We start from the raw sequence: 57,377 nt of genomic DNA, 5'->3' as shown, positions 1-57,377 counted from the left end.
CTGCCGCTCCCATCGCCCGATTCTGTTCGGTGCCGGCTGCGGGCTGGTCATCGCCGCGATCGGCGTGTTCTCCGGTGGCCACACTTTTGGAAGCGGCTACGTCGAAGCAAGGGACATGCTTGACGGACGCGCTCATCTGACGATCCTTTATCCGGTACTCAAGATGGCCTCGATGATCGGATCGTATCTCCCCGGCGCGCCAGGAGGGCTTTTTGCACCGTCCCTCGCGATCGGTGCAGGCATCGGCAATGCGCTCCACCTCGTGTTCTCCCAGATGCAATTGCCGATGCTGATTGCGCTCGGCATGGTCGGCTATCTTGCTGCCGTCACGCAAAGTCCGATTACATCATTTGTCATTGTGATCGAGATGATCAACGGACATGCCCTTGTGATTTCTCTGATGGCGACCGCGTTGATAGCAAGCCAGGTTTCGCGGCTATTTGCGCCGCCGTTATATGAGGCGTTGTCTGAGCGCTACAGCAGCGGTGGCGCAAAGCAGGCCTCATAAGGTGCGCGCGTCGATTGCGGCACCAGGTTCGAATCGCCTTCCGAACATCTTCTTCATCGGACGGCAGATGACAGAAATTCACGCCCCCCTGACACCAAGGATCGCCTGACGGATGTCTTATGCAATCGAAGTCGCTGCTGCCTGCATTTTCGCACTTGCTCTGATCCATACCTTCGCTGGTAAGCAGATCCAGAGGCTAGCGACACCGTATCCCACGCATGCAGGCTTGTTTCACTTCCTGGGCGAGGTGGAGGTGATCTTTGGATTCTGGGCGCTCATACTCTGTATCGTCATATGGGTGGTGTCGGGTAAAGGTGCGGTCGTTGATTATCTGGAGGCACGCGAGTTCACCGAACCCGCATTTGTGTTCGTTATTATGGTCATCGCCGCGAGCCGGCCGGTTCTGCTGGCAGTCTCCCGGCTGCTGCTGACCGTCGCGCGGTTTACGCCCCTGCGCTCCGAACTGGCGATAATCTGGCTGTCGCTCAGCATCGTGCCCCTTCTGGGATCCTTTATCACCGAGCCAGCGGCCATGACGCTTGCGGCCTTGCTACTGCGCGACCGTCTTTTCCTGCTCCCCGTCAGGGAGTCATCCAAGTACAGCGCGCTCGCGGTGCTTTTCGTCAACATATCGATCGGCGGCACGCTGACAGCTTATGCTGCGCCGCCCGTTCTGATGGTTGCCTCGGCATGGGGCTGGAATACCGCCTTCATGGCGACGACTTTCGGATGGAAGGCTGCAATCGCCGTCGCGGTCAATGCGACGGTGCTGCTGACTGCCATTGCGCGTCAAATTCCGTTGGTTGAGTGCGCGCGTGCCGGACCGATTGAGGAAGAATCCGTCCCGATTGGAGTCACGCTGACGCATCTGTGCTTTCTTGTCTTCGTCGTTCTGAACGCCCATCACGCGATCATATTTGTCGCCGCCTTTCTATTCTTTCTGGGGTTCACGCAGGCATACGAACGGTATCAGTCGCCCCTGTTGTTGCGCGAGAGTCTGCTTGTGGCGTTCTTCCTTAGCGGACTGGTCGTGCTGGGCGGACTGCAGCAATGGTGGCTTCAGCCGATTGTTCGGTCCATGGACGCGCAGGTACTTTACATTGGCGCGACCGGTTTGACTGCAATCATGGATAACGCAGCCATCACCTATCTCGGTTCACTGATTGAAGGTTTGTCTCATGAAGCAAAGTATCTGCTTGTCGCGGGTGCAGTGACCGGGGGCGGGCTGACGGTTATTGCCAATGCTCCGAATCCGGCGGGACTCGCCATCGTGCGTAGTGGCTTCTCCGACGGGTCCGTCGGCGCGCTCGGACTGCTGGCAAGTGCCATTCTTCCGACCGCGACCGCATGTGTGGCGTTCGTACTGCTGTAGATGCCCTGTGGCCTAGGCCACTGGGGCCCCGGCAGCCCGCCACCATCATTTATGTGGCCAGTGGTGGCGCAAAGTGCAATCGGCCTGCCCGTGGATCAGGGACGAGAAGTTCCGGGGTTGATCAGAAAGGAAATAACGTGCTTGTGCCAAACCCCGCACGAGGCGGTGACGGGTACCCATACGTATTTCTGTCGCAGCTTGGCGAACGCCTGCATATGTACCGTCGCGTCCGCGGCGGCAGACTGGTCAGCGCCCGGCATGCCTGATATAGGCAATACCTTTGCGCGCAGGGCATTCCCCGCTGACACGACGAGCGAATCGTAGCGCGGGGCAGTTCGCACCCACTGGTCGAACGCGGCAATGCAATTGACGACCGACTCGCGAACGTGGATGCGTCTTAGAAAGGCGTAGTCGGTCACAGGTTTGGGCGGTGTCTGTGCATGAGCGAGGTGATAGCTCCAGCAACACACAAGGAGAAAGAAGAAAGCGGTGGTAACCTTCATTGTCGGGCCCGAGCTGGGCAATTGGTCCGTTTGGCAACGGGTATGAGTATACATGTCGTTTCGGATTAGTTCTGTACGCCTGTCGCTTCTATTGCGTAGGATCCTCGTCAGCTTCAATCCGAAGCGCCTCAGTTTCAGGGTGTAACGATGCAAAATGCGCTTGCCTGCTGGAACCTGGGACGGTGGGTAGTTGTCCTGATGTTGGGATGCGCTGGTCTCGCGTCCTGCTCCCGCTCGAATGGTATGTTCGAGGGTTCACCATCTTATTCCGGAGTGACGGGGCAGAGTGTGACATCCGTGGTCGCGTGCATTGCCGATCGGTGGGAGCGTAGTACCCGTAGTTTGCACCAGTCGAGTTCTGGTAACGCTGTACGCCTGCAGGGCGAAACGTTCTTTCGCGGTGTGCCCATAGGGGTCAGCGTCTTTCGGGCAACCGGTCGCACGCATGTCCAGTTCTTCCGGGAGCGTTCCACCGATCACATCTATATGTCGTTTGTCAAAGGTTGCTTGCAGTAGACATCGGATGCAGTTTGCCCGTGTTGACATCCGGTGGCAGTTCCTGGTCCTCGCTGACCGGACGGCGTGGGTGCAGGCAATCAATGATAGGTTCCACCGGAAACACGGTGAACTGCATCAGGTGCGCGAGTTTGGCGTCATGCAATGCGCTAATGCAACGGCACCGGCGATCCGCGTGCAGTCATGGAGCTCGTACGTTCATGGCGACAAGGGCAAGCCCGATGTAGTGTCAAAGATTCCGGACTTTCTGCGCCGCCGGGAGAGTGTCTGCCTGCATCATGTAGCGTGATGGCCAACGTCTTCCGGGACGTTGAAGACCGCTGGCGCGATCGACAGCCTAATTCACTCCTCCACGATCGGCGGACTGACTATGCAGAGGTATCGCTGTCGCCAAGCCGGCGTCGAAGATTGATCGGCGCGACAACAGCCCAGCGACCGCTAGTCTGACACAGCGATATTTCGAAGCAGGTGTGTGGCACGCCCGGCGTTTTCGTATGTCCCAGTCAACGATCCTGCGAGGCGCGTCGCGTGTTTGGGCTTTTGCCATTGCTCACTTGCCCTTGGTGAAAAGTCCGAGGTTCGCGCGGGCCAGGATCATCGCATTTGCCAATGCCGCTGGCGGCAAAGTAGCCCGAAGCGACCGTGCGGGGCTACCTCTCTTCCTTTATCGTCCATTGAGTCCCGCTGGATGGGAGCTATTCACCGTTTCTCCTGGCTTTCCGGGTCAACCAACGCAGCTGAAAGAGGCATATCGATTGGCACGACCCTAACTGGTTATGCGGGCCGACAGATCGGCCCGCAAGGCCTCGACAAATACCTGCACCGCGAGCGTCGGTTCGCGATCTTTTCGGGTCACAAGACTAAAGGCGGCATGGTGACTCAGAACATCGGGGCGCAGCGGACGCATCAATTGCTGTTGGACCCACTGCGCGGCGTAGTGGGTAGGAAGGTAGCCAACGAACTTCCCAGATAGCACGAGAACTGCGACAGCCTCCATGTGATAAACGGTAGCTGCGACTTTGATCCTGGAAGCATCGATCCATTCTTTCGCCTCCCGCATATACCCGCGCGCCACATAGTCCAGTTCGCGGAGGTTATCCATCTCGACATCCATCGGAGCTGATGCGAAGATCGGATGTTCTTTTCCGCAGTAAAGATGCAGTTCTTCGGTGTAGAGCGGCTCATAGGTCAAGCCGGGAGAGACGTTACGAAAAGGCCCGATGCCGACATGCAGTCTGCGTTCCTGTATGGCCTCCTCAATTTCCACTGGTGATTTGATTTCCAGTTTGATGTGCAGGTCACCGCTCCGTTGTTTGACCGCGCGAATTGCGGTGGCGATATGCGAGTGCTGGTCGGTGATCGTGTTGTCTACAATTCCTATCGTCAGTTCCCCGCTGAGTTGGTGGCGCAGCGCGCCGAGTCCTGCGCGAAATTCTTCAACCGAATCCAATAGCTTTTCGGTAGCCTGGTATAGAGAGCTACCCTCGACAGTCAGTCGAAATCCGCGCCGGCCGCGTTCGCATAACCTGATGCCCACACGTGATTCAAGATCTGCAATGTGCGTGCTGATGGTCGAGAGATTCATGTTCAGCGCGGATTCAGCTGCGGAAAGTCCGCCGCAATCTGTGACTGTTTTGAAGATGCGCAGCAAGCGCAGATCGAAGTCGGTCATTTTGATCATGACAATGGGCTCATCTGATGTCTTGGGGCGGCGGACTAAGGTGCCTGCTGTGCGATTGTGATGTGGACGTTGCGCGTGCGCAGCGCTGGTGTGAAAGCGAACGGCATATCGAACTGGAAAGCGCCACTTTACACCCTGTGATTGTCGTGTTTTTAGGCAGTGCGAGAGCTTTGCCAGTAATCAGTACCAGGATGCAATGCTCAACAGCCCGCGCCCGTTAAGAGCCTGGCCGGTGAGCGCTTACAACCGTACAACTGTTGCACAGAGTACGGTGCAGCCTGGCGGGAGGCCGATTAGCAGATACCCGCGTTAGCCCATCGGAATGAACGACTCCCCCAATTCTCTGATCCCCCAATGCGGAATCGGGCCGCGTCATTCCCACGCTTGTGGATAACCCCTGGTTCCCAGGATGAGGTAACGACGGCTGCGGAAAAGCGGCGATGGTTTGACAAACTCAGAAGTGAAGTTTGAAAGATCAGGATTCCCCCGCCAATTTCGGCACGAGATCTTCACGATAACGCTGCACGGTGGACACATGAACCTTCCTCTATGCCACTGACCGGCGCCGTATGTCTCTTGCCACAAGGAACCGATCATGAAAGAAAACAAATTTGCCCCAGTCACGGGCACGATGATGCCCCGCTATGCCGGCGTAGCTACATTGATGCGATTACCTCACATGGAACTCACGAACAACAGTATCAAGGACGTGGATATCGGCCTGATTGGCGTGCCGTGGGATGGCGGCACCACCAACCGTCCCGGGGCACGGCACGGACCGCGTCAGGTGCGCGACATTTCCACAATGGTGCGCAACGTCAACCGGTCCAGCAATATCAATCCCTTCGGGTTATGCAACTGCGCGGACCTCGGAGATGCACCGGTCAATCCTGTTGACCTGATCGACTCGCTCAACCGCATTGCCGGATTTTACGATGAGGTATGCAAGCTTGGCATTGCGCCCTTGTCGGTGGGCGGGGATCACCTGGTGACATTACCCATCATGCGCGGGTTGGCCAAGGATCGTCCTCTCGGCATGGTGCATTTCGATGCCCATACGGACACATGGAACCGATACTTCGGCGACAACATTTATACCCATGGCACGCCTTTCCGAAGGGCTATCGAAGAAGGCCTGCTGGACCCGAAGCGCACCGTGCAGATCGGCATTCGCGGCGCGCTTTACAACGACAGCGAGAACGATTGGGGCGAGCGCGAAGGCATTCGCGTGATCGATATCGATGAGTTTCATGCAATGGGTATCGATGCGGTCATTCAGGAGGCTCGTCGGGTGGTGGGCGACGGTCCGACATATGTGACGTTCGATGTCGACGCGCTCGACCCGGTATTCGCTCCCGGCACGGGGACTCCTGAGATTGGAGGGCTGACGACACTGGAGGCGCAGCACATGATTCGTGGCTTGCGAGGGCTGAATCTCGTGGGCGGCGACGTCGTGGAGGTGTCGCCACCGTTCGACCCAAGCGGTAATACGGCGTTGGTCGGCGCCACACTGATGTTCGAAATTCTGTGCGTTCTGGCAGAGAGTGTTAGTCAGCGTAAGCAACGTTAAGGAGGGGGCATATCGGTGGAATCCACGCCATTTTCTGAATGGAGTGGGGCACGGACTACGGTGCGGGAGGCAACGAACAGGCATCCTGAACTTGATAACCGGTGCCCGAACTTTCTCCGAACCATCGAAGATGCGTCCCCAATGATCTGTTCCTTCAGCGCTCGGTTGTAGCGCCCGGCGCCGCTCGCCCACATGCCACGCGCGGAGCGAGGCCCAGACAGTGGCCAGCCGCCGATCGACTGGCGGCAAGGCGCCCCTATATCCAGGAGACAAAGTGGAAACTTCGACATCAGGCTCAGTATCCCCGGCGCCTTCGCACGCGAAATCAGGCGCTGCGTCGCCCAATCTGATCGAGCGGCGCTCGATCGACTATATCCCCGAATCAGAACGGCACGGTAGCGTGACCAGCCAGTTTACCCTGTGGCTCGGCGCCAATCTGCAGATCACAGCCGTAGTCACCGGGGCGTTAGCCGTGGTGCTCGGCGGTGATGTGTTCTGGTCATTGATCGGCCTGCTAATTGGGCAGATTGTGGGTGGCGCGGTGATGGCACTGCATGGCGCGCAGGGGCCACAACTCGGCCTGCCGCAAATGATCTCCAGCCGCGTCCAGTTCGGCGTGTACGGTGCGATTCTGCCGCTGCTGCTCGTCTGCATCATGTACGTAGGATTTTCCGCTGGCGGCATGGTGCTGTCCGGGCAGGCGCTTGGCCATCTGCTGCACATCGACAACACCAGCGCGATCCTGCTGTTCTCCGGCATGGTGATTGTGCTAGCCACTCTCGGCTACCGGACCATCCACGTTATGGGACGACTTTCCAGCATTGTGGGTGTGGGGGCGTTCCTGTACCTGTTCGCCAGCCTGCTTCGGGGGCATGACATCAGCGCGCTGCTGCAGAACTGCCACTTCGGCATGCGAACCTTTCTGCTGGCCGTCTCATTGTCCGCCTCCTGGCAAATCGCGTACGGGCCATATGTGGCTGACTATTCGCGCTATCTGCCTCGCTCTACACCCGCATTTAAAACCTTCTTGGCAGTTGGTATGGGCTCAGTGGTGGGCACGCAGATCTCCATGGTGTTCGGGGTCTTCGCCGCTGCGCTTGCGGGCGATCGCTTCGCCGGGCATGAGGTGTCCTTCATCGTGGACTTGGGCGCCAGCGGTGCAGTTGCGGTCATCCTGTATGTGACGATTGTGCTGGGCAAGCTCACCGTTACAACGCTGAATGCGTATGGCAGTGTCATGTCGGTTGCGGCCATCTTGACGGGATTCGGCGGACAGCGGACCATCTCAAGCTATGTGCGGATCTTCTTCATCGTGTTGATGGTGGGACTTTCAACCGTGCTGGCGTTAAGTGCCGGGCAGCACGACTTCCTCAGGAAGTTCTCCGCTTTCCTGTTATTCCTGCTGGCTTTCCTCACCCCCTGGAGCGCAATCAACCTGGTCGACTACTACTTCGTCGTTAAGGAGCGCTATGACGTGCCGGCACTTTTCGACCCGGCCGGCCGTTATGGGCGATGGAATGTCAAGGGCATCGTGGTCTACGTGCTGGGGGTGGGGGTGCAGATGCCCTTCATCGCGACCAGCTTCTACACCGGTGCATTAGTGAAGGCGCTCGGCGGCGTCGATGTCTCCTGGATCGTGGGCCTGATCGTACCCGCATTGCTTTACTCCCTGGTGGCCCGAAACTCACAGGCGCCTGAGGCACTGATCCTTCCGGACTAAGTGGCCCGCGCCGAACCGACGTCACCGCCAGAATCGCCGCTGCACCTTTGAAACCGTGGTTGGAGTGGAGAGCAGCCAACGACAGTACAGGGTCCGACAGCGCCCTTTGGGGGATCGGCATACCCCGCGAGCCCCCTGCGGATCTTTCATAAAAGTCTCACGACTGCGCGCGACGGCCGACTCCATCACGCGAATCCGGCCAAGCGTTGCTCCAGATAGGCGATAAGCGCGCTGGACTCGTACAACCAGCTCGACTGGCGTTCTTTCCCGAATATGTCGGCAAGGCACGTTGAACTTGCCACCACCAGCGAGCAAACGATCGCGTGCAGCGGGATCGTTTTTGGCGTTATGCAGCGCCATGGGCACATTCAGACGATGCCGGGCGCGCCGCGTCTTGACGCAGAAAGGGCGTGCATGGAAATGCTACGGCGATATCCGCGCCGCTTCTTTTTCCAACACCTGACCTTGCACCGCGCGACGTTGCGGGGCTTGGACGACCGACAGCGTCGCCGCCTAAGTTTAACTGGCCAAGAACCACGCGCTGGAGCTCTATCAATATGGAGACTACCTCGAACGGCTAATGGGGGCGCGCAAGTCTATTCTTTCCAGGATCCGACTGGTCCAGGCCTAATTGCGGCGATCGCGACATGGAGTGAACGACCTGTGCCAGCCGCCCGTGTGAAGCGTGCCCCGGGATCATCATCGCGGATAGTTCCATGCTTCGATTGACCGGAATCCACTCATCCTTCTCGACCCGCAAGATGAGAATCGGGCAGCGAAGTTCGCGATAGCATGGTTGGAGCTCGTGGTATAGCGCTGCTAATCCATCCGGGCGATTCGCCGATAGAACGACGCTTGGTCCAGCCCGTCCATCCATGGTGAAGTGTAAATGCGCAATGTGTCGGCCGCGAGCGTTCGGTTCGCGGCACCCCGCAGATAACCACCGGCGTACAGGCTCCGCCGACATGCCGTCGGCTCATCCGACTACAATGGGTCCTAGCCAAAAGAGAATACGACCAGCCATGCCTCTTACCTCGATCCATCAAGCGCGGAAAGAACCAGCCGGGCCAGTCTGGCTCGCCGTATGCGGCGCGCTCCTACTGTTGCCTGCAGCCCTCTTTGCACAGGACGAAAAGCCGGGTATTGCCGTTTCCACAATCGAGCCCGGCGAACCGCTGCCCGCAGGCTGGAAGAACCTGCCGGTCGCGCACGGCAAGCCCTTGACGCAATACACGCTTGTTCACGACGGCAACACCACCGTCCTGCAAGCGGACGCGAACCGCTCTGCTTCGGCGCTGATGCACGAGGGAAATATCGACCTCGTCCTCACCCCCGTCGTGGCGTGGCGCTGGAAAGCAAAAGGACCAATCGAGGGCGCCGACAACCGCGTCGGGTCAAAGGAAGACGCGCCAGCGCGACTCGTGTTCCTATTCGATGGCGACAAGAGCAAGCTATCGTTTTTTGACAGGGCCAAGATGGACTTGGCAAAGCGCCTGGGTGGCGAAGAACTGCCCTATGCCACGCTGATGTATATCTGGTCAACCACCGCTGCGCCAGGCGCCGTCGTTGCCAATCCTCACACGAACCGCGTACAGATGATCGTGGTTTCTGGTCTGTCCGGCGATGCAGGTCACTGGCGAAGCGTGCGACGCAATATCGTGCAAGACTACGAGCGGGTCTTTCACGAACCGCCTGGACGAATCACCGGCTACGGGCTGCTGACCGATACCGATAATACCGGTACTACCACGCGCGCCTGGTACGGAGACGTCGAGTTCCTGCCCGGGCCTTGATGACGCAAACCAGCCGAACTAACTGGGTCCGTCTGTCCAATCGGAGTGACTGAACTTTAGTCCTTTCGCCGGAAGCTGCCAGTCGATATCTTTCTCCCCGCGCCGACGACAGACGACCTGGAGCAAGGCGTACAAAACGGCCAGCTTGGGACATTCGACGGCGGCGGACAAAAGGTCGAGAATCGCGCCTTCCGGAAGGCGAGGACCTAGAAGCTTTGACATTCTTTGCCTTGGGCAGTCACGCGTGTCGAAATCGGACGTTGGCGACGTCGCGCAACCATAGTCTGACGCGCTCATTGCACAGGCCGCAGTCGGCTGTGAGCCGTGCCTGTTTGAGCATTGAAACCGACGGGACCCAGAAGCTGTAGCGCAGATATCCGTTCATACGCTCGACCTTGCCCTTCGTCTTCGCGCGGTATGGCTTGCACACGCGAGGTACGAACCCATGGTGTTTGGCGAAGTCAGTGAACCCCGGATGAAATCGGTGCTGCTTCTCGCCATAGGCATCGTGTTTCAAGATCACTGTTTTCATATTGTCATAAACGATTTCTCTCGTGACGCCGCCGAATGCTTCAGGTGGAATATGTAAGCGACGCGTTTGTGGATTCGCTCGGGTGGTCGCGTGACGGCTTGCTCAATGTGGCGGCATCGTCTCTACTTGCGGGTATTCCGAAGGCGGTCCTGCTCCATGGCGCGCTTCCATGCGCGCGCGACGCGTACAGAATTCTCTTCCGTGCTTCGAGCCGATCCGGCAACGTTTCGCATGCGACCGACGTCTATTGAGCACTTCGCTCTATCGAAGCCGCTCGTTCGGTGGCGCGAATTCGTCGAACTCGCGCGAAATGTGCCGACCGCTTTCTGATAGCCGTCAGACCTGCCGTAGTGCCGTCTCATTCCCGGTAACTTGACGCTGCCCACAGCAGGCCTTCCCGCGCGTTAGACGGTCAAGCCGGGTAGAAGCCGTCACCGTAACCCGACACGACGGCCGGGCGCATGCCGCGCGTAGCAAGTTCGTCGAAGATGCGCTGATAGCCCGCAGCATCGACGCCGTGTCGCGCCTGCCAGGCGACGCTTTGCCCACCACGATGCCAGATCGCCGCATAGTTCGCGATGCCACTGTTCGAATAGCCGTTCACACAGACCAGCCGGAAGCCGCGCGCGAGGGCGTCGTCAAACGCGGTCTGATACTGGCTGGCCGTCAGGTTGTGGCGGCCGATGAACTCGATGCCCGGCAGCTTTTGCCATATCGCCGCGAAACGCAGGCCGACGTTGACGCGGTATCCGCATACCTGCACGGGAACGAAGCCGGCAGCAGAGAGTGCATCGAAGGTCGACTGGTAATCGTTCGGCAACAGGCCGTGGCGTGCGTGCCATTCCGGTGCTGAACCCTGCTCGAAAAGCGCAGCATAGCGATCCTCGCCGTTCTCCGCGTAACCCGATACGACGACGGGGTGGAAGCCATCGGCGACGAATTGGTCAAAGGCCACCTGATAAGCCGCAGCGGTGAGTCCATGCCGCGCCGCCCAGAGCGGGCCGTCACGCTTGAGCCAGACCGCGTTGAAGCGCGTGCCTCGTCCCTCAGAGTAGGCACCGAGGAAGGCGGGGCGGAAGCCTTGGCCCGGCAAGGTGTCGAAGAGATTCTGGTAAGCGGCGGCGTCGATACCGTGCCGCGCCTGCCAGGTTTCGCCGCCGTCGGGCACGAACAGCGCGGCAAAGCGCGTATTGAAGCGGCTGAGCTCGACCGGCCCGTTCATCGTGCCGAACTGCTCGTACACGTCGGCGAAATCGAGGTCGGCTTCGAGCTTCGTGCCTGTCTCGGTTCCCGGCATGGTAGCCCCTGTGCCAGACGCGATGAAGGCCGTCAGTCGCTGGCCGTTGGCCGAGAAGTGCCCATTCACATCGTGACGTCCATCGGCCAGGTAGGCGTGCCCGAGCCGCGTCGGCTGACCGGGCGCCGCGAAATCTTCGGATCGACGCAGCAGCAGCCTGAAGTCTCCGTTCGCCGTTTTCACGTGCCAGTTGCCGAGCCAGCAGGCCTGGTTCTGCACGAAGGTGGGATCGACCACGTCCGTGATGTACCAGCCGCTCAGGATCTGCCAGTTTGGATCGCTTTGGTACGCGATCTCGATGAAGGCGTTTTCGCCCCAGTGATTCTTCGCGGTGAACACCTTGCGGTCGCTGTCGAAGCCGATCAGCGTCAGGACATGGCCGCCGGCGGGCGCGGTCAGATGCTGCACGTCGCAGATCACCTCATGGTTGGACAGGATGACGTTTTCCAGCGCTTCGATGCTCGGTGTGCCGCCGATGCTCGCAAAACCTGTTGCACGGTAGCGGCAGTTGACGCGCGCGATCAGCGGGACGTGCTGTTCGCAGAACTCCAATGCGTCAAAGTCTTCTTGCGAGACGAGGGCGCCCACACCTGCGTAACCGAGGGTCGGCAATATGCCGGTAAGAGCGCCCTGACTGGTGAGATAAGGCGCGACGGTCTCGTCGGGCACAGCGTTCTCTGACAGTTTCTGCGCGATATCGCCCGAGCCCTGAAAGCCCGTGAGCGACGAATTGTTCTCGACGGGCTGAGCCGGCAGACCGGTTGTGGTGCGGTTTAGCGCGAACGCCTTGCCCATGTGAAAGACGTACTCCTCGGAAAGATCGAGGGTTAGCCCAAATCGTCGGTGATACGCGGCTTCTAGCGCAGAAGCACCGGCGAATGCCCAGCATGTGCCGCGGTCCGACTGGTTCTTGAACGGTGTCTGGTCGGCAGCGAGCGACCATGATCGAGGCCTCGTCGTACCGAGCAACATCGGAGTGGGACCGTGCCGGCTGACGAGTCCCGCGCGCTCGGCCAACTCGAGCGCCGTCTCGATTGCGGTGCGATGCTCGGTCGGATCGAGCATGACAGGTGTGAAATGAGGGAGCCGGAACGTCGCGTGTCCGGACTGCGCAATTGCGTCAGCCATGATCGATGCCTCAGAGAAAGTGCAGAAAGTACTGCGTGCAAACTCGATCGGTTCAAGCGTGGACAGTGGTGCTTTCTACAGTTGCGGAACGAAGTAAATATCTAATACGCAATACGAACTAACTTGCGTACTTCTTAGGAGACGATTACAACTTCCGCATTTTTATAGTCATGGCGATAGCTGGTTGCAAGGTCGCTGACAAGTGCTCAAGGGCATTGGCCACCATGCTCGAAGAGGCTCCCGAAAAAATCAGTGTTGTGCTGCTCAATTTTCTAAACCAGCAACGCACGGCCGAGTAGTTAGCACCGTCAGCATTGTCGAGCATTGGTTCGATGCTCGCCTCGGGTGCGCGCGTTGGAGATATCCGAACCAAACTCCAGCGCAAGGCGGACAACCGCAAAAAGAGATTGAGGTACGACGATCTGAAGCCATGGAGACAGATACAAGCGGCTTGCGTCCCGAGGCAAAACTGCTCGTGGGGATGACCGGCAGCATGGCAACACTGGCAGAATCCGAAGGAAGCCGGAAGTAAAGCGCTGGTCAGACGAAAAGGATCTCCAATCCCTGATGGCCTCTTCGGCCTCGTCAGGCCGCGACCGTCACCGCATCGCCGACCGAACAGACGCCGTCGTTCAGTACCTCAAGATAAATGCCGAGATCGGTATGGCCGAAATGCTGCAAGATTGCTTTCGGCAGATTGGCGTCGCGTGCGGCGGTCTCGGGGTTGACGTTGGTGGCGGCACAGCGCCGCGTCCGTCGTGCCCCGCGAAAGCGTATCCCGCCAATCTCGACTTCCCGACCGAGCCAGTCGAACTCCGCCCAGGCAGGCACGCCATCGAGATAGATGTTGGCGCGGAAGCGCAGGGGGTGCACGAAAATTCCGGTCGCCTCCTCAAGCGCCCGCACGGAGGCCAGGTTGATCACCGAGATCGCTTTCATCATGACCGGCGAAACCACGCTGACATCCGTGAATTTGTGGCCTTCGGCCGAGATGAGGCGGGGGCGGCCTTCAGTCGCTTCGCCCAGATAACCCGCCATGAAATCCTCGATCGCCTCGCGGCCCGCAGCACTCGTCGTCGCCGCCTCAAGCACAATCTCATCGCGATAGCGAATGGTGAGCGTGCCGGTTTCTGGATCCAGCCGCGTCCCCAGCGCAGCAAGCTTTTCATTCTTGCGCAGCATCAAGAAACAGCCCTTGTCGAGCGGCTCGGGGACTTCCGGATCGAAGCGCGTCGTGCCGAGCGCCAACGCGAATGCGCGGTCGAAGGGCAGTCCTTGCGCGTGACTGACGGCCATTTTCGTCAAGGGCTCGGGAGAGAGCCCCTTGATTGGATAGCGGTAGAGACTGATAACTTTCGTCATTATTCCGGTTCCGTCAATGATTCACGCCATTAATCCCGCAGTGCTTAACATAGCACTTGGTGAGGGGGACAAGCCATTAGGAGCCGGGGATGGATCGACAAGCGGCGCGCTCAATATGCGCAAACAGTCCGTTGTAAGCATGGATAGGCGGGGACACGAACGGTGCCGTCGAGTTGCATTCGAGCGCTGGCGGGGCAGACCGGTTGGTCTGGAGCGCAGTGGCGGCATTCGCAGAGCCTAACTGGGGTCGCGAACGGGAGCGACTCCCGCCGAACGCCGTCGGGCTGAATCCGGCCACCTCTAGCCGCTCGTGCTCGCAATAGCAATGACATGCGGACGTCAGTTCCAGACTTGGCAGCGGCCGTACGGATCGCGGCGATGTCGGCCTTGCTATCCCGCACAGATACGCCTTCCTCTGCGACTCAGCCCGCACATGGCGCATCCGTAGTGCGCTATCGCGCAGATCGCGCACCCGGATCACGTTCGTAGCGGTTGACCAGCATTAGCGATATCGCGCTCTTCAGCTCAGATTCAGGATCTCGCGGGCCTGGGCTGCGGTCGCAACGGGGCGACCAAACTCCTCGCAAAGTTCGGCAACCTGGCGCACGAGCGCTGAATTGGACGGGGCAAGCGTATTCTTGTCCATTCGCACGTTGTCCTCTAATCCGGTGCGGCAGTGCCCCCCAAGTTCGAGAGACCAACGAGCCATTGTCAGTTGATTGCGGCCGATGCCGGCGCCGGTCCATGTGGCATCGGGCGAAAGGCGTTTGAGGGTTCGGACGTAGAATTCAAGCACTTCGCGATCGACAGGCATTGCGTTCTTGATGCCCATGACAAACTGGATGTGCAGGGGACCGACGATTGCGCCCGCCGCCTGCATAGCTGCAGCCTGAAAGATCATCGACAGGTCAAAGGCCTCGACTTCGGGCTTGATGCCGTAGGCTTTCATTTCGGCGGCGAGCCAGTCAATCAGGTCCGGTGGATTGTCATAAACCCGCGTTGGGAAATTGACCGAGCCGGTTGCCAAAGATGCCATGTCAGGCCGCAGGGATAGCATGGCACCTCTTTCATTACCGGCCCCGGAGCGACCACCGGTGGACACCTGGGTGATCATGCCCGGCGCGTGCTTGCGAATGCCTTCCAGCACCAGCGCAAAACGATCGGGATTCGACGTGGGAGTTTCGTCATCGTTGCGTACGTGAAGATGAACCAAGCTCGCGCCGGCTTCGAATGCCGCCTGAGTTGATTCCACCTGCTCGTTCACCGTGATCGGCACAGCCGGATTGTCTTTCTTGCGCGGCAGTGATCCCGTGATTGCAACAGAAATGATACAGGGCTTGTTCATGCTTGATCTCATCAGATTAGGTAGAGGGAACAGCGTATTGCTGGTGCCTCCGGCGTTACCGAGAGGGCGACCTCTGCGCTGATTGGCGCTGTCCTCCATCGTATTGGCCAACAATACCCATGCATCGTATGGCGGCCCCTTGGCTTCGTCCAATACTGCTTGAATCCACAATGATACCGAGGGAGTATCGATAGTCGGCGACGCAGCCGGTCGACACCCGACAGGGGCCTTTGAGGCTATTCTGGATGCCCTCGCCGGCGGTGACGGACGAACAACACCATTAAATCTATACAAGAGCACCGCACATTGCTGTAGAGCGCCGCAAGCGGAAGTTTGTTCAGACTTCCTCCAGGACCGGCCAATCGTCATGACGGGGGCGTCGACTCCATATGCTAAGCTGAAGTCGGCCGGCTGGCACCCAAGGGCAACCGACGGCGCGGCGATGGACTTTTGCCTGCCTAGCACGGTATTCGCCGATTACGGTGCGCTTTGATGGTCGTCCGGATTCCCCAGGATGGCGTTCAACAAGGAGCGATCATGGCAAAAGTACTCGTGCTGTATTACTCGATGTATGGTCACATTGAAACGATGGCCGACGCAGTGGCCGAAGGTGCACGGTCCGTGCCGGGCACCGAAGTGACGATCAAGCGAGTCGCTGAAACAATTCCGGCCGACCAGGCTGCAGCCCACGGGGTCAAGCTCGACCAGAAGGCGCCGGTGGCGACGCCTGACGAGTTGGCCAATTACGACGCCATCATCTTTGGCACGCCGACTCGCTTCGGCAACATGGCCGGACAGATGCGCACCTTCCTGGATCAAACCGGCGGACTGTGGATGAAAGGGGCACTCGTCGGCAAGATCGGCAGCGTTTTTGCTTCGACCGGCACCCAGCACGGCGGTCAGGAAACCACCATCACGTCGTTCCACAGCACACTGTTACATCAGGGCATGGTGATCGTGGGCGTTCCTTACTCCTGCGCAGGACTGGTCAATATGACCGAGATCACTGGCGGCACACCCTACGGTGCGACCACACTGGCCGGCGCCGACGGCAGCCGGCAACCGTCACAAAATGAACTGGATATTGCCCGCTTCCAGGGCAAACACGTCGCTTCGCTCGCGTTAAAGATTGCGGGTTAGCGTAGCCGGTTCGAACCCGTTGAGTCTCGCCGGAGCTGCGCTTCGGCCGGATAAACCCGCTGTTTGTGCTCTTCGACAGTCGCTTGTGGCTGGCGGATATCCTCTGGGACGACGTTGGCCGTCCCGGCCTGTACGCGCGCCGCTCGCACGCCGACGCGAAACGGCCTCGTCAAGTGCTGTTCTCAATGCTGCGCGTAATGCTCTGCGATGCCTCGTGCGAGTTGCGTGACGAGCCGCTTCATGGCCACCTGGGTTCGCCACGCAACATGCGGCGTCACGATCAGATCGGTGCGCGCTCTGGATAGCAGCGGATGATCGGCCGCGGGCGGCTCCTGCTCGAGGACGTCGAGCGCGGCATTCGCGATCAGCTTGCGGTCGAGTGCCTCGATCAGCGCTCCCTCGTCGACGATACCGCCGCGCGCGGCGTTCACGAGTGACGCGCTGCGCTTCATTCGCTCAAATTCGGCGAGACCGAACAAATGCCGCGTTTCGTCGGTAAGCGGGCAATGCAGGCTGATCGTATCGGCCTCACGCAGCACCTCGTCAAATGCCACATAGCCGTCGCGCACGCAACTCGCGCGCTTGCGCTCCGCGAACAGTACCCGCATGCCGAACGCACGGGCCAGTTCGGCGAGACGCTTTCCACCGTGACCGGCACCGACGATACCGAGCGTCGATCCGTGCAGATCCTGGATCGGATGCAGTTCGGCGTAAAAGGTGGGCGATCCGCTCCAGCCGCCAGCATAGACGTCGTGCCAGTAAGGCATAAGGTTGCGGCGGAGCGCGAGCATCAACGCGAACGCGTGTTCGGGCACGGAAATCGTCGAATAGCCCGGACACGCGACGATGCCAATGCCCCGTTTGCGACATGTTTCGGTATCCAGATGATTGACGCCTGCGGCGGGCACGCCGATCAGTTCCAGATGCGGCAGCTGATCGAGCACATCGCCCGACAGCGTCGCGCGGTCCAGAAAGACGATGGTTTTCAACAAGCTGCTCCACTTCATTAACGTTCGGACGGGCTCGTGGACACAGTGTCGAGCATGCGTTTCTTTCCCGTCTGCACGTGGTTCTCGAAAGCCTCCGCAGCCGCGTCGGCTTGGCCCGCGCGCAGCGCCTCGAAAAGTTCGCGGTGTTCTTTCGAGGAGCGCTGCATCTGCGTGAATGAATACACGCCCTTGTGAATGTAGAGCGTCAGCTCGTCTTCGACGGCCTGATTGATCGTGATCAGCCGTGGATTCTTGGTCGCCGCCATTAACTGACGGTGGAACTCGGTGTTTACCACGCGGCTGGCACGTGTCGGATGGGCGAGGACGAAATGAGCGTTGTCGATTCTGAAATGCGGGTGCGCGGAACGACAGGCCTGCGCGTCGTCGACGGCTCGGTGATGCCGTCGATAACCTCGACCAACACCAATGCGACGGTGCTCATGCTGGCTGAGCGCGCGGCAGACATGATCCGTTCGCCGATGGCGGCGCACGCGTCGTCGGCGTATTCGAAGGAGACGGTATGAAAATCCTGGTGCCAGTCAAGAGAGTGGTCGATTACAACGTGAAAGTTCGAGTCAAGTCGGACGGCACGGGCGTCGACATCGCGAACGTGAAAATGTCGATGAATCCGTTCGATGAAATCGCGGTTGAAGAAGCGGTACGTCTGAAGGAAGCGGGCGTGGCGACGGAAGTGATCGCCGTGTCGGCGGGTGTCACGCAGTCGCAGGAAACGCTGCGTACGGCACTGGCCATCGGTGCTGATCGCGCGATCCTGATCGAGTCTTCGCAGGAACTGCAGCCGCTGGCCGTGGCCAAGCTGCTGAAGGCGCTGGTCGACAAGGAACAGCCTTCGCTGGTCATTCTCGGCAAGCAGGCTATCGACGACGATTCGAACCAGACTGGTCAGATGCTCGCTGCGCTAGCTGGCCTGCCGCAAGCGACGTTTGCATCGAAGGTTGTCGTCGCTGACGGCAAGGCAACCGTGTCGCGTGAAGTCGATGGCGGCGCTGAAACGCTGTCGCTGTCGCTGACGCTGCCCGCTGTCGTCACGACCGACCTGCGCCTGAACGAGCCGCGCTACGTCACGCTGCCGAACATCATGACCGCCGTTTCTTTGGCAAAAGACAGCTTCAGAAATGGGTGAACCTCGCCGGTGCTGGACGCGCCGAGTTTGGACTTTACATCGTAGACAAAGCAGGCGCCGTGATCATGTCTGTCGCAGTGCGCAAAGGCGCCCGGACATCCCCTGTTTCAGGTGAGTTCCGTTCCTTGTCCGCCTTCGCATTGCGCAACAGGCCAGCAGGCTGCTGTGCAGCAGCCACGCGCTTCTGCCGCAATGAGGCGGACCTTCACTTCACGCACCTCCGGGGAATCCGCACGGCTCACTGCGCCGTTGCCAACGTGGCACTTTTGGTGTGTTGAGCGTGTTTTCCGGTCTTGCGCAATCGTGCCGAATGTTCCGGAGGGAGCCCAAAATTCGACGCGATCTGCAGCCCAACAACCTGATGCCTGATCTGCGAGAGCTTCTTGCGCGCGTCCTGATCTGCGGCCTTCAGGTTCTTGACCTGGTCTGCGGCCAGCGCTTGCTGTGTAGCGACTTCGTCGCGTTGCGTCTGGGCGATCTCGGCGTCGGCCTGCAGCTGTTGTGCCTTGATTTGCGCCTGCTCGATCAGGCGCTGGGTCGCTGCTTCCTGCGCTGCCAGCTCGGCACGCCTGGTTTGCACGGCTGCCAGGCTACCGGTCTGCGTCACAAAGTTGGCGTACACGGCTTCAGCCCGTTTCTTGTTCCGCGTTGCGATTACCCGCCAGTAAGTGTTTTGCTCCAAAAGCGCGACGTAGTAGGTTAGATCGTCACCGAAAAATGACAGGGATGCGCTGTAATTGCCGGCCGCCGTCGAGCGAAGCAGTGTCACTCGGCCCTGTTGGACCAGTTGGGTGAGTCTCGAAACGTCACCGCCCGTGTGCTCGTTCGACGATACGGACGTCGCGGACAGACTTGCAGGACCTGAGCCGACTGGCTGTTCTAGTGGCAACTGTGCAGTCGCATCGGAAGCGCCCAGAGTACCTGCGGCCTCGCTCGCATGGGCGCCGGGCAACATCTGGGCTGCGGTCAACGCCAATGTCAATGCGGCGAGGCGGAGGGATTTGGTTCGTGTGTGTCGCATGGCGATGTATTGATTCAGAGGATACGCTGAAGGTTCGACGGGAAATGTGTTGGTGTGTCCGCTACGCAAAGAAGTGAGGATCGAGCGTCTCGATCGCGAGCCCTGTGCCGCGAATAACGCACGTCATCGGTTGGTCAGCGACCGCTACGGGCAGTCCTGTTTCCTCACGCAGGCGTTGATCGAGGCCTCGCAGCATGGCGCTGCCGCCGGTCAGCGTGAACCCGCGATCGGCGATGTCGGCTGCAAGCTCCGGTGGGGTACTCTCCAGAACACGTCTTAGCAGCGACACGATCTGGTCGAGCGGCTCGATGATCGCTTCGTATATTTCGTGGCTCGATAGTGTCATGGAGCGCGGGACGCCTTCGGCGAGGCTGCGACCGGTCACCCCCGTGACCAGCTCGTACGTAGGCGGCAGTGCGCTGCCGATCTCCAGCTTGACTCGTTGCGCGGTGTGCTCGCCAATCAGCAAGCCGTGCGTGCGGCGAACGTAGTTAACAATGGCCTGGTCAAAGGTGTCGCCTCCCACGCGCGCGGATGCCCCACGCACGACGCTGCCGAGTGCAATGACGCCGATCTCGGTTGTGCCCGCACCCACGTCGACAACCATGCAGCCTGTCGCTTCGGAGATGGCGAGTCCAGCGCCGAGGGCTGCGGCCAGCGGTCTCTCGAACAACGCAACGTGGGAAGCACCTGCGCCGTGGATCGCTTCCTTGAAGGAGCGGCGCTCCACCTGGGTCGCACCGCCCGGGACGCTGACGGTGATGCGCGGCGCGTTCGTCAGCCGCCGGCCTTTGCGCGCGTGGCGCACGAATTGCCGGATCATCTGCTCACTTGCCTGGAAGTTCGAGATGACGCCGCCCCGGATTGGCGTGATGGCTTCGATGTTCTGCGGCAGTCTGCCGAGCATTTTCCTGGCCTCGTCACCCACGGACACTGTCGGACGTCCGCCCGCCCGTAACGAGTCGCGTCCATGAGTACACAGCACCGATGCCTGACTCAGGACCAGGCCGGCCCCCGAGATGTGAATTCGCGTGTTTGCAGTTCCTACGTCGAGGGCCAGCTCAGGGGGGCGAAAGCGCAACCAGTGCCTCATCGGCATGAATAGCGCGTAGCTGTGGGCCAATCATCCATGTTCGAGTTCCCCGGTGAATTTTAATGTGGATGTGCACGCACGCAATCGTTTGCGCATGAAGCGACAATCTTGCGTTGACGTCGCAGTTATCGGCCAAAGGCGATAATTCTTTAATCCGCACGAAGGCAACACTGAAAGGGAACGCTTTCATGATGAACAAGCCCGGCGCTGAACCGCGTAAAGCGACCCGATTCGAAATGTGCGCGCCGTCACAGCGCACTTACTCGATTGACGATAAGCTCCGGTGCGGAGGCAGTCTGTATTTGCCGAGCGAGGCGGTAGAGCTGCACAAGAAAAATCCAATAAATAATGAAGGGGATGTCGGTCGGTGCACTAACTCCCGTCGCTGCGCTGTCTGGATGCGCGTCGATCACCGAGGAATCGAATCTGAGTTTATATGCCAGGACAGTTAAGGCCGATACCCCAGTTAACGGTCAGCATGGAGCATTCACGCATCGGTGCGCCGAAAAATGGCGGCGCGCATGTCAGGCCACTCGCGCCAGAGACGGCTGCAACAACCGCGGCCACTTAATCACCCTAACTTCGCCTCGCAGCCCATACGCGAAAAAGAGTCGGGCGCGAGGCCCGACTAAATGACGCGCGACATCGAGGTCCGTGTCGCGCACCTGAGAGAACGCGATTCTCTACGCAACCAGACGAACTTTCCGTGACGGGGATCACTATCGCGATTTGAATCTCGCCCTACGCCGCTCGCTCGATGAGTCCCTGCTCCTGCATCGTCCGCACGTAGTTCGGCTTGCCTTCACACCGTTGGGTAAGGGTACAGACGGAAAACGATTGGAGCCTTTTGTACCTGGTATCGAGACGGTGCTTTCGTCAATCGGGTTGCTTGCCTATCCACTCGTCGACCAGCATCCTCGCTTTGAACTGCATTTCCATGGAGAAAGTGAGCATGCTTCTTTTAAGTCTGCACGCCTGGTGCCTGAACATGGGTGGACTGCACTTGCATGCTTGCTGTTCCGCTCGCTCGAAGGTGATCTCGCAGACCCATTGCTTCGGCATCTCATGCACCGCTATGTGGATAGTAAAGCCGCGGTATGTTTCCAGTTCGTGGGCATTCATGGGGCCCTCTCTAGATTGATTTATTTTATGATGCATCAGGTATGCATTTTAATGAACTGCGACATGGACGGACGCAGTTTTATATACGCCTATTCCGCCATAAGCCGATTCGGAATGGCATTTGAAGGCGCATTTATGCGCATCCGAGTAATGCAGGTGGGGGAATAAATGGACGAACCGTGGAAGCTTAACGACCGGGTTCTAGCGCGTGACCGTGCAATTCATGCGACACCGATCGCCGCAAGAACTGGTCATCCGTTAATGCGTAGACTCAGATTTGTGCGTCCTGCCTCAACACCATCATCTGCTCGCCTACGAGTTCGAGAAACGCGCCGACCACCGGATTGCCCCGCGGCGTCTGCGGATAAAGCGTGAAGCCGCGAAACCATATCTCCGGCGTGAACGGCCGGAACACAATGCGCGTCGGATCGGCATCCACGGTCGCGAGCGGATTGACGATGCCCACGCCCGCACCGCGCGTCACGAGCGCGCAGATGGTCGCGCCATACGGCGTTTCGATTGCAGGCACCTGATCCGCGCCCGCCAGACGCAGCGTGCGTTCGAGCGCGGCACGCGTATCGTCCGCATGGGAAGGCAGGATGAGCCGTTCGCCACGCAAGTCGGCCGCGCGAATCCGCGTGCGCGCCGCAAGCTCATGACGCGCGGGCAGTGCGCATAGCCCCGCCAGCTCATAGAGTTCCACGCTCGTCACGCCGAACGCATCCGGCGTGGTGGTCGCGAAGCCGACGTCGCAGTGTCCCGAGGACACCCAGCGCTGGATCGTGCTCTCGCTGCGCATTTCGAGCGACACCGCGACGCGCGGATGGGCGTCCACGAAGCGCGCGATCACTGCAGGCAAAAACGACAACGCGAGCACCGGCGCTGCCACGATGCGCAGCCGCCCACTGCCGAGCTCAAGAATCTCTCGTGCCGAATGCTGCAGTTTCTCGAGGCCGACGAAGCTGCGATCCACCTCGCGATAGAACGCACTGCCCGCGTCGGTGGCGTGAATGCGTCCGCCATTGCGCACGAACAGAGTCAATCCCGTTGCGGCTTCCAGTTCCGCGATCAAGCGGCTGATGCTCGGTTGCGATGTGCCGAGTTCTTCGGCGGCGGCCGTCATTGAACCGCGCAGCATGACCAGCCGAAACGCTTCGACCTGCCTGAGATTCATCGTTTTCTCCGGGCGTGGGCCGCGCAAACGACGGCCGAAGTCGTCAGCTTGCCATATCAGAAATGAATGGAAGCCGTTTTTGGCGCTATTTGACCGGATGATTTGCGAGGGCGACACTGGGCTCGAATCAAGCGAACAGGGCTGAGTCCATGCGTGCCGATGCGTTGCTGTTTCACGAAACTTTCCGCTGCACCCCTTACTGGTGGGATGCCGCCCCGCCCGAGGCCGCGCCGGATCCTTTGCCGGCGAACGTGGACCTGGCGATCGTCGGTAGCGGATATTGCGGGCTGTCGGCGGCGGCGGAGGCTGCGAAGTATGGCGCGCGCGTCGCGGTGCTGGATGCCGCCGAGATCGGCGCGGGCGGCAGCACACGCAGCGGGGGCATGGTGTCGAGCGGCCAGAAGCTCGCGCTGACCAGCGCGATTCGCGGCGTGCCCGCCGAACGTCTCACGCGTCTGATGCAGGAGTCGATGGCGAGCTTCGAGTATCTCAAGGGAATCATCGCCGACGAATCGCTCGACGCAGACCTGCGCATCACCGGCCGCTTCTTTGGCGCCTATACGCCCGCGCATTTCAACGTGCTGCGTCGCCAAGGCCAGTTGTTGCGCGACAAGACCGGCGTCACGGTGCATGTGATCGAGCGTGATGCGCAGCGCGGCATCATCGGCTCCGACTACTACTACGGCGGTATTCTCGTCGACGAATACGGCGGACTGCATACCGCGAAATATCATCGTGCGCTGCGCGACCTCGCGCGCCGGCGCGGCGCGACGCTGCATTCGCACGCAGCGGTGCAGCGGCTCGAACGAACGGGAAATACGCGGTTTCGCGTGCACACCGCGCGCGGCGTGTTCGATGCGCAGCAGGTGCTGGTGGCCACCAACGGCTATACGGGTCCGCTGCTGCCGTTCTTTTCGCGCCGCGTGTTGCCGGTCGCGAGTTATCAGATCGCCACCGAGCCGCTGCCCGAAGGCCTCATGAACGTGCTCAATCCGGGCCGCCGCATGATCAGCGATTCGAAGCGCAATCTCTTCTACACGCGCCCGTCGCCGGACGGCACGCGAATGATCTTTGGGTCGCGGCCCGGCATCGGCGAGATCGACGAACGCGAGGCCGCGCGGCGGCTGTACGCGAAGCTGGTGCAATTGTGGCCCGCCCTGCGCGACGTGCGCGTCACGCATGCTTGGAAAGGCTTCGTCGCAATGACCGGGGACAGACTCGCGCACATCGGTCAGCACGACGGCGTGCACTATGCGCTCGGCTGCAACGGCAACGGCGTTGCGCTGATGAGCTATCTCGGGCATCGCATCGGCAAACATATGGCGGGTGTCGAGCAGGATGTCGGTGCGTTCGGCGATGGTGCGTTTCCCCTCTCTGTTGCGGGAATGGCCAGCACGCTTGCGGTACCCGTCGGCAGTGCACTGTACCGGATTGGCGATATGTGGCACGGCCGTGTGCGGGCAGCGCTCTCCTGAAGCGCAGACAAGCGGATTAAATCAAAAGGCCGAAGCATCGAAAGGAGCCGCAATGATCGAGCTGAACAACGTTTCGAAGTGGTATGGCGGCAATCGCGTATTGAACGACTGCACGGCGAGCATTGCGCGCGGTGAAGTCGTCGTGATCTGCGGGCCGTCCGGGTCCGGCAAGTCCACCCTCATCAAATCCGTCAACGGGCTGGAAGCGGTGCAGAGCGGACAGATCGTGGTGGACGGCATCGACGTGACGGCAAAGCGCGCGGATCTTTCGCGGCTACGGGCGCGCGTCGGCATGGTGTTTCAGCATTTCGAACTCTTTCCTCATCTGTCGGTGCAGCGCAACCTGATGCTCGCGCAAATGAACGTGCTCGGCCGCGCGCGCGACAAAGCCGCGGAGCGTGCACGCTTGCTATTGCTCCGCGTAGGCTTGAGCGGTCACGAGCACAAGTATCCGGCGCAATTGTCGGGCGGGCAGCAGCAGCGTGTGGCGATTGCGCGGGCGCTTTCGATGGACCCCGTCGCCATGCTGTTCGATGAGCCGACTTCCGCGCTCGATCCCGAGATGGTCAACGAAGTGCTCGATGTGATGACGATGCTGTGCGTCACGCACGAGATGGGTTTCGCGAAGCGCGTGGCCGACCGCGTGTTGTTCATGGATCGCGGCGTCATCGTGGAAGACGATACGCGCGAAGCCTTCTTCGAGCGTCCGCGCTCCGAACGCGCGCGAGACTTTCTTTCGCGCATCCTGCATTGAATCAACCGTTAGCCAATCCAAAGGAGCCTCACCATGCGATTACTTCTTCTCGCACGCCATCTTGCCGTGGCCGCATCGTTCCTGGTCGGCGCGGCGATCGCCGCCCACGCCGCCGATGACGTCGGCACATTGACGCCTGGCAAGATCGTCGCCGGCGTCGATGCGAACAACAAGCCGTACTCGTATATCGACAACGGCAAGATGACGGGGTTCGACGTGGAACTGGTGCGTGCTATCGCCGCGAAACTCGGGCTCACGGCCGACTTCCGCGCGCAGGACTTCGCAGGTTTGCTGCCGAGCGTGGCGAATCAGCAGGTCGACCTTGCTGCGGGCTCGATCTCGATTACCAAGGAACGCCTCAAGATGGTCGATTTCTCGGAAGGCTATCTGACGGGTCTTTTGAGCGTCGGCACGCTGCCGGACAGCACGATCGGCGCGGATGTGACATCGGTAAAGGACAAGCGCATCGGGGTCGTGCAGGGGACCATCGAGGACACGTATTCGCAGAGCTATCTGCCGGGCGCGCAGATCGTCCGCTTTCCGAATATCAATGCGGGCTTTCTCGCGCTGCGCAACAAGTACATCGACGGCTACTTCATCGACAAGACCTTACTCGAAGGGCTGCAAGGCAAGTATCCGGACCTGAAGCTCGCCGACAAGCTCGACATCTCAGCTTCGAATCTTCCGGCCGGCTTCCCGATGCGCAAGGGCAACGTGAAGCTAGAAGCGGCGGTCAACAAGGCCATCGGCGAACTGGTGGCGGACGGGACGTGGCTCAAGCTCTATCAACAGTTCAATCCCGGCTATCCGAAGCCTGATCCGATGCCGCCGTATGCGATGAAGTAAGCGCCCGGCATTGTTGCTTCGTCACGCCTCGTCAAGCGCAAGGAGAGAGCCCTCATGAATGCGTTCCTGCAGAACTTCCTCGATTGGCCACTGCTCGTCGAATCGCTGCCGGCGCTGATCGGCACGGGTCTCGTGAACACGCTGATCCTGTCGGTGATCTCCGCTGCGCTCGGCATCGTGGCAGGAATGGCGCTGGCGCTCTGCGCCGTATCGCATACGCGCTGGCTCACTTGGCCCGTGCGCGTTTTCGTGGATGTGTTCCGCGGCCTGCCCGCCGCGCTGGTCATCCTCGTGGTCGGGCAGGGGCTGGCGCCGATCGGACTCTCCCTCTTCGGGCCGAATCCGTATCCGCTTGCGATCGTCGCGCTGGCGCTGGTTTCGTCGGCGTATATCGCGGAGATATTCCGGTCAGGGATTCAGAGCGTTGGGCGTGGGCAGATGTCCGCGTGCCAGGCGCTCGGCATGACGTACTGGAGCGGCATGCGGTATGTGATCGTGCCGCAGGGCGTGCGGCGCATTCTGCCCGCGCTCGCCAATCAGTTCATCTCCATCGTCAAGGATTCGAGCCTCGTGTACTTTCTCGGGCTGCTCACCTCGCAGCGCGATCTGTTCACCATCGGGCAGAATGCGGCGGTCAATACGGCCAATCTCTCGCCGCTCGTCGCGGCAGGCGCCGTGTATCTGCTCATCACGGTGCCGCTCACGCACGCGATCAATCATCTGGACCGCTGGACCAATCGCTTCATCAATCCCGCCGCGCGTCAGCAGAAGACATCGCGCACCATGCGCAACGTGCACGCTGAAGAAGCGCTGCAATCGCAGACGGCGGCCGTGGCCGAGCGTCGTTCGTAACTCTCACTTCGTTGAAAGAAACCATGGGTCCTAAAGTCGACACCGTCGCCGACGATATCAAGCTGCCGGAACGCGCGGATGTAGTCGTGATCGGCGGCGGCATCATCGGCGTATCAACGGCGCTTGCGTTGCACGAAAAAGGGCTGTCCGTCGCGGTGTGCGAGAAGGGGCACGTCGCGGGCGAGCAGTCGAGCCGCAACTGGGGCTGGGTGCGCGTGACACGGCGCGATCCTCGCGAATTCCTGCTCAGCATCGAGAGCCTTAAAATCTGGCACACGCTCGACAGAACGCTCGGCATCGACACCGGCTTCAACCAGTGTGGCATCCTTTACGTATCGAACGATGACGCCGTGCTCGAACGTCACCGCGACTGGCTGAAGCGCGCTCGTGAAATAGCAGGTGACGATGCCTTCGACACGCGCGAAGTGGACACGCATGAAGTCTTACGCCTGCTGCCCGGCGCGAAGCAGACGTTCAAGGGCGGCATCTTCACGCCGGGCGATGCGCGCGCGGAACCGCAAAAGGCCGCGCCCGCCATCGCCAACGCGCTGCGACGCAAGGGCGTCAGCATTCTCACGCCGTGCGCGGTGCGCGGCATCGAAACGAGCGGCGGTCGCGCGAGCGCGGTCGTCACCGAACATGGGACGATTCGCTGTGACGCGGTCGTCGTGGCGGGTGGCGCATGGACGCGCTATTTCTGCGGCAATCTCGGCGTGGAACTGCCGCAACTGCTCACGCGTGCGTCCGTGCTTCGCACGGAGCCGCTCGAAGGCGGACCCACGTGCAGCGCCAATAACGAGGAATTTGCGTTTCGCAAGCGTGCGGACGGCGGCTACACGGTCGCATACGGCATGCGCACGCACGCTGATCTCACGCCCGATTCCTTCCGCCTCTTCTTCAAGTACATCGAAGCATTGAAGAGCCAGATGGGCGCGCTGCAGATTCAGATCGGCAAGCGTTTCTTCGACGAACTTAAGCGACCGCGCCGCTGGCCACTCAACGAATCGACGGTTTTCGAGCATGTCCGCACGCTCGATCCGGACCCCGTGGTGCCTTACGTCGATAAGGGTTTCAAGGCCTTTACCGAAGCGTTTCCGCAACTGGCGGGCGCGCGCATCGCGCAGCGCTGGGCCGGATATATTGACGTGACGCCGGACGCGATTCCCGTCATCTCCGGCGTTGAGCGTGTGCCGGGCATGTTTATCGCCACTGGTTTCTCGGGGCACGGCTTTGGTATCGGTCCGGGCGCGGGCAGGCTGATGGCGGACCTCGTCAACCACGATGCACCGCTCGTCAATCCGCACGCGTTCCGTCTCGAGCGCTTCAGCGACGGCTCGAAGATCACCATCGACGCAGGCTTCTGATACGCGAGGACCGACCGCACATGGGAATGTACTTGGACAAAGTGGCAATGGTGTCGGGCGCGAGCCGCGGCATCGGACGCGAGATTGCGCTAGAACTGGCGCGTCGCGGTTTCAGGCTGTCGCTCGGTCTGCGCGATACGCACGCTTACGAGGGCGTGCCGGATGCGTTCCTGCACCCCTACGAGGCGCGCGATCCCGAAGCCGCGCGCGCCTGGGTAAATGCGACGGCTGAGCGCTTCGGGCGCATCGACGTCCTGGTGAGCAACGCGGGCATCTGCCGCATGATCGACTTCGATACCGGCACCGATGCGCTCTTGACCGAGACCTTCGAGATCAATGTAAATGCACCTTTCCGGCTGGTGCAGGCGGCGCTGCCGCATTTGCGCCGCGCGGGAAACGGACGTTTCGTGCAGCTTGCGTCGCTTTCCGGCAAACGGGTGAAGAACCTGAACGTCGGCTATCAGATGTCGAAGCACGCGATGGTGGCGCTCACCCATGCGGTGCGCCGCGCGGGTTGGGACGATGGCGTTCGGGCGACCGCGGTATGCCCCGGCTTCGTGAACACCGACATGGCCGCCGGCATCGCCGATATCGAACCGATGGCGATGACGCAGCCGCAAGACCTGGCGGTTCTGGTGGTGAATACCATCGAGTTGCCGAATACGACGAGCGTGGCGGAACTGCTCGTCAATTGCCGCTATGAGGAGACGCTTTAGCGGCCGCACTTGCGCGCCCGCCTTTCGCCCGATGCCAGATCGAGCACGGCGTTACGTCGTCAAACCAGGGCCTCCGCCCGTAGAGAGCGGGACCAATGCGTCGATGTCGGCCCTTCCCCGCGAGCGCTAATGCTCAGCCATACGGCTCGCCGCTTCTCTCTCCCCAACGAAGATTACAAATCAATAACTCGAACGGCCGGCGGGACACAATAAATTTACGGGAAAACGCTAATTTGTATGAAGAATAAATCCGTGCTGCCGTAAACCCTTATATGAACCACATGCAGCACCCATTGCCAGCCCGCCTCACTCGGGGCGGATGGCCATCGGCTCTCCACCTGTTCAGATTTCTCTCACGTCGACGAAGCTAGCTATGAATATTGGCAATATGAAACTCGGCACCAAACTGATCAGCGCCTTCATCATGGTATCGGTGGTTAGCGCCATCGTTAGCGTCATCGGTGTTCGCAGCATGGGCCAGATTAATGCAAATGCGGATATGAGCTATCGATTGGATCTCGTGGGGTTGAACCGGATCCAGCAAGCAAACGCCGACGTACTGCGAGTCGGCACGTATCTACGCAACGCCATTCTGGCCGCCACTGCCGAGCAGCGGACCGCCTCTCTCGCTCAGGCCGAAAAGGCTCTCGCCTCGGCGCGCGAACATCTCGATCAAGCCGAACCCCTTGTCTATACCGAGAAGGGCAAAGCCACCTTTTCCGAACTCGATCAGAACTGGCACGACTACATAGACGCATTCAATCAAATGAAAGGCCGGATCAACGCTGCGGGGCTGCAGGAGCAAGCTGCGCTCACTGCCTATCTGTTGGGTGAATACCATGAGAAGGGATTCAAGACGCTAGTCCTGATGGGCAAGCTCGTCGATGGCAAACAGACCGATGCACAGACGACGGCCGGATCCAACGATCAGGTGTACGAGCAAGGCCGCAACCTGATGCTGGTTCTGGTGGCGTTGTCGGTGTTGATCGGTGCGGGCATCGGCGTCTGGTTGGCGCGCAGTTTGACACGGCAGTTGGGGGGCGAGCCGGCGACAGCCGCCAGTCTTGCGAGAAGCGTGGCAGCCGGCGATCTCAGCGTAAGCATCGATCTGCGGCGCGGCGACACGCACAGCCTGATGGCATCGCTGAAGGCAATGCGTGACGCGCTGTCGCGGGTCGTGGCAGAGGTCCGCGAAAATGCCGAAGGGGTCGCCACGGCGAGTGCGCAGATTGCGCAAGGCAACCTGGATCTGTCGAGCCGCACTGAGGAGCAGGCAGCATCACTCGAAGAAACCGCTTCGAGCATCGAAGAACTGACCGCGACCGTCCGTCACAACACGGACAACGCGAAACAGGCAGCAACGCTCGCCACCACTGCCTCCGGCATCGCACAACAAGGCGGCGAAGTTGTCGGGCGGGTGGTCGCTACGATGCGCGACATTTCCGGCAGCTCGGCGAAAATGTCCGAGATCATCGGCGTGATCGAAGGTATTGCATTCCAGACCAATATTCTCGCGCTCAACGCGGCGGTCGAGGCGGCTCGTGCCGGTGAACAGGGACGGGGTTTTGCAGTCGTGGCCGGCGAAGTCCGCGCGCTGGCACAGCGCAGTGCCAGCGCAGCAAAGGAAATCAAGGACCTGATTGCCGATTCGGTCAGCCGGGTCGAGATGGGCTCAACCCTTGTCGAACAGGCGGGCGGCACGATCCATGAGATCGTCGCTTCAGTGAAACGCGTGACCGACATCGTCGGCGAAATCTCATCGGCGTCCCAGGAGCAGAGTGCCGGTATCGAACAGGTCAACCAGGCGGTCAATCAGATGGACCAGGTTACCCAGCAGAATGCCGCACTGGTGGAAGAGGCTTCGGCGGCGGCCCAGTCGATGGCACAGCAGGCGCAGGGTCTGCGCGCGGCGGTCGCGTTCTTCAAGGTCGACGACAGGCAAGTCTCTGTGTCACCGACGAATGTGCCCTCGAAGGAATCACAGCGCCCGCCGTCGAGAATTCACAAATCATCATTCCCTGCGAACTCGACGAAGCCCGCGGCGATGCCACGCCTTGCCGGCGGCAGTACCGAAGTCACGACCAACACCGCAGAGGCTGCCGACTGGCAGACATTCTGAACGGAGCAGCGCGCAGTTGCACGGCAGCGGGTATTGAACACACCGCAACTCGCGAGTCACACGCGCAACGTCGCAGCACAGAAAGAGTACCCACGGATGGAGACACGGGCCGCTGCATGGTGGCCCGATGAAACAGCATGAGACGCGACTGCAGCCGCAGTGCAGCGCGTTCAACGCCGTCTCGCTGCCTCCAGATGCCGGTTGCATCCGCCCCGATCGCGTTGCTCTTTCGAGACCGCACGCGTTGACCGGACGAGGGATAGTGAGATCCGAATAACGGTTTCTGCTCGGATCGTACCCAGGAATATGGAATCACGCGCCCGACTAAACGTATCGAAAACGGTGGTCAAATCGCTGGAAGCCGCGAACATCGACCACGTGTTCCTGGTGCCGGGGAAGATGATCTATCCCCTGCTGGATGCGATCGACAAGTCGCCGTCGATCCGCGGAATTGTTTGCGCACATGAGACCAGCAGTGCGTTCATGGCTGACGGCTATGCGCGGGCCAGCCGTAGATTTGGTGTCTGCGTTGGCATTTCCGGACCAGGCACCATGAATTTCGTGCCCGGTATGGCGTCCGCTCATGCAGACCGGATTCCCGTGCTGTACATTGCCGGCGGTGTCTCGTCGCGCGCGGAAGGAAAAGGTGCATTCCAGGACGCTACGCTGAGCGGCATTTTCGAAAGCGGCGTGGTGAAGAGTCTGGTAGAGAATGTGGTCGAGTTGAAGAACAAGGACAATCTTCAAGCCGAAATGCGTCGCGCCATGGACGGGCTGGACTGGATGCGTCGCGCGCAATCTTTCATCAGCATTCCTGTCGACGTCCAGCAGCACGACGCTTTGCCCGGTCAGGAAGGCTCGCGACAACCGTACGATCATGGCGAGTTCAATACATCCGGAGTCCCCGCGAACCATGCAGCATTGCAGGCTTTATGCGACCGGTTTTTACTCACATCGAAGCGCGTCGCGTTTCTGATCGGCAGTCGCGGCAATGACCCGGAAACCGCAAAGGCCTTACTCGATGTGGCCGAGAAATTTTGCATTCCTGTAGCGACTACGCTTTCTGGGAAAGGGGCGTTTCCTGAGGATCATGTACTTTCGCTCGGCGTGTACGGATTCGCAGGCCACTCGCGAGCCGTTCGCGTCATCAACTCGGACGAACTCGATGTCCTCGTCGTATTCGGCAGCGATCTGAACCAGCGCGACAGCATGAACTGGACGGAGAAGCTGACTGCCTGGAAAGAGTTGATCGTCTTCGACGACAGTTTCGATGCGCCCGCCATGGGCCATGTTGCGCGTAGCCGTGTGTTTTCCGGAATTCGTGCCTCATTTCGCCTGCTTTCAAAGATGGACGCTAACCGGCGCGCCGACTTTCACGCGGTTCTGGAACGAAGAAGAGCATGGGCCGTTGAGGTCAACCGGATTCCTCTGTACGACGATAAGTTCGAGCATCCCGGCGCGCGGGACCCAAATGGCGACGAATCGCTCTATACAGGGGACGTCGTCAAGCAACTGTGCGAACTCTTGCCGAAGGACGCAAACGTCGTGGTCGATTCCGGCGCCCATCGGATATTCATGGCTCACTACTGGCTTTCGTCGGGCATCGGCAACTACTTTTCCTCCAGTTCTCTCGCGCCGATGGGTTGGGCGATCGCGGCCGGGATCGGTATCAAGCTTGCCGCCCCGCAACGGCCATGTGTTGTCGTGACTGGAGACGGGTGCATGCTGATGCACGGAATGGAGATCCAGACCGCGGCCCGATATAACATCAAGATGCTTTACATCGTGTTAAATAATTCGGCACATGGCGCGGTCCATATCGATGCGATCAGCAAGGGCTCCGTTCCGGAACGGTTCACCAGGCTGCCGAGCCACAACTGGGCTGCGTTTGCGACTTCGCTCGCAGTCGCGGCGCGCAGGGTCGAGCGCCTTCAGGATCTGGCTGACGCGCTAAGCGAGGCGTCCCGATTTGATGGTCCGTTCCTGATTGAAGTAATGACCGGCGTATTCCCCGCACCGAACCGGTACTACGCCGAATGTGCGGCTCATCCCTGAACGTGCGCCTGGTTTCGTGGTGGTGGAGCTTACCGGGTTGAACGCAAGGGGTAAGAGGCCCGCACAGAAACTGCCGCAGAAACGGCAGTGCTCGGCCCAGCGGGAATATTCCGCCCGATGTTGACAGCTTGCCCGAGCAACCGGTCATCTACCCTGCGAACGGTCTCAGACCCTTGCCTCGCATGGGCATATCATGTCGCTCGTCTGATTCGAGCGACGCCATCAGGCTCTTCCGGTCGTTCGGCGCAAGCGTAGTAGATGCCTCAAGATCACCTTCCGCAACGCGTTGCGCTGCGTTCGCAGCGTCGGCTGGCTCGTCGCCTAACGCGCGCATGATCCCCCGCGTGATGAAGACCCCGAGCACGACAGAAATTACCATGGGATCGTGTCCCCGTTCCAGCGAGTGAATGTCCCCGTTGGGCCGTCCGCACCCAGCAGCGCAACGCGCACCGCCTCGCGAGCGCCTTCCTCGACGGTCTCGGTGCCTGCATATCCGTTTAGGTTAGTTCTGGTAAAGCCTGGGGAGACGGCATTGACCTTGATACCTTCTGGCTCGAGTTCGATGGCCATCGCCACCGTCAAAGCGTTGAGGGCCGTTTTGGACGCCGCGTAGACAGGGCCGAAGATCGCACGGTAAGGGAAGGCAGGGTTCGAGTTCGTCGTCAACGACCCAACGCCACTCGAGACGTTAACGATGCGGGAGCCCGGCGTCTTGCGCAAAAGTGGCAGCATCGCCTGGTACACAGCCAGCACGCCAAACACGTTGGTGTCCCACACCGCGCGCATTTCATCGAGATCCACGTTGCCGGGGCGCGCTGTCTTCGCATATTCCTCGACGGACTGACCGGGCTGCTTCTTCGTATTCGAAATGGCCGCGTTCTGGATAAGCACGTCAAGGCGGCCGAACTCGTTTCGAATACGTGCTGCCGCAGATGTGACCGAAGCCTGATCCGTCACGTCGAGTTGGAGCGCGACGGCACCCAGCCCGACTTCCGTGGCCGCAGCCTCGCCGCGTTCCAGGTTGCGCGACCCGACCAGTACAGTCAAGCCGCGCGCCGCGAGATCCTTCGCAATCTGAAGACCGATTCCCTGGTTCGCCCCAGTTACAAGGGCAACGGATTTTTCGTGCATAGCAATCTCCTGAACGTAATGCGCTCGCGCGAGTACAAGCCTTCTTCAATCCATGTCGCCGGGTCAGCGAACCTCGGCCGCCCATGCTTCGGCATCTGCCCCGGCCGGGATGCGCATGGGCGACGACGGGTCTGTCGCCGCGCGCCACACGGCCTCGGCGACGTCTTGCGCGCGGGTGGTGGGCGAAGAGGTATCCTGCAGTCCTGCGATAACTTTGCTGGCGAGATCGGCGTACGCCTCATGGTCGAGACCATGCATCCGGGCGCGGGCGTTCTCGCCGAACCGGGTGTCGGGCGCGCGGCCCGGCAGCACAAGACGCACTTGCACGCCAAACTGCTCCAGTTCCAACGCCATTGACGCCGTGAATGCGTTCACCGCCGCCTTGCTGGCGCTGTACGCGGCAATCAGAGGCAGCGCCTTCAGCGTGACGCTCGACGTGACATTCACGACGACGCCGGCTCTGCGTTGCCTGAACTGAGGCAGCACGGCCTGCGTCACGGCGATCGTGCCAAAGGTGTTGGTCTCGAAGATGTCGCGTACCGTCTCAAGTGCGACCAGTTCCGCCGGCGAGGCCGCGCCGAAGCCCGCGTTGTTGACGAGCACGTCGATCGGGCCGGCTGCTTCGACCGCTTTGCTGATACTTTCCGGATCGGTGACGTCGAGAGCCAGCACGCGCAAACGCTCTGAAGGCGCCAGCAGGTCGGTGCGCGGCGTGCGCATCGTCGCGACGACCCGCCAATCGCGGGCCAGAAAATAGCGGGCGATCTCGAGGCCAAATCCGGACGAACAGCCGGTGATCAGTACGGTTTTCATCGAAACTCCGTGTGAGGTGGTTTGCGTATGCCCTTACGATAGACGACCCTGACCGTACTCGATACCATCTACAATCCGAATTTCATTTGCAGGAGTCCGGCGATGATCGATCCGTTGGCCGAAGTCGTGACGTTGCTGCAGCCGGGCGCGCGCTTTTCCAAGCTGGTTCTGGGTACAGGCTCATGGCGCGTTCGCCACTCCGACAGCGGGCGGGCGTTCTACTACGTGATCCTTGAGGGCGCATGCCGCATGGCGATCGAGGGAAACGAGCCCATCGAGCTTGTCTCGGGTGACTTCGTGCTGATTCCCGCCGCCTACGGCGTGTCGATGTCCAGCCTCGTGCCACCACCGCCCGGCGTTGAAACGCTCGCGCCGCGCGCGCTTGGCAACAATGAATTCGGCATCGGCGATCCGGATGGTCCGATCGATTTGCGCATGATGGTCGGCCACTGCAGCTTCGGTTCACCCGATGCATCGCTGCTGGTCTCTTTGCTACCGCAAATCGTGCATGTCCGCGGCGTCGATCGACTGGCTACCCTCGTGCAACTCGTACGGGACGAATCGCGCGCGCAGCGGCCAGCGCGTGAGGTCGTGCTGTCACGACTGCTGGAAGTGCTGCTTATCGAGGCGCTACGGTCGACGGCGGAAACGACAGCATCACCCGGGCTGGTTCGTGGACTGTCCGATGCCCGCCTTGCGGCCGCGATCCGCGTCATGCACGAACACCCTACACGCGCGTGGACAGTTGCTGACCTCGCGAAAGAGGCCGCCCTCTCGCGCTCGACCTTCTTTGAGCGCTTCAACCGCGCGGTTGGCGTGGCGCCCATGGAATATTTGCTCACCTGGCGCATGGCGCTCGCGAAGAACCTGCTACGTCGTAATGAAGGCCGTGTCGCCGAAGTGGCACAGCGCGTTGGCTACAGCTCCGCCAGCACCTTCAGCGTCGCTTTCACGCGGCACGTCGGGCGGCCACCTTCTCAATACGCGCGCGAGGAGCAGCTGACCACTGACGACACGTGAGCAATCCAAAGCACGCTTTTCCGCTGGCCCTAAGGCCACGGAGATCAGTGGCTTGAGCATTTACCAATGACGGCTGTTTGAGCAAGCAGTCATCTGACTGCCCGAGCGAGGGGGTAACGAGTGACGCTTCCCGGCCGGTCGTTGCCGATCGCTGTGCAATCGATGGCAACGTTGCGCGAATGGCGACGCACCACCCAAAGCCGTCGGTTGAGCCGTCAAAAATCAAACGCCAAGTCGCGAGTGAGGAACTGCCGCTCATTGTCTACCTTTGTTTCCGCAAGCGGGCTCACGTGAAGAAACTCATCCGTCTCTGCGGAATTTTTAGCTATATTTTGATTTGTGAAAAGTCGCCGATTGACCATGTGACGCCGATACAAAGAGATCAACCAGGATGCGCGCCATGAGTCGGATCGCACATAGCTCGTCTTTTAGCGGCTCTGCTTACTTTCAATCGCCAACCGCCCGGGTGTGCCGAGCCGAATCGCGTCCCGCGTCAGGGCCGCGACTTCGTCGGTGAACTACTGATCGGTCAGGCGGCATCAACTCGCGCATCGCAGATAACGAGCTCGCAACAAAGTTATCTTCGCTACACCACATTACCCCGCAGTGCCCCATGCAGACAGTGCGCCGTTTCGCGTTCCTTGCGGTGTGATCGTTTTGTCCCACTTGTCGAGCGCATCGGCCGACCGTTGGGCGGCGCTCGTGACGGACTCGCGCTGGGATGCGGCGAACCGCTGTTCTGCGCTTCGCGCCTGTCTCCGATTCGTTTTTTGTCGATGCGTTTTGATGAACGTCTTGAGCATCGATATTTGCTCACGACGCCTCGAAGGAGAAGTGCAATTTTTCGAAGCATTGATATTTAGCGGGCCTCAATGGCTTCATCAAGCTTTCAGTCGTTCATGTCGTTCCGCACATCTTGGACGATCGCCTTAATGCAACATGGCCTTCAGCGGAGGGTTTCGTCTTTCCGATCGGTGGCTGTCCACAAACTGGTGGATGGCACATGGTTTGCGGTGTGGATGGTTTGGACGCAGTAGCTCTTTACGGTGTCAGAGACTTCATGATCTCCAAGATGCTTCGTAAAAATGTTTTGGACGCGCCGCCGATCCGCATCGGGTGTGCGGGCTGGGGATTGTCGAGCGCGATTGCGGCGCGATTTCCCACGCAAGGAACTCATCTTGAACGGTACGCAACGATCTTTTCAGCGGTTGAAATCAATTCGTCGTTCTATCATTCGCATCAACCAAAAACATACGCTCGGTGGGCTGCGAGCGTGCCCGATGCATTCCGGTTTTCCGTCAAAATTCTACAGAAAGTCTCCCACGAGCTCAGGCTGTCTGGTGCAGACGCCGTCATGGACGAATTTTTGCAGCAGGTCATGCAATTGGGCGATAAATTAGGGTGTCTGTTATTGCAATTGCCTCCCAGTCTGGCATTGGACGAGGTCACTGCGCGACGTTTCTTTCGCCGGCTGCGGAGCCTCACGGACACTCGCGTCGTCTGTGAACCGCGTCACGCGACATGGTTCACTGAAGAGGGTGCCCAGATGATGAAAGATGCAGGCATCGGCTGTGTGCGCTCCGATCCGCGTCCAGTCGCCGCTGCCGAACCGGTTGGCGATTCGTCTACGTTATATATCCGCCTGCATGGGTCGCCCAAAATTTACTACTCAGCCTATGACGACTCGTTCATTGAAGCGGTAGCCGCCCGGATTGTCGAAGCTCGAAACTCATGTTCGGAAGTCTGGTGTATTTTCGACAATACGGCAGCTGGCGAGGCTATTCCCAATGCTCTTATGTTGATGGAGCGACTGAGGGAAAGTGAGTCGACATAAGATGCCTGCACATGGTGCGGTCGGGCATGGCCATAATTTGGCTTGCTGCGTCGCCTTCTAGCCCCATCCCACGCTCCAGCGCTCTTCGGCATCAACCGTGCCTCGCTTCCGGACGGCAAGGCACGCCGCTTGCGTAGTACTCGAAAAGCGGACGATGTTGCGTCGCCGACGCACTTCGCACGACCTCATTTCGAAGAGGCAACATGAAAAACATGACAGGCATAGCAGCCGCGCGCGGTTACCAGATAGCGCAAAAACCGCTCGCAAAGACCGGAGGCAGCGAGTGACCGTCCGCACAACATTCCCGCTCCTCTCTTCCCGCCGAAACCATTCATGACTCTCGACCAGCGTATCAGAAGCATGCGTAGAACCATGCGCGAAATGTTCGGCATCTCCCGCTTACGCGCCGGCCAGGAAGAGATCATTCGCAGCGTGCTCGAACGGCGCGATACGCTCGCCACGATGCCGACCGGGGCCGGCAAATCGCTGTGCTATCAGCTACCCGCGCTGCATCTTGACGGCACGACCCTGGTCGTATCGCCGCTCATCGCGCTCATGAAGGATCAGGCGGACAAACTCGCTGCGTCGGGCATCGATTGCACGGTTGTGAATAGCACGTTGCGACGGCGCGCGGAGCGCGAAGCCCTGGAGCGGATCGCGGGCGGGGAGGGCGGCATCGTATTCGTTACGCCGGAGCGCCTCACGCAGCCGGCTTTTATCGATATCTTGCGATCCCATGCCGATCGCCGCATTGGACTCGTAGTGGTCGATGAAGCGCATTGCGTTTCGCATTGGGGTCACGACTTCCGGCCGGCCTTCTTGGAAATCGCGAGCGCGGTCAAAGCTATTGGCCGGCCGCCGGTACTTGCTCTGACCGCGACGGCCACCGCTGAGGTGCTGGAAGACATCGTGCGCTCGTTGGGCTTGCGCGAGCCGCGAATCGTACGGACCGGTACGCTGCGTCAAAATCTGCGCTACCGGGTCGTGCAGGTCAGCACGGCCGGCGGCAAAGACGGCGGCACTCGCGCGATGGAAGCGAAACGCGAACAACTGCGCGAACTGACCCACTCACTCGCGGGCACCGGCATTATCTACGCCGCGACGGTGGCGGACGTCGAGCGCATTCACGGCTGGCTCGTCGAGGCGGGCGAATCGGTCTCGCGCTATCACGGTCGGCTGGCCACGAACGTGCGCGACGAAGCGCAGGAGCAGTTCATGTCCGGGGCGACGCGCTTAATGGTTGCCACCAACGCATTCGGCATGGGCATCGACAAAGCGGATATCCGCTTCGTGATCCACTATCAAATGCCCGGCAGCCTCGACGCGTATTACCAGGAAACGGGCCGCGCGGGCCGGGACGGCGAACCGGCCGACTGTGTGCTCCTGTTCGATCTCGGCGACCGGCGCATTCAGCAGTTTTTTCTGGCCGGCCGTTATCCGAGCGCCGAACTTGCACAGCGCGTGTACGACGCGCTGGTGGCATGTTGCGAACAGAACGCGAAGGGCGCAACGCTCACGGCACTCAAACAAGTATTGGCCGATGTCGGAAGCGCCAAGCTGGAAGTTGCGCTGAACATGCTGGTGGACGCGCGTATTGCAGGACGTGACCGGCAGCACCGCTATCGGCTGCTCACGCGGCCAGCAGCGGACCACCCCGCCGAAACGCCACGCGAGCTAGTGGCAAAAGCTGCCGAGCGATTCGAGCAAATGAGCGCGCACGATAAGGAAACCTTGCAGAAGATGATCGACTACGCGCAGACCGGCCAATGTCGCTGGCGCGCAATTCTCGATTATTACGGCGATACGCCACACATGGAGCGCTGCGGCGTGTGCGACAACTGCGTGAGTCCGCCGCAAATCGACGTGCGGTTCGACACCGACACCCCGATCTCCGAGACATCGTCGCCGATAAAACCACGTGCATCTGAGCCGCGTGAGCCGCATCGATGGGCGCCCGGCGATCCGGTGCGTGTGCCGCGCTACGGGGTGGGTGAAGTTGCACTGGCGAGCGGCGAGCAGGTCGCGGTGCAGTTTCCGGACGGCCACACTCGCACCTTCATGTCGAACTATGTGCGAGCAGCGCGCCGGAGTCTGTCATAGCGCCACGCGGAGCCAAGCTACGTCACCATTACAAGCTTTTAAACGGAGTATTCGATGAAGCCACTTACCCTGGAACAGTTCAAGGCACAGTTGGCGGCGATGCTCCGTCGCATCCCTTATGGCACGAGTGCCGATTTGACGGACTATGCGATTGCCTTCTGGGATGGCGCCCGAGTGGTCTATGCATTCATTTCGGATAACGACGGAACCGAGCGGATCGACGATGAATTCGAGCTGGGCGAATACGAATGGAACCACTGGCATGAAGACTTTGCGAACTGGATTAGCGAGCCTGTGTTCAGCGTGAGGGCTGATCTCCACAAACGGCCCTTGGCCGCGCCGGCTGATACTGACGTACGCTAGACGACACGGTGGCACGTGCGGACGCACGCCGGGTGAACGGGCAGGAACGGCGCAGGCTGTCCTCCAAAAATCGGCGAAACCGTGCCGTGGCGTGCTAGTGCCGCTAAACGTATAAGCCGATCTCAACCCGGGCAGCTGGAAAGACGGCGTGGTGACCGCGCCGCCCGGCTTCAGGCAAGCGTTTCGCCGGTTCGCAGCGGCCGCCCGAAGCATGCGGGGTAGTCGCTATTGGTCTTGCACGCCCACACGCCCATAATGGCTCATTTCAACCATTCAACAGCCCCAGATGCGCGACCGTATCGATGAGGAGATCACCTTCCGCAAGCTGGAAGTTCTGCTCGCGTTCATGGAGACCGGCAACCTCTCGAAGGCGGCCGAGGCATTGAACGTGAGCACGGTCAGCGTGCACCGGGCGCTGCATTCGCTCGAACAAGGCGTGCGCTGTGCGCTGTTCCGGCATGAGGGCCGCAACCTCAAGTCGACGGAAGCGGCGCAAATGCTCGCCGATGTCGCCCAGGAGGTCCTCGCGCTGATGTCCGATGGCATCCGCGCGACGCGCGATGCAGCAGGCTACTCGTCGGACCGGCTGAGGATCGGCTCTTTGTATTCGCTGACCATCAACACTGTGCCTGGCATCGTCGTCGACCTCAAGGTGCGGCGGCCGGCGCTTCAGGTCGAACTCGCGCTCGGTTCGAATGCCGAGCTGCTCGACAAGCTCAAGCAAGGCACAGTCGATGCGGCGCTGATGGCCGTGCCGGAGACCGAACCCGAAGTCGACGCGCTGCCTCTTTTCGAAGACGACATCTTTTTCGCCGCACCTGCCAACTCGCCGTACGCGAAACTCGAAGCGGTCGATCTGCGTGACTGCCGCGACGAGACATTCGTTTCGCTCGGCGAGGGCTTCGTCACCTATCACGGCTTTGTCGAGGCGTTTCGCGTCGCGGACTTCACACCGAACGTGACCATGAAAGTCGGTGACATCTTCTCGCTGATGAACCTGGTGAGCGGCGGAGTCGGCTATACGCTGTTGCCGGGCCGGGTGCGCGGCGTATTCGGCGACAAGGTGCAATTCATTCCGCTCAGGCCGCAATACCTGATGCGCCAGACCATCGGCGTCAGCTTCCTGCGCGCCCGCGAGCGCGATCCGAATCTGCTCGCGCTGATGGCCGTCTGCCGTCTGCGCACGCGAAGCGTTGGCTGAGATCAAGGCCGTCAGTCGCGCGCCGACTCGCGCTCGATCAGCATGCGAAGGTGCGGCAGCGCGGTGTCGCCACAGCTTGCCGCGATGCCTTCGCCGAATGTCTCGCTGGTCAAGATGGTCAACACGTTGCCGGCCGGCATCAGTCTCTATTTGCCTGTGCTATCACGCGCCCACCAATGCCCGCGTCGCAAAGAACAGCACCGAAGGCCCGAGCAGGCAGCCGATGCCCGTGTGAAACGTCGCGATCAGCGCGCCGTACGGCACGAGCCGCCGGTCGGTCGCGGCGAGGCCGGCGCTCACGCCGCTCACCGTACCGGCAAGGCCGCCGAAGATCATCGCGGAGCGGGGCGTCTTCAATCCCATGAAGCCGGCCGCGATCGGCGTGCCGATCATCACGATGATTGCCTTGATCAGCCCCGTCGCGATGCTGAGCGCAATCACGTCCGAGCTGGCGCCGATCGCGGCGCCCGTCACCGGACCGACGATATAGGTGACCGCGCCCGCACCGATGGTCGTCATGCTGACCGCGTCGGTGTAGCCGAACGCATGAGCGATGCTCGCACCGACGACAAACGGCAACAAGGTGCCGAGCAGCAAAGACACGACACCGATCAGCCCAGCCTTGCGCGCCTCGTTAGCCTGCACCTCGAACGCGGTGGCGACGATGGCGAAATCGCGCAGCATCGCGCCGCCCATCAGGCCGACGCCTGTGAAGAGCGGCAGGTCGGCGAGTCCTTTCTGTCCGCCCGTAAAGACGCCGCCGAGCCAGGCAAGCACAAGGCCGATCACGATCGCGATGGCCGAGCCGTGCACGCGTCCAAACGTCAGTTTGCGCGAAATTAACGACGACACCCACATGATCAGACCCACAAGCGCGAACGAAGTCACGAGGCCGTTCTGAACGAATATTTTTTCGAGCATATGCAACATGATGGACTCCTGCTTCAGATCTCTTCGAGTTGCGGGGCGTTCACGAACGACGTGCTATCGCGGCCGGTGCGGGTAAGGACGCCGATGCAGCACGCGCAGACAGCGGCGGCGGCGAATGCCGACAGCAGCGCCACCGGGCCGCCCTTGATCGCCGCAACGACGTTCTGGTTGGCGGCCATGGCGACCACTACGGGGATATACATCGCGCCCCAGAAGGCCACGCCGGCTTCGCTTTCCTTGGGCAGCAGCCCCTTTTTGTGCAGATAGAGGCGCAGGAAGATCAGCAGCAGCATCGCGATGCCGACGCCGCCCACATTCGTCTTGACACCGATGGCGACCCCGAGCAGATCGCCGAGAAAGAGTCCCGCCAGATGGCAGAACGCAAGCAGTGCGGTTCCGTAAATGATCATGTTGTGTCTCCTGAATAGCGTTATTGGTTTGTGGTGAATGGATGCGAAAAAACAGCACGTGGCGCCATTACGGCTGAATCAATGTGGCGTCATTGCCATTGCTCCCATAATTTTTGACGTACCGTAACCGACGCGGCCCAGTGCGCGCTGCTCAGGACATGACGCGAGTCTAGGAAGCGAGAAATCCCGGTTCAATCAAGTTCGGGATGCGACTGTTATCCCAAGCGTAACGATCTTGAGAGGTCAGTGCGGAAAGCCTGACAGGACGGGCTGGCGCTAGGGACGCCGTTTCCCTGGGGTCTTCCCGGGCTTGCCGGCCCCTATTTGGTGAGCGGGGGAAGCCGGGGTGCGCGGGTCCGGGCTCGGACAGGCCCGCCCCATGAAGGCCGAGGCGGAGCGTGCGACTTTACCGGCTTATCCGGATTCGTATAAAGTGAATCCGTCATCTCCGCCCGAAGTGTCCGCATTGTCGCGCTTGTTCCCCGTTACCCGATAGGCGAGCCGTCAGTATGAAATACAAAGACTACTACCAGACGCTGAATGTCGAGCGCAACGCGTCTCAGGAAGACGTCAAGCGTTCATATAGGAAGCTTGCCCGGAAATACCATCCCGACGTCAGCAAGCTCCCGGACGCAGAAGATCAGTTCAAGGAGTTGGGTGAAGCCTACGACGTGCTCGGAGATCCTGAGAAGCGCGCGGCTTACGACCGCATGGGGAGCGAGTGGCGCAACGGCGAGGATTTTGAACCGCCACCGAACTGGGACGAAGGCTTCGAATTCCGCGGCGCGGGCAACGACGCCGGCGGACAACCCGACTTTCACGATATTTTCGAAAGGATGTTTGGTGGAGCGCATGGCGCGCATACGCGGCAGCGACCTGCCAATGCGCGCGGCGAGGACCATCACGCGAAGGTGCTCATCGATCTGGAAGATAGCTATCGCGGCGCCCAGCGCTCGATTTCGCTGCAGGTGCCGGTGATGGATGCGCAAGGGCATGTTTCGCTGGAAACCCGTACGCTCAATGTCACCATTCCGAAGGGGATTCGCGCGGGCCAGCACTTGCGTCTAAGCGGCCAGGGTGGCGCAGGCACCACGCCTGGGACGGCGGGTGATCTGTACCTGGAAGTCGCCTTTCGCGAACACCCGCGTTTTCAGGTGGACGGTCGCGACGTCTCGCTCGAATTGCCGGTTGCACCGTGGGAAGCGGCTCTCGGCGCACAGATTGCCGTGCCTACGCCAGACGGCTCGGTCGAGATGACGGTGCCCGCGGGTTCCGCCGGCGGCAGACGCTTGCGGCTTAAAGGCAAGGGTGTCCCGGCCAGTCCACCGGGCGATCTCTATGTGATCCTTAATATCGTGCTGCCGCCGGCGGATAGCGATAGTGCTAAAGCGGCTTACGGCGCGATGCAGCAAGCCTTCAACTTCGACCCGCGTGCGCATTTCTATCGGTGATCATCGTGAAAGAGACAAGTATGACGACCTATCTGCAAGGGCACATTGTCGATGAAAGCATCGAGTTCACCCTTGTTGAACTGAGCCAGGTGAGCGGGGCATCGGAGGAGGAATTGACGCTTTGGGTGTCCGAAGGCGTGTTTGAGCCGAAGGGCGAGCGGCCCCAAGAGTGGCGCTTCAGCGGCGCGGCGCTGCAGCGCGTGCGGACCGCACAGAGACTGGCACGCGACTTTGAAATAAATCCCCCTGGCGTGGCCCTGGTGCTCGATCTGCTCGACGAGATAGATTCATTGCGCTCGCGTGCGAAGCGTCTTCGTGGCGGCTAGTGCGTCTGCGGTTTCACCCACGAATTGCAGACGTATTTTTATAAACTGAATCAATTCCCGCTACGAAACGTCGTTCGGCTCCAACCGCAGCGCACCCCAGCCCAGCGGGGCAAACACACGGCCGCCGGCCAGTTCGACCAGTTCCACGAATCTCTCGAGTGACACGCCCGCGGCAATCCGAACCGGCGCGTTGCTGATGAAATTCTGCGTGCGCAGCCATGGCGCTTCGCCTCGATTGATTTCGTTGACACTGCGCGCTTGGCCGTCGTAACCCGCGTCGGGCGGCAGGAGCGGCCCGTCGAATGCAACGGTCAGGATCTGCTGCGCCGCATCGTCGTAAGGCGGGCCGGCGTGTTTTTCATAAGGCACACGCTCCCATCCGTCGCCCCATTGCTGATTGAGCGGCAAACGCGTGAAATAAGCCCACGGTGCACGCACGAAACAGAGCCCGTAAGCGTGGCGGGCACCGTTCAGATCGGTCGTGAGTCCCATGACGTCAGCTCCTTGAGGTGTCGGAGAAGTGAGTGCCTCACCTGTCATTCCCGGCGGCAAAAAGACCGTGTTCCGGCGCGATCTGATCGGTGTCGATACATTGCACGTGCCAGTGGCCGGACATCAGGTCGCGGCCGCGTTCCGCGCACCATTGGGCACGTCCGGTCTCGCCCTCGAACGGCCCTTCAGCGTCGTTCAGATCGAGCCCTTCGAGCACGCAAACCGGCGCCGAGCCGTCCGGGCCGCATACAAGCGTATTGCCGCAATCCACATGCAGCATGCCCCATTCAGGGAGATCAAGACCTTGATGGCCTTCGCGGGACCATTGCCGGGTGTCCTTGTCGAGCCACAGGATTGCAAATGCCATCGGATGGGCACGGTCGAACGTGTCGAGGTGGACGGTGAGGCGCATGGAGAATTCTCCGTAACATGCAGTCGCGTTCAAGTTAATTGGACCGCGAAACTCGTGACTTAAAAGATGGGTCATTGACTCAGGACCCATTGCACCAGCGTGTGCGCATCTTCTGCCGACAACGGGCCGCCGCGATCAGCGGGTAACGGCATCGCCATGTCGCCCCAATGCGCTTTGCCGCCGAGGCGCAGCTTGTGCTCCAGCATGAACTGCGCGTCGGGCACATTGCGGTAGCGCTCGGCGATCTGCTGGAACGACGGCGCGAGGAACGGCGCATCGCGCGTGTGGCAAAACATGCAATGCTGCTGGTCGACTAACGCGGTCGGCTCCGGCTCCGCGTGCGCGGTGGAGGCAGCCAGCACAAAGACGGCACATGCCGCCAGGCAGCTTCGGGATAGGATGTTCAAGGCACGCGCTCCTTTGCAACGGGCATGAGTTCAGTGTAGGAGCGCTGGCTTGCGTGCCGTTGACCTCGGTCAACCAGAACGCAAGCCCTGAATTTGACGTATCGCGCTTAGCTCCTATGCTGATGACAGATGGGCGCCGCAAGCAACGGGCTGCCCCGAGAACGCGGTGCACGACGCGTGGGCGTGCAGAAACGCCGTCCCAGGCTCCCAGCCTCTCGTCCTGCGCAACGAACCAGGTGGCGGTCATGAGGATTTATTTTCCCGAGGAACGTCCGGAGTATTGCGCGCGCGATCTCGTCGTCGCGTTTCCGGCCGAGGTGGATGGAGCGCGCGTGCAGTGCGCGATTACCGCGGAGGCGCTAGAGGATCATTTCGGCGCCGTCTCGCTGCGCGAAGACGATCTGGTCGCCGCATTCAACTCCAACCGGCATCCGATCGAACACGCAGCGAGGCGACTGCTTAACGAGATCGGTGCCAAACCGGTTTTGATGCACAGCGGCTACTTCCGCTTTTGCGAGTGAATCCCGTGGGACGGCGAAGCGCACGCCTCTTTCGATGCGTCACGCCGGCACGAAGCCGGTTATTCGCCGCTCAGGCAAGTTCGAGGAGAATCCTATGCGTGCGATGCTATTCGACGGCAGCACGACGTTTTTGCGCGAGCAGGAGTTGCCGGATCCCGTGCCCGGCGCCGGCCAGATTCTGATCGATATTCACGCGTGCGGCGTGTGCCGCACCGATCTTCATCTGGTTGACCATGAGCTCGAGCATCCCAAACAACCTGTCATTCCAGGTCACGAAATCGTCGGCACGGTCGCCGGGCTCGGCGTGGGCGTGACGGGGTTCGTCCTCGGAGACCGGGTGGGCGTGCCCTGGGTTGGCCACACGTGCGGGCATTGCCGCTACTGCCTGTCGGCGCGGGAAAATCTTTGCGACGATCCCGGTTTTACCGGCTACACGATAGACGGCGGTTTCGCGGAGCGCACCGTTGCCGACAGCCGCTACTGCTTTCACCTGCCGGAGCAGTACAGCGACATCGAGGCGGCGCCGCTGCTGTGCGCCGGCCTGATCGGCTATCGCACGTTGAGCATGGCGGGCGACGCGCAGCGCATCGGCATTTACGGTTTCGGCGCTGCGGCGCATATCGTCGCGCAGGTCGCACGTCATCAACAGCGTACTGTGTACGCGTTCACGCGCCCAGGCGATCACGCGGCCCAGCAACTCGCGCTGCGTCTCGGCGCGGCGTGGGCGGGCAGCAGCGCAGACGCACCGCCGGAGGAGCTCGATGCGGCTTTGCTTTTCGCGCCGGTCGGTGCACTCATTCCGTTAGCATTGCGGGCGGTCGCGAAAGGTGGCGTAGTGGTCTGCGGCGGCATTCACATGAGCGACATCCCGTCCTTTCCGTACGCGTTTCTGTGGGGCGAGCGGCGCGTGGTGTCGGTTGCGAATCTGACCCGCGATGATGGGCTCGCCTTCATGCGCATTGCTGGCGAGACGCACCTCGAGATCAAAACGACGACTTATCCGCTGACGGAGGCCAATCAGGCCTTGAGCGATCTGCGCGATGGCAGGCTCACGGGCGCGGCAGTGCTCGCCGTCCGTTAGCGTGGCCGGGTCCGTTGAACCGCGTCGCTTTACGATCGCGGTGTTTGCGGCCGACGGCCCGGTCGCGAGCGGCGTCCCGATTCAAACCCGCACAAGGCGTTCGTGATCGAGAATCCTGATGTCCTTGCCGTGTGTATCGAGCAGTCCGTCGCGCTGAAATTTAGAGAGCATCCGGCTGACCGTTTCGAGCTTGATTCCCAGATAACTGCCGATTTCCTCGCGCGTCATGCGCAGATGAAATTCCGCCGGCGAATATCCGCGCATTCTCAGGCGGTCCGATAAATTCAGCAGGAATGTCGCCACCCGCTGCTCGGCGGACATCGTGCCGAGCAGCATCATCTGCGATGACTCGCGCACGATCTCACCGCCCATCATGCGGTGCACGTGTTGCTGGACGGCTTTGACTTCGCGGCACATGGCTTCGAGAAGATGGAAGGGAATGATGCAAACCTTGCTGTCTTCGAGTGCGACAGCATCGCAACTATGGTAGCCGGAGCAGACGCCGTCCAGGCCCAGCGAGTCGCCGGCGAGATGAAAGCCGGTCACCTGTTCGCGGCCGTCGCGATGCATGACGACGGTCTTGAACGAGCCCGCGCGTACGGCGTAGATGCTCTGGAACGAGTCGTTCGCGCGATAGATCGTTTCGCCCTGTTTGATGGTTCGCGACGGGCAGATAAGCGATTCGATCCTTTGCAATTCTTCGACTGTCAGGCCGTGCGGCATGCAGATAGAGCGCATCGAGCAGGCCGTGCAGCTCGCTGCGCCCTTGCGCGACGCGCCTGCGCTTGCCGATACTCGTCCGGCGAGCGGCGATCCTTTTGGACGGGCAAGCGCGGGCGCGATGGCGGGAGATGCGGCGACGTCAGACATGGTGTGCTCCTGTTCAAAGACGGCGTGCGTGCGATGTTCGCCAGCAATCCGTTGGATCGTGCTTAGCGCAAGATCGAATTCGCCGGTCTTGTCGAAAAAGTAGTGGGCGCCGCCTTTCAGGCATGCCCGCCGAAACCAGGCGCCGGAATGATTCGTCAGCACCATGACAACCACATGCGGCATTCTTTGTGCAAGCAACCCCAGCAACTCCATGCCGGTGCCGCCGCTCAGACGCAACTCCGTCACGACCAGATCGGCCATACCCGTGTCGATGCCCACGAATGCCGCAGCGGGCTCCTCGGCTTCGCCGACGATCTCAACGCCGTCAAGCGCGCCGAGCAGCGCGGCCAGACGGCGCCGCACCAACACGGCATCGTCGGCGAGAAAAACACGCAGCGCGCGGAGGTCAGGGCTTGAGTTCATGACTCGAAGTATCGGCCGCGTTATCTCAAAATAAAATCGGCGCCGAATGAGCTTCGAGTAGGCAAGCAGGAAGGTGTGTAGGGAATTTCCTACACGATGATCAGGCGCATGAGGCCGATACTGCGTGCTGCGAGTGTATAGCGCTACAGACCAGAGGGGCGCGCGATTTTCCGGGGCGCACACGGTGCGGCGGCATCCGCCAGCGGAAGGCTGCGACGGCGCTCAGATGCCGTCGTCTTCGTCGCTGACCAGTTTATGGCGCATCGCATAGCGCACCAGCGCCGCTTCGTGCGGCATCTGCATTTTTTCGAGGATGCGCGTCTTATACGTGCTGACCGTCTTGCTGCTGACACACAGTTCGGCCGCGATCTCGGTGATCGTTTGACCGGCTGCAATACGCTTCAGGACGTCGAATTCCCGATCCGATAGCCGCTGATGCGGCAGCAGATCGGTCGGTTCGTTCAGGCTTTGCGCGAACCGCTCGGCCATCGTAAGGCTCACGTACACCCCGCCGGCGGCGACCTTGGTCACGGCCGCCACCAGTTCGGCGCTCGCGCTTTCCTTCGTCAGGTAGCCGGACGCGCCGGCTTTGAACGCGCGCACCGCGTATTGCTGCTCGGCGTGCATGGTCAGCACCAGAATGCGCAGCGCCGGCTTCTCTTCCCTGATCTGCTTGATCAACTCGACGCCGTTGCGGCCGGGCATGGACAGATCGAGCACCAGCACGTCGGCTGCCCGCTCGCGGATCAGCGCGACGGTGCTGACGCTATCGTTCGCTTCGCCGGTGACTTCGAAGCCGCTTGCGCCCTGCAGGATATGGCGCAGACCGTCGCGCACCAGCGCGTGGTCGTCGGCAATCAGGACGCGCGTCATGTTTGTATCTCCTGCATTTGTACGGTCTCCGCCGGAATGGTGACAGTCAGCACAAAGCCTTTGCCGTGCGCGGTATGAATATCGACCGCTCCGCCGAGCATGTGCGCGCGTTCGCGAACGCCGAGCAGGCCGAAGGACTTGGCCGCCGGCTCGGCCGTGCGGTGCGCGCCCTGGCCATTGTCGGCGATGCTAAGCTCGAAGGCCTGCTCCTTCGCCTGCAGGCTGAGTGTCACCAGCGTGGCGTCCGCATGGCGCGCAACGTTTGTCAGCGCCTCCTGCACGATCCGGAACAGCGCGGTGGCGCCTGCCGGGCTGAAGCGAGCGTCGCCGGTCTCGATTTGACGCTCCACGTCGATGCCGTAGCGGTTGGTGAAGTCGTTGGCGAGCCATTCGATCGCTGGAATGAGCCCGAGGTCGTCGAGCATGACCGGCCGCAGATCCGCCGCGATGCGGCGAACCGAGGCGACAGTTGTATCGATTAAGCGGCGCATGCCGTGCAACTGGTCGCGCACCGCCGCGCCAGCCGAGGCATCCAGCGCCTGCTCGACCGACGAGATATCCATTTTCAGCGCGGTAAGTTGCTGGCCAAGATCGTCGTGCAGTTCACGGGCGATGCGCGTTTTCTCGTCTTCGCGGATATTCTGCAGATTGGCCGACAGTTCGCGCAGTTCCTCGCGCGCCTGACGTTGCGCGCACTCCGCTTTGACGCGTTCCGTGATGTCGCGCAGCATCACCGTGTAAAGCCGCGTGTCGCCGTCGCGAATCTGCGAGATCGAGGCCTCGAGCGGGAATTCCTCGCCGTTGGCGCGTAAGCCCGCCAGCACGCGTTGATTGCCCATCTGCCGGTCCGACACGCCGGTCACGCCGAATTGAGCGACATGCTGCGCATGCGCCGCCCTAAACCGCTCCGGAATGAAGCGAGCAAGCGGGGCGCCGATCGCGTCCATGGCGGAGCAGCCGAAAATCCGTTCCGCCATGGGATTGAAGATGACCACTCGCTGCTGTTCGTCGATGGTGATAATCGCTTCCATCGACGAACGAATGATCGCCATCATGCGAGCCTCGTTCAAGGCGGACTGACTAATGCCTGCGTTCGTTTCGCCGTTTGCATGAGCGTCGTTGCGATGCGTGCGCACGAGCACATACGCGCTCGTAGCGAGGAGCAAAGCGGCGGCGGCGCAGATGAACAGCACGGGATCGAACCAGTGCCGTGCGGCCAGCATGACGCCCAGTGTCACGACGAACACTGTCGCCGCTGCGAGAGCCGGCGGCGCCGCAAACGAGCCGCACAGCCCGCGCAAAGCGGCAGTGCGGGAAGGTGGCGGGTTACCACTGACGGGCATGTGCGCCTCTTTGGAAAGGCTGCGAAAGGATGGGGCGCGTTTCCCGCCGATGCCCGCACGGCCGCGCGTGAGGCGGACACTTTTGTTCGGCGGCATCTGCACCTGGCGAGCAACTGATTTGCGTTCATTTTCCGCGAAATGTCCGCTACATGCCAGTGCCGCCAGGCAGCGTACCCGTCGCGTCCCTGTGGACGCCCACGTACCGGGCCGACTCCGGCGGCGCTCAGTGCGACATCAGCACGGGCACCGTCATCGAGCGGAGAATCGTGCGCGTGGCGCCGCCCATCACCAGCTCGCGCCAGCGGGCGTGGCCGTAGGCGCCCATCACCAGCAGATCGGCGCCGCTGTCGGCCACCTGTGACAGCAGCAACTCGCCGACCGAGCCGCCCGGTCCGGTTTCGATGTCGACGATTTCCACCTGCACGCCATGCCGTGCCAGCACGGTGGCAATGTCCGCGCCGGGGATTCGGGCGGGCTCGAATTCGTGCATCCCGTTGACAGTAAGAATCGTCGTGCTGCTCGCCGTGCGCATAAACGGCAGCGCGTCGTGCACGGCGCGCGTGGCTTCGCGGCTGCCGTCCCACGCGACCAGGACCCGCCCGCCCGTCGACCTTGCATTGCTTGCGTAAGGCACAAGCAACACCGGGCGGCCGCACGACAGAATGAGGTTTTCCGGAAAGAAGTCGCCGACATACGATTCCGGATCCTCCGGATCCTCCGGATTGTCCTGGCCTGCCACGATAAGGTCGGCGCAGCGGCCCGCACGCGGCACAGCGAGACTGGCGGGCTCGTCGATGGCCACCCATTCGCCCGGCACGTCGGCGCGCCGCAGTTCGGCGTGAAACAGCCGTTCGAGCGCCGCGCGCCGCTCCGTGCGCGTCTCTTCATGCTGCCGGTAATACTCCGCAGTCCCGGCCATGACATAGAGCGAGCGAGGGTCCGGGCTGAAGACGGCGAAGGCGCCGGTCAGATGTGCGCCGAACTGTTTGGCCAGACGCAGCCCGATTTCGAGCCGCGGATGGGCGTTCGGGCTGGTGTCGAGGTGGACAACGATCGTTTTGTAGCTCATGGCAGTCGCTCCTGGAAGGGACGGTGAAGCGCGGATAAGTGAGCTTGAGTCTAGGAACGATGGCCGCGGCCCCGTTGATGCAGATCAACGGCGGCTGCGTCGCCGCACGGCTTTTCGTTAGCAGGCTGAAACGCCATCTCGCGCATCACGCAGCGCGGGAGCGGACCTGCTGATCCGCGTGCCGCGTCTAGGCCGGCAGCAGCATCATTACGGCGGCCGAGCCCATGACCACCGTCGCGATCGAGCCGAGCACGATGAGCGGCCGGCTCGCGGTGAAGTCCCCCATCACCGCGCGCTTCGAAACGAGCAGCAGGATCACCGCCATCAGCGGCACGGCGACCACGCCGTTGATGACCGCGCTCCAGAACAGCGCCTTCATCGGACTGATCGACGAATACTGGATGGCCAGCGCAGCCAGCACGCTCACGGCGATGATGCCGTAGAAGCCGCGCGCATCGCGCAGCTTGCGCTCGAGTCCCTCCGGCCAGCCCATGGCTTCCGCCAACGCATAGGCGCCGGAGCCGGCCAGCACCGGCACCCCGATGAATCCCACGCCGAGTATGCCGAGTGCGAACAGCAGATAGGCGAAGTCGCCGGCGAGCGGACGCAGCGCGCTCGCCGCCTGAGCGGCCGTGGTGATGTCGGTCACACCGGCCGCGTGCAGCGTCACGGCGGTCGCCAGCATGATGAAGTAGGCGGTCAAATCCGAGTAGAGCATACCGCTCCACGTGTCCCAGCGGATGCGCTGCAGTTCCGCGCGCGCGAAGCGGGCGTCGCTGACGAGCGGCGCGCTGTCCGTACGCGCGTGCAGGTCCTCGACTTCTTCCGAGGCCTGCCAGAAGAACAGATAGGGGCTGATGGTCGTGCCGAACACGGCGACTACCATCGCCGCCGCATTCGCATTCAGGGCGAAATGCGGCCAGAGCGTGCGCAGCGCCACGTCGCTCCACGGCACGTGAACGACGAACAGCACGGCAGCGTAGGCGAGTAGCGATACGGTCAGCCATTTCAGAAAAAACACGTAACGATGGTAAGGCACGAAGATCTGCAGAAGCAGCGTGGCGAACACGAAGCACACGGTCATGACGTGACGGTCGATGCCGATGACCAGTTGCGCGACTTCACCCATGGCCGCTACGTCGGCGGCAATGTTCAGCGTATTGGCCACCAGCAGTAGCAACACCACGGCATAGAGCACGGCGGGCGGAAACACATCTTTGATGTTCGCGGCCAGACCCTTGCCGGTCACGCGGCCGAGGTTCGCGCACATGGACTGGACGGCCGCCATCAATGGGAACGCGAGCGGCATGGTCCACAGCATGTTCAGGCCGAACTGCGCGCCGGCCTGCGAATAGGTGGCGATGCCACTCGGATCGTCGTCGGCGACGCCCGTGATGAGGCCAGGTCCGAGCCGCGCAAGCGGATGTTCCTTGAGGCGCGCTAGAAGCGAGCCGCGGGGTTTCAGCGGTGTTCCGTCGAGATCCACGGCGTTTCTCTCAGCGTACGTGCGGTAGGGTCTGTCAGCGCGTCGGCACGAGGCGCCAAAAAACAGCGGCGCTTAGTGGCTGTGCAGCGCCGAAGCGGCGCCATACACGACGCGAGGATCATGCTGGCCTTTGTACAAGGCCGGCACCGGACGATTCAACCCAAGCAGCGTGTACACCGCGGTCTGTGCGGAGCGCACCGAATATTCGATAGTGAACACGACGTCGTTCGGCAGCTCGCAAAACTGCCCGACGAACGCGAGATTCGCCCAGCCCTCGGGTACCACTTTGGGCCGGTCGCCGCGTTTGCGCCGCAGGAACTGGCTGGTGATGAACGGCATGAGGCACGGAATGCAGATCGCGTCGTCGAGAATGCGCGACGCCTCCGCATGAATGTGCAGATGACCGAGCAGCTCGATCATGATTTCGCGCCCCGTGCATTCGATCATCGGCTTGCCGACGAAATTGCCGGGCCTGTCGACGAAGAGCCCGTAGCCCCAGAACACCTCGACGTCCTGCGGCTGACCTATGAAATGCGGCTGGTGCGGCAGGACGATGGAGGCGAGCCAATTCGATTGAGCAAACGTGATCAGGCCGCCTTCGCCCGGCACGTTGCCGGTCAGATCGCGGATCAGGCGGAACAGTGTCGGATCGTGCAACGTTGCGGTAAAGGAAAGCCATTTCGATTCGTCGACGTGATCCGCGAACACGGATGGGTGGCCAAATTCGGCGCGTCCTGCCGCGATCGTTTTCCAGAGCGCCCACGCGCCGCTACTGTCTTGATGATCGGGCACGGCAACGCGGTTCGTGCCGCCGAGGCTCGATCCCGCCGTCATCGAACCGAGCGTGACGATCACCTTGTCGGCTTCACCCACCGGAACTTCAATGCGACGGTTGTCCTGTTCGCAGACTATAGCCGCGACCCGGTTCAGTGCGCCGCTTTCGTCGTATCGCAGATCGATGACCCGGGTGTTGGCGCGAAATCGCACGCCGCGTTCGTCGAGCCATTTTCGCAGCGGCCGCACCATCGAATCGTACTGGTTGTATACCGTGCGCATGATGCCGTGCAACTGGTTGAAGCCCGGCGTCATATGCGTGAAACGCAGCAGGTAGCGCCGGAATTCGACGGCGCTATGCCATGGCTGGAAGGCGAACGTCGTGCACCACATGATCCAGAAATTGGTTTCGAAGAAGTCGGGCTTGAAGTGATCGGAGATCCGGCTGTCGCCCAATAGCGCTTCGGGTTCGAGAGAAAGACGGCCAAGCGTGAGCAGGTGCGTCTCCGCAAGGCCATAAGGAGGCGCGTTTTCGCGCTGACCGTTGCGCACGAGGCGCGCTTTCGATGATGTGCGAATCGTCTCGTTCCAGTCGAAGATTTCCTTGGTGACGCTGCTGCGGCCGTCGAGCGTGGGAATCGAATCGAACAGATCGTAGGTGCACAGATACTTGCTCTCGAGCATGCGGCCGCCGCGCACGACGTACCCTTCCTGCGGCGAGCCGGCGCCGTCGAGGCTGCCGCCCGGTTTGTCGAGTGCTTCGAAGATCGTGATCAGACAGCCGGGCACATCGGCGTCGCGAATCAGGAAGGCCGCGGCGGCCAACGACGCAATACCGCCTCCCACGAGATAGAAATGCCCGGGTGCGATGGCTTCTTCCTGGGCCCGATCCGCGACCGGATGCCTGGCGGGATATGCGGAATTATTCATGGTGGGGTCCCCTGATGGCCGTGGAGGTGTTCCCTAGACCATACTCGCGCGGCAGAGACACCCGTTGAGTTGGATCAACGGAGCGCGACAGGAACCGCCGGCGCAGCGTAAGTAATGCGCGCGTCAGGTGAGAGAGAAGACTCGCTTTACACGACCTATACGACCCACCAGGCGAGCGCTGCCGTGATCAGTACGACCGCCCACGACGGCACTCGCCACCAGCCAAGCAGCACCAGCGCCACGACGACTAGCGCAAAATCGCGTCCGGCATGCACTGCGCTGGTCCACACGGGGTCGTACAGCGCGGCGAGCAGGATGCCGACCACGGCCGCGTTGATGCCGGCCATGGCGCGGCGCATCGGTGCGAACGCGCGCAATTCGCCCCACAGGGGCAGCGCCGCGCCGACCAGCAGGAACGAAGGCAGGAAGATCGCCACGGTGGCGATCAGTGCGCCCGCCATACCCGCCGGATGTCCGCTGCTCGCGGCGCCGAGAAACGCGGCGAACGTAAAAAGCGGACCCGGGACCGCCTGGGCCGCGCCGTAGCCGGCCATGAAGGTGTTCGCGGGAACCCAGCCACGCGGCACGACAACCGCTTCCAGCAGCGGCAACACGACGTGTCCACCGCCGAATACCAGCGAACCGACCCGGTAGAACGCCGAGAACAGATCGAGCGGATAGCTGCGTAGATAGGCCGCGATGGCGGGCAGCCCGAACAGCAGCAGTGCGAAGGCCGCGAGACAAACGAGCGCGCCGGTTTTAGACCCGGGCATGCCGAGCGGCGCACGCGGCACCTCGGTCGACGACCTCAGAAACGCGGCGCCGGCAATCCCCGCGGCGATGATCGACGCAAGCTGCCCGTAGGCTCCGCCGAGCAGGATCACGGTCATGGCCGAGGCCGCGGCGATCGTCGCGCGTGCACGGTCCGGGCACAGCATGCGTCCCATTGACCAGACCGCCTGGACGACCACCGCGACCGCGGCGATCTTCAACCCCCGCAGCAGATGAAGCGAAGCTGTATCCGACAGCTGCGCGAAGCCGGACGCAAAGGCCACGAGCAGGAGCACCGACGGCAGGGTAAAGCCGAGCCAAGCCGCTACCGCACCGGCAATACCGCCGCGCAGGCGTCCGATGGCGATGCCGACCTGGCTGCTGCCGGGCCCCGGCAGAAACTGGCACAGCGCCACCAGGTCGCTGAACGTATGTTCATCGAGCCAGCGGCGGCGCGTGACGAATTCGTCGCGAAAGTAGCCGAGATGAGCCGCCGGACCGCCGAACGAAGTCAGCCCGAGCCGCAAAAAGATACAGAAGAGGGCCCACGGCGAACTGCGTGCCGGTGCGGTGGGTGAGGTCTCTAAATCGGCGCTGTGCATTGGAAGGGCGTGCTGGCGATGTCGGGTTGGGCTTCGAAAAATAGCACGAGCCGACCCTTGCGGGGGGCCTCATCTGCAACAGGGCCGATCGTGCGTTGTACCGGCGGCGGTCAGCGTGGGTGGCGTCGACTCTGGCTGAGCGCCGTCGATGCATATCAAGTGGGACGCGGAGCGTTGCACTCGGGCATGGTAGGAGTCTGGCGAGCGACACGAAGCGCGGCAGCCTTGATGGAAATCAATCGCAACCGCGCCGCAAGGACGATGATGATTTCTTCTTTCGTCGTTCGCCGGTGGTCGTGGCTCACAGCGCGCGATTCATTTCGACAACGTACCGAACAAGGAGCGACCCATGACGATCTCGGGTAACGTGAGTGACGGCGACTGGTCGGTCGCCGCAACGACGCATTGCACGGCAGGCGGCTTCGACTGCACGATCCAGCTCAGTCATCGCACGCCGGAGGGAATGTTCGAACACCGGTTCACGCACAGCAGTATTTTTCCGACGGAGCGCGAAGCCGTCCTGGCGGGTTTGCGCGAGGGGATGGACTGGGTT

The 57,377-nt window shown here is 61.1% G+C and carries 50 protein-coding genes and 4 pseudogenes (2 of these 54 cut by a window edge); 27 read left to right on the top strand and 27 right to left on the bottom strand.

Going from position 1 to position 57,377, the window contains the following annotated elements; translation table 11 throughout:
* Both BPHYT_RS31540 and BPHYT_RS31535 read left to right on the top strand, forming a co-directional pair.
* Window positions 1-508, top strand: the 3' portion of a protein-coding gene (locus BPHYT_RS31540; protein WP_012428195.1) for a chloride channel protein. It extends 818 nt beyond the left edge of the window; 508 of the gene's 1,326 nt are visible here — the last part of the coding sequence; the start codon falls outside the window, past its left edge; it ends in the stop codon at window positions 506-508.
* 112 nt (window positions 509-620) lie between these two features.
* Complete coding sequence (locus tag BPHYT_RS31535; protein WP_012428194.1) at window positions 621-1,880, top strand: putative Na+/H+ antiporter; 1,260 nt, start codon at window positions 621-623, stop codon at window positions 1,878-1,880.
* A 95-nt stretch (window positions 1,881-1,975) separates the two neighbouring features.
* Here BPHYT_RS31535 and BPHYT_RS31530 read toward each other — a convergent pair whose 3' ends face one another.
* Together BPHYT_RS31530 and BPHYT_RS31520 are read right to left on the bottom strand one after the other, a co-directional pair.
* Window positions 1,976-2,383 (bottom strand): BspC domain-containing protein, encoded by a 408-nt coding sequence (locus BPHYT_RS31530; RefSeq protein ID WP_012428193.1) that lies wholly within the window; start codon window positions 2,381-2,383, stop codon window positions 1,976-1,978.
* Between the two features lie 1,282 nt (window positions 2,384-3,665).
* A complete protein-coding gene (locus BPHYT_RS31520; RefSeq protein WP_012428192.1) occupies window positions 3,666-4,580 on the bottom strand; it encodes a LysR family transcriptional regulator in 915 nt (304 codons plus the stop codon).
* A 595-nt stretch (window positions 4,581-5,175) separates the two neighbouring features.
* Here BPHYT_RS31520 and speB point away from each other — a divergent pair.
* From speB to BPHYT_RS31505, 3 genes are all read left to right on the top strand, one after another.
* The gene (gene speB / locus BPHYT_RS31515; protein WP_012428191.1) at window positions 5,176-6,150 is read left to right on the top strand and encodes an agmatinase; all 975 of its coding nucleotides are present in this window, start codon (window positions 5,176-5,178) and stop codon (window positions 6,148-6,150) included.
* Window positions 6,151-6,496: 346 nt separating this feature from the next.
* Window positions 6,497-7,870 carry a purine-cytosine permease family protein gene (locus tag BPHYT_RS31510; RefSeq protein ID WP_041759816.1) on the top strand — a complete coding sequence of 458 codons (1,374 nt, stop codon included), beginning with the start codon at window positions 6,497-6,499 and terminating at the stop codon, window positions 7,868-7,870.
* A 1,022-nt stretch (window positions 7,871-8,892) separates the two neighbouring features.
* Window positions 8,893-9,663 (top strand): DUF3047 domain-containing protein, encoded by a 771-nt coding sequence (locus tag BPHYT_RS31505; protein WP_012428189.1) that lies wholly within the window; start codon window positions 8,893-8,895, stop codon window positions 9,661-9,663.
* Between the two features lie 253 nt (window positions 9,664-9,916).
* Here the strand turns inward: BPHYT_RS31505 and BPHYT_RS31495 are convergent.
* The 4 genes and pseudogenes from BPHYT_RS31495 to BPHYT_RS31475 form a co-directional block, all read right to left on the bottom strand.
* Window positions 9,917-10,231, bottom strand: a pseudogene (locus BPHYT_RS31495) (IS21 family transposase); the annotation flags it as partial.
* A gap of 376 nt (window positions 10,232-10,607) precedes the next feature.
* Complete coding sequence (locus BPHYT_RS36780) at window positions 10,608-12,620, bottom strand: hypothetical protein (RefSeq protein ID WP_012428186.1); 2,013 nt, start codon at window positions 12,618-12,620, stop codon at window positions 10,608-10,610.
* A 585-nt stretch (window positions 12,621-13,205) separates the two neighbouring features.
* The gene (locus BPHYT_RS31480) at window positions 13,206-13,982 is read right to left on the bottom strand and encodes an MOSC domain-containing protein (protein WP_012428185.1); all 777 of its coding nucleotides are present in this window, start codon (window positions 13,980-13,982) and stop codon (window positions 13,206-13,208) included.
* 520 nt (window positions 13,983-14,502) lie between these two features.
* Complete coding sequence (locus BPHYT_RS31475) at window positions 14,503-15,327, bottom strand: BKACE family enzyme (RefSeq protein ID WP_012428184.1); 825 nt, start codon at window positions 15,325-15,327, stop codon at window positions 14,503-14,505.
* Between the two features lie 537 nt (window positions 15,328-15,864).
* Between BPHYT_RS31475 and wrbA the strand changes: the two genes are divergently transcribed.
* Window positions 15,865-16,467, top strand: coding sequence for an NAD(P)H:quinone oxidoreductase (gene wrbA / locus BPHYT_RS31470; protein ID WP_012428183.1), 603 nt, complete (start codon window positions 15,865-15,867; stop codon window positions 16,465-16,467).
* A 182-nt stretch (window positions 16,468-16,649) separates the two neighbouring features.
* On the opposite strand, the gene BPHYT_RS31465 is transcribed toward wrbA, so the two are convergent.
* A complete protein-coding gene (locus BPHYT_RS31465) occupies window positions 16,650-17,456 on the bottom strand; it encodes an NAD(P)-dependent oxidoreductase (protein ID WP_238535695.1) in 807 nt (268 codons plus the stop codon).
* Window positions 17,457-17,473: 17 nt separating this feature from the next.
* Window positions 17,474-17,722 carry an FCD domain-containing protein gene (locus BPHYT_RS31460; protein ID WP_238535694.1) on the bottom strand — a complete coding sequence of 83 codons (249 nt, stop codon included), beginning with the start codon at window positions 17,720-17,722 and terminating at the stop codon, window positions 17,474-17,476.
* A 21-nt stretch (window positions 17,723-17,743) separates the two neighbouring features.
* Between BPHYT_RS31460 and BPHYT_RS37590 the strand changes: the two are divergent.
* A pseudogene (locus BPHYT_RS37590) lies at window positions 17,744-17,980 on the top strand (GMC oxidoreductase); the annotation flags it as partial.
* Window positions 17,977-18,564, top strand: a pseudogene (locus BPHYT_RS31455) (electron transfer flavoprotein subunit beta/FixA family protein); the annotation flags it as partial. The pseudogenes BPHYT_RS37590 and BPHYT_RS31455, both read left to right, overlap by 4 nt.
* A gap of 274 nt (window positions 18,565-18,838) precedes the next feature.
* On the opposite strand, the gene BPHYT_RS31450 reads toward BPHYT_RS31455, so the two are convergent.
* Both BPHYT_RS31450 and mreB read right to left on the bottom strand, forming a co-directional pair.
* The gene (locus BPHYT_RS31450; RefSeq protein WP_012428180.1) at window positions 18,839-19,555 is read right to left on the bottom strand and encodes a DUF2968 domain-containing protein; all 717 of its coding nucleotides are present in this window, start codon (window positions 19,553-19,555) and stop codon (window positions 18,839-18,841) included.
* A gap of 127 nt (window positions 19,556-19,682) precedes the next feature.
* On the bottom strand, window positions 19,683-20,714 hold the full coding sequence (mreB, locus tag BPHYT_RS31445; protein WP_012428179.1) for a rod shape-determining protein: 1,032 nt from the start codon (window positions 20,712-20,714) through the stop codon (window positions 19,683-19,685).
* Between the two features lie 729 nt (window positions 20,715-21,443).
* On the opposite strand from mreB, the gene BPHYT_RS38410 reads away from it, so the two are divergent.
* On the top strand, window positions 21,444-22,004 hold the full coding sequence (locus tag BPHYT_RS38410) for a hypothetical protein (protein ID WP_148225167.1): 561 nt from the start codon (window positions 21,444-21,446) through the stop codon (window positions 22,002-22,004).
* Window positions 22,005-22,107: 103 nt separating this feature from the next.
* Here BPHYT_RS38410 and BPHYT_RS31435 read toward each other — a convergent pair whose 3' ends face one another.
* Window positions 22,108-23,010: a LysR substrate-binding domain-containing protein gene (locus BPHYT_RS31435; protein ID WP_012428177.1), complete on the bottom strand. Its 903-nt coding sequence runs from the start codon at window positions 23,008-23,010 to the stop codon at window positions 22,108-22,110.
* A 149-nt stretch (window positions 23,011-23,159) separates the two neighbouring features.
* On the opposite strand from BPHYT_RS31435, the gene BPHYT_RS31430 reads away from it, so the two are divergent.
* The 8 genes from BPHYT_RS31430 (at window position 23,160) to BPHYT_RS31395 (ending at window position 33,191) form a co-directional block, all read left to right on the top strand.
* Window positions 23,160-24,485 (top strand): NAD(P)/FAD-dependent oxidoreductase, encoded by a 1,326-nt coding sequence (locus BPHYT_RS31430; protein WP_012428176.1) that lies wholly within the window; start codon window positions 23,160-23,162, stop codon window positions 24,483-24,485.
* A gap of 52 nt (window positions 24,486-24,537) precedes the next feature.
* Window positions 24,538-25,239 carry an amino acid ABC transporter ATP-binding protein gene (locus BPHYT_RS31425; RefSeq protein ID WP_012428175.1) on the top strand — a complete coding sequence of 234 codons (702 nt, stop codon included), beginning with the start codon at window positions 24,538-24,540 and terminating at the stop codon, window positions 25,237-25,239.
* A 33-nt stretch (window positions 25,240-25,272) separates the two neighbouring features.
* Complete coding sequence (locus BPHYT_RS31420) at window positions 25,273-26,085, top strand: substrate-binding periplasmic protein (protein WP_012428174.1); 813 nt, start codon at window positions 25,273-25,275, stop codon at window positions 26,083-26,085.
* A gap of 54 nt (window positions 26,086-26,139) precedes the next feature.
* Window positions 26,140-26,937, top strand: coding sequence for an amino acid ABC transporter permease (locus BPHYT_RS31415; protein ID WP_012428173.1), 798 nt, complete (start codon window positions 26,140-26,142; stop codon window positions 26,935-26,937).
* A gap of 23 nt (window positions 26,938-26,960) precedes the next feature.
* Window positions 26,961-28,301, top strand: a complete 1,341-nt coding sequence (locus BPHYT_RS31410) for an NAD(P)/FAD-dependent oxidoreductase (RefSeq protein WP_012428172.1) — start codon at window positions 26,961-26,963, stop codon at window positions 28,299-28,301.
* A gap of 20 nt (window positions 28,302-28,321) precedes the next feature.
* The gene (locus tag BPHYT_RS31405) at window positions 28,322-29,017 is read left to right on the top strand and encodes an SDR family NAD(P)-dependent oxidoreductase (protein WP_012428171.1); all 696 of its coding nucleotides are present in this window, start codon (window positions 28,322-28,324) and stop codon (window positions 29,015-29,017) included.
* Window positions 29,018-29,390: 373 nt separating this feature from the next.
* Window positions 29,391-31,136 carry a methyl-accepting chemotaxis protein gene (locus BPHYT_RS31400; RefSeq protein WP_012428170.1) on the top strand — a complete coding sequence of 582 codons (1,746 nt, stop codon included), beginning with the start codon at window positions 29,391-29,393 and terminating at the stop codon, window positions 31,134-31,136.
* A gap of 306 nt (window positions 31,137-31,442) precedes the next feature.
* Window positions 31,443-33,191: a thiamine pyrophosphate-binding protein gene (locus BPHYT_RS31395; protein WP_012428169.1), complete on the top strand. Its 1,749-nt coding sequence runs from the start codon at window positions 31,443-31,445 to the stop codon at window positions 33,189-33,191.
* A 372-nt stretch (window positions 33,192-33,563) separates the two neighbouring features.
* Here BPHYT_RS31395 and BPHYT_RS31385 read toward each other — a convergent pair whose 3' ends face one another.
* Together BPHYT_RS31385 and BPHYT_RS31380 are read right to left on the bottom strand one after the other, a co-directional pair.
* On the bottom strand, window positions 33,564-34,322 hold the full coding sequence (locus BPHYT_RS31385) for an SDR family oxidoreductase (RefSeq protein ID WP_012428167.1): 759 nt from the start codon (window positions 34,320-34,322) through the stop codon (window positions 33,564-33,566).
* Window positions 34,323-34,385: 63 nt separating this feature from the next.
* Window positions 34,386-35,135, bottom strand: a complete 750-nt coding sequence (locus BPHYT_RS31380) for an SDR family oxidoreductase (protein WP_012428166.1) — start codon at window positions 35,133-35,135, stop codon at window positions 34,386-34,388.
* Window positions 35,136-35,237: 102 nt separating this feature from the next.
* On the opposite strand from BPHYT_RS31380, the gene BPHYT_RS31375 reads away from it, so the two are divergent.
* From BPHYT_RS31375 to BPHYT_RS31350, 5 genes are all read left to right on the top strand, one after another.
* On the top strand, window positions 35,238-36,155 hold the full coding sequence (locus BPHYT_RS31375; RefSeq protein ID WP_012428165.1) for an AraC family transcriptional regulator: 918 nt from the start codon (window positions 35,238-35,240) through the stop codon (window positions 36,153-36,155).
* A 1,060-nt stretch (window positions 36,156-37,215) separates the two neighbouring features.
* The gene (locus tag BPHYT_RS31365) at window positions 37,216-37,989 is read left to right on the top strand and encodes a DUF72 domain-containing protein (RefSeq protein WP_049869493.1); all 774 of its coding nucleotides are present in this window, start codon (window positions 37,216-37,218) and stop codon (window positions 37,987-37,989) included.
* A 333-nt stretch (window positions 37,990-38,322) separates the two neighbouring features.
* Entirely contained in the window at window positions 38,323-40,089 is a 1,767-nt protein-coding gene (locus BPHYT_RS31360; RefSeq protein ID WP_012428163.1) for a RecQ family ATP-dependent DNA helicase, read from the top strand.
* Between the two features lie 54 nt (window positions 40,090-40,143).
* On the top strand, window positions 40,144-40,452 hold the full coding sequence (locus tag BPHYT_RS31355) for a hypothetical protein (RefSeq protein ID WP_012428162.1): 309 nt from the start codon (window positions 40,144-40,146) through the stop codon (window positions 40,450-40,452).
* Between the two features lie 286 nt (window positions 40,453-40,738).
* A complete protein-coding gene (locus BPHYT_RS31350) occupies window positions 40,739-41,653 on the top strand; it encodes a LysR family transcriptional regulator (protein ID WP_012428161.1) in 915 nt (304 codons plus the stop codon).
* 11 nt (window positions 41,654-41,664) lie between these two features.
* Here the strand turns inward: BPHYT_RS31350 and BPHYT_RS39505 are convergent, their stop codons facing one another.
* The 3 genes from BPHYT_RS39505 to madL are packed head-to-tail and all read right to left on the bottom strand — an operon-like array spanning window position 41,665 to window position 42,993.
* Window positions 41,665-41,793: a hypothetical protein gene (locus BPHYT_RS39505; RefSeq protein WP_012428160.1), complete on the bottom strand. Its 129-nt coding sequence runs from the start codon at window positions 41,791-41,793 to the stop codon at window positions 41,665-41,667.
* 22 nt (window positions 41,794-41,815) lie between these two features.
* The gene (gene madM, locus BPHYT_RS31345) at window positions 41,816-42,583 is read right to left on the bottom strand and encodes a malonate transporter subunit MadM (RefSeq protein WP_012428159.1); all 768 of its coding nucleotides are present in this window, start codon (window positions 42,581-42,583) and stop codon (window positions 41,816-41,818) included.
* Between the two features lie 14 nt (window positions 42,584-42,597).
* A complete protein-coding gene (madL, locus tag BPHYT_RS31340) occupies window positions 42,598-42,993 on the bottom strand; it encodes a malonate transporter subunit MadL (RefSeq protein WP_012428158.1) in 396 nt (131 codons plus the stop codon).
* 509 nt (window positions 42,994-43,502) lie between these two features.
* Between madL and BPHYT_RS31335 the strand changes: the two genes are divergently transcribed.
* A complete protein-coding gene (locus BPHYT_RS31335; protein WP_012428157.1) occupies window positions 43,503-44,444 on the top strand; it encodes a DnaJ C-terminal domain-containing protein in 942 nt (313 codons plus the stop codon).
* A 20-nt stretch (window positions 44,445-44,464) separates the two neighbouring features.
* Complete coding sequence (locus BPHYT_RS31330; RefSeq protein WP_012428156.1) at window positions 44,465-44,770, top strand: chaperone modulator CbpM; 306 nt, start codon at window positions 44,465-44,467, stop codon at window positions 44,768-44,770.
* 60 nt (window positions 44,771-44,830) lie between these two features.
* Here the strand turns inward: BPHYT_RS31330 and BPHYT_RS31325 are convergent, their stop codons facing one another.
* The 3 genes from BPHYT_RS31325 to BPHYT_RS31315 all read right to left on the bottom strand — a co-directional run bounded on the left by BPHYT_RS31325 (window position 44,831) and on the right by BPHYT_RS31315 (window position 46,081).
* A complete protein-coding gene (locus BPHYT_RS31325; protein WP_012428155.1) occupies window positions 44,831-45,262 on the bottom strand; it encodes a hypothetical protein in 432 nt (143 codons plus the stop codon).
* Window positions 45,263-45,299: 37 nt separating this feature from the next.
* Window positions 45,300-45,674 (bottom strand): DUF3564 domain-containing protein, encoded by a 375-nt coding sequence (locus tag BPHYT_RS31320; RefSeq protein ID WP_012428154.1) that lies wholly within the window; start codon window positions 45,672-45,674, stop codon window positions 45,300-45,302.
* Window positions 45,675-45,745: 71 nt separating this feature from the next.
* Entirely contained in the window at window positions 45,746-46,081 is a 336-nt protein-coding gene (locus tag BPHYT_RS31315) for a c-type cytochrome (protein WP_012428153.1), read from the bottom strand.
* Window positions 46,082-46,326: 245 nt separating this feature from the next.
* Between BPHYT_RS31315 and BPHYT_RS31310 the strand changes: the two genes are divergently transcribed.
* Entirely contained in the window at window positions 46,327-46,602 is a 276-nt protein-coding gene (locus BPHYT_RS31310) for a DUF1488 family protein (protein WP_012428152.1), read from the top strand.
* 94 nt (window positions 46,603-46,696) lie between these two features.
* Window positions 46,697-47,683: a zinc-dependent alcohol dehydrogenase family protein gene (locus BPHYT_RS31305; RefSeq protein WP_012428151.1), complete on the top strand. Its 987-nt coding sequence runs from the start codon at window positions 46,697-46,699 to the stop codon at window positions 47,681-47,683.
* A gap of 81 nt (window positions 47,684-47,764) precedes the next feature.
* On the opposite strand, the gene fnr is transcribed toward BPHYT_RS31305, so the two are convergent.
* The 8 genes and pseudogenes from fnr to chrA all read right to left on the bottom strand — a co-directional run bounded on the left by fnr (window position 47,765) and on the right by chrA (window position 56,824).
* Window positions 47,765-48,553, bottom strand: coding sequence for a fumarate/nitrate reduction transcriptional regulator Fnr (gene fnr / locus BPHYT_RS31300; protein WP_041759802.1), 789 nt, complete (start codon window positions 48,551-48,553; stop codon window positions 47,765-47,767).
* Between the two features lie 87 nt (window positions 48,554-48,640).
* Window positions 48,641-48,976: pseudogene (locus BPHYT_RS39295) on the bottom strand (response regulator); the annotation flags it as partial.
* A gap of 222 nt (window positions 48,977-49,198) precedes the next feature.
* On the bottom strand, window positions 49,199-49,849 hold the full coding sequence (locus BPHYT_RS31295; RefSeq protein ID WP_012428149.1) for a response regulator: 651 nt from the start codon (window positions 49,847-49,849) through the stop codon (window positions 49,199-49,201).
* Window positions 49,846-51,192, bottom strand: a complete 1,347-nt coding sequence (locus BPHYT_RS31290) for a PAS domain-containing sensor histidine kinase (protein ID WP_012428148.1) — start codon at window positions 51,190-51,192, stop codon at window positions 49,846-49,848. The genes BPHYT_RS31295 and BPHYT_RS31290 overlap by 4 nt, the downstream gene beginning before the upstream one ends.
* A gap of 223 nt (window positions 51,193-51,415) precedes the next feature.
* Window positions 51,416-52,261 (bottom strand): universal stress protein, encoded by an 846-nt coding sequence (locus BPHYT_RS31285; RefSeq protein WP_012428147.1) that lies wholly within the window; start codon window positions 52,259-52,261, stop codon window positions 51,416-51,418.
* Window positions 52,262-52,448: 187 nt separating this feature from the next.
* The gene (locus BPHYT_RS31280) at window positions 52,449-53,747 is read right to left on the bottom strand and encodes an NRAMP family divalent metal transporter (protein ID WP_012428146.1); all 1,299 of its coding nucleotides are present in this window, start codon (window positions 53,745-53,747) and stop codon (window positions 52,449-52,451) included.
* A gap of 72 nt (window positions 53,748-53,819) precedes the next feature.
* Entirely contained in the window at window positions 53,820-55,451 is a 1,632-nt protein-coding gene (locus tag BPHYT_RS31275; RefSeq protein WP_012428145.1) for an oleate hydratase, read from the bottom strand.
* A 155-nt stretch (window positions 55,452-55,606) separates the two neighbouring features.
* Entirely contained in the window at window positions 55,607-56,824 is a 1,218-nt protein-coding gene (chrA, locus tag BPHYT_RS31270) for a chromate efflux transporter (protein ID WP_012428144.1), read from the bottom strand.
* 349 nt (window positions 56,825-57,173) lie between these two features.
* On the opposite strand from chrA, the gene BPHYT_RS31265 reads away from it, so the two are divergent.
* Window positions 57,174-57,377, top strand: the 5' portion of a protein-coding gene (locus BPHYT_RS31265) for a hypothetical protein (RefSeq protein ID WP_012428143.1). Its footprint extends 63 nt past the window's final position; 204 of the gene's 267 nt are visible here — the first part of the coding sequence; it begins with the start codon at window positions 57,174-57,176; its stop codon lies off the right edge, out of view.

The organism is Paraburkholderia phytofirmans PsJN (assembly GCF_000020125.1).
In the GTDB taxonomy this organism is placed as follows: Bacteria; Pseudomonadota; Gammaproteobacteria; order Burkholderiales; family Burkholderiaceae; genus Paraburkholderia; species Paraburkholderia phytofirmans.
This window is presented reverse-complemented; position numbering and strand designations above follow the sequence as displayed.

Bases quoted from the DNA above. Each gene is read 5' to 3' on its own strand.
- BPHYT_RS31335 (WP_012428157.1), top strand. From the start codon at position 43,503: ATGAAATACAAAGACTACTACCAGACGCTGAATGTCGAGCGCAACGCG.
- speB (WP_012428191.1), top strand. From the start codon at position 5,176: ATGAAAGAAAACAAATTTGCCCCAGTCACGGGCACGATGATGCCCCGC.
- BPHYT_RS36780 (WP_012428186.1), bottom strand. From the start codon at position 12,620: ATGGCTGACGCAATTGCGCAGTCCGGACACGCGACGTTCCGGCTCCCT.
- BPHYT_RS31435 (WP_012428177.1), bottom strand. From the start codon at position 23,010: ATGAATCTCAGGCAGGTCGAAGCGTTTCGGCTGGTCATGCTGCGCGGT.
- BPHYT_RS31420 (WP_012428174.1), top strand. From the start codon at position 25,273: ATGCGATTACTTCTTCTCGCACGCCATCTTGCCGTGGCCGCATCGTTC.
- BPHYT_RS31460 (WP_238535694.1), bottom strand. From the start codon at position 17,722: ATGGCGGCGACCAAGAATCCACGGCTGATCACGATCAATCAGGCCGTC.
- BPHYT_RS31365 (WP_049869493.1), top strand. From the start codon at position 37,216: ATGATCTCCAAGATGCTTCGTAAAAATGTTTTGGACGCGCCGCCGATC.
- BPHYT_RS31450 (WP_012428180.1), bottom strand. From the start codon at position 19,555: ATGTTGCCCGGCGCCCATGCGAGCGAGGCCGCAGGTACTCTGGGCGCT.
- BPHYT_RS31530 (WP_012428193.1), bottom strand. From the start codon at position 2,383: ATGAAGGTTACCACCGCTTTCTTCTTTCTCCTTGTGTGTTGCTGGAGC.
- BPHYT_RS31410 (WP_012428172.1), top strand. From the start codon at position 26,961: ATGGGTCCTAAAGTCGACACCGTCGCCGACGATATCAAGCTGCCGGAA.
- BPHYT_RS31505 (WP_012428189.1), top strand. From the start codon at position 8,893: ATGCCTCTTACCTCGATCCATCAAGCGCGGAAAGAACCAGCCGGGCCA.
- BPHYT_RS31380 (WP_012428166.1), bottom strand. From the start codon at position 35,135: ATGAAAACCGTACTGATCACCGGCTGTTCGTCCGGATTTGGCCTCGAG.
- BPHYT_RS31430 (WP_012428176.1), top strand. From the start codon at position 23,160: ATGCGTGCCGATGCGTTGCTGTTTCACGAAACTTTCCGCTGCACCCCT.
- mreB (WP_012428179.1), bottom strand. From the start codon at position 20,714: ATGAGGCACTGGTTGCGCTTTCGCCCCCCTGAGCTGGCCCTCGACGTA.
- BPHYT_RS39505 (WP_012428160.1), bottom strand. From the start codon at position 41,793: ATGCCGGCCGGCAACGTGTTGACCATCTTGACCAGCGAGACATTCGGC.
- BPHYT_RS31290 (WP_012428148.1), bottom strand. From the start codon at position 51,192: ATGCCCGTCAGTGGTAACCCGCCACCTTCCCGCACTGCCGCTTTGCGC.
- BPHYT_RS31480 (WP_012428185.1), bottom strand. From the start codon at position 13,982: ATGACGAAAGTTATCAGTCTCTACCGCTATCCAATCAAGGGGCTCTCT.
- BPHYT_RS31310 (WP_012428152.1), top strand. From the start codon at position 46,327: ATGAGGATTTATTTTCCCGAGGAACGTCCGGAGTATTGCGCGCGCGAT.
- BPHYT_RS31355 (WP_012428162.1), top strand. From the start codon at position 40,144: ATGAAGCCACTTACCCTGGAACAGTTCAAGGCACAGTTGGCGGCGATG.
- BPHYT_RS31320 (WP_012428154.1), bottom strand. From the start codon at position 45,674: ATGCGCCTCACCGTCCACCTCGACACGTTCGACCGTGCCCATCCGATG.
- BPHYT_RS31395 (WP_012428169.1), top strand. From the start codon at position 31,443: ATGGAATCACGCGCCCGACTAAACGTATCGAAAACGGTGGTCAAATCG.
- BPHYT_RS31360 (WP_012428163.1), top strand. From the start codon at position 38,323: ATGACTCTCGACCAGCGTATCAGAAGCATGCGTAGAACCATGCGCGAA.
- madM (WP_012428159.1), bottom strand. From the start codon at position 42,583: ATGTTGCATATGCTCGAAAAAATATTCGTTCAGAACGGCCTCGTGACT.
- BPHYT_RS31535 (WP_012428194.1), top strand. From the start codon at position 621: ATGTCTTATGCAATCGAAGTCGCTGCTGCCTGCATTTTCGCACTTGCT.
- BPHYT_RS31400 (WP_012428170.1), top strand. From the start codon at position 29,391: ATGAATATTGGCAATATGAAACTCGGCACCAAACTGATCAGCGCCTTC.
- BPHYT_RS31425 (WP_012428175.1), top strand. From the start codon at position 24,538: ATGATCGAGCTGAACAACGTTTCGAAGTGGTATGGCGGCAATCGCGTA.
- BPHYT_RS31330 (WP_012428156.1), top strand. From the start codon at position 44,465: ATGACGACCTATCTGCAAGGGCACATTGTCGATGAAAGCATCGAGTTC.
- BPHYT_RS31285 (WP_012428147.1), bottom strand. From the start codon at position 52,261: ATGAGCTACAAAACGATCGTTGTCCACCTCGACACCAGCCCGAACGCC.
- BPHYT_RS31405 (WP_012428171.1), top strand. From the start codon at position 28,322: ATGGGAATGTACTTGGACAAAGTGGCAATGGTGTCGGGCGCGAGCCGC.
- BPHYT_RS31305 (WP_012428151.1), top strand. From the start codon at position 46,697: ATGCGTGCGATGCTATTCGACGGCAGCACGACGTTTTTGCGCGAGCAG.
- madL (WP_012428158.1), bottom strand. From the start codon at position 42,993: ATGATCATTTACGGAACCGCACTGCTTGCGTTCTGCCATCTGGCGGGA.
- wrbA (WP_012428183.1), top strand. From the start codon at position 15,865: ATGGCAAAAGTACTCGTGCTGTATTACTCGATGTATGGTCACATTGAA.
- BPHYT_RS31350 (WP_012428161.1), top strand. From the start codon at position 40,739: ATGCGCGACCGTATCGATGAGGAGATCACCTTCCGCAAGCTGGAAGTT.
- BPHYT_RS31385 (WP_012428167.1), bottom strand. From the start codon at position 34,322: ATGCACGAAAAATCCGTTGCCCTTGTAACTGGGGCGAACCAGGGAATC.
- BPHYT_RS31325 (WP_012428155.1), bottom strand. From the start codon at position 45,262: ATGGGACTCACGACCGATCTGAACGGTGCCCGCCACGCTTACGGGCTC.
- BPHYT_RS31275 (WP_012428145.1), bottom strand. From the start codon at position 55,451: ATGAATAATTCCGCATATCCCGCCAGGCATCCGGTCGCGGATCGGGCC.
- BPHYT_RS31375 (WP_012428165.1), top strand. From the start codon at position 35,238: ATGATCGATCCGTTGGCCGAAGTCGTGACGTTGCTGCAGCCGGGCGCG.
- BPHYT_RS31520 (WP_012428192.1), bottom strand. From the start codon at position 4,580: ATGATCAAAATGACCGACTTCGATCTGCGCTTGCTGCGCATCTTCAAA.
- BPHYT_RS31475 (WP_012428184.1), bottom strand. From the start codon at position 15,327: ATGAACAAGCCCTGTATCATTTCTGTTGCAATCACGGGATCACTGCCG.
- chrA (WP_012428144.1), bottom strand. From the start codon at position 56,824: ATGCACAGCGCCGATTTAGAGACCTCACCCACCGCACCGGCACGCAGT.
- BPHYT_RS31415 (WP_012428173.1), top strand. From the start codon at position 26,140: ATGAATGCGTTCCTGCAGAACTTCCTCGATTGGCCACTGCTCGTCGAA.
- fnr (WP_041759802.1), bottom strand. From the start codon at position 48,553: ATGTCTGACGTCGCCGCATCTCCCGCCATCGCGCCCGCGCTTGCCCGT.
- BPHYT_RS31295 (WP_012428149.1), bottom strand. From the start codon at position 49,849: ATGACGCGCGTCCTGATTGCCGACGACCACGCGCTGGTGCGCGACGGT.